The sequence below is a fragment of the Duganella sp. CF517 genome (assembly GCF_900110275.1).
In the GTDB taxonomy this organism is placed as follows: domain Bacteria; phylum Pseudomonadota; class Gammaproteobacteria; order Burkholderiales; family Burkholderiaceae_D; genus Rugamonas.
This window is the reverse complement of record NZ_FODC01000001.1, coordinates 1,537,935-1,595,386: the sequence shown is the minus strand read 5'-3', so window position 1 is coordinate 1,595,386 and position 57,452 is coordinate 1,537,935. Positions and strand designations below refer to the sequence as shown.

At 67.9% G+C, this 57,452-nt stretch carries 50 protein-coding genes (2 of these 50 cut by a window edge); 31 read left to right on the top strand and 19 right to left on the bottom strand.

Annotated elements, in window-relative coordinates; translation table 11 throughout:
* Positions 1-105 carry the 5' portion of a cytochrome P450 gene (locus tag BMX85_RS06980; protein ID WP_307172925.1) on the bottom strand. It extends 1,323 nt beyond the left edge of the window, so the window shows 105 of its 1,428 coding nt (coding positions 1-105); it begins with the start codon at positions 103-105; its stop codon lies beyond the left edge, outside the window.
* A 117-nt stretch (positions 106-222) separates the two neighbouring features.
* Between BMX85_RS06980 and BMX85_RS06975 the strand changes: the two genes are divergently transcribed.
* Entirely contained in the window at positions 223-1,080 is an 858-nt protein-coding gene (locus BMX85_RS06975) for a helix-turn-helix transcriptional regulator (protein WP_090315017.1), read from the top strand.
* A gap of 15 nt (positions 1,081-1,095) precedes the next feature.
* On the opposite strand, the gene BMX85_RS06970 is transcribed toward BMX85_RS06975, so the two are convergent.
* The 3 genes from BMX85_RS06970 to BMX85_RS06960 are packed head-to-tail and all read right to left on the bottom strand — an operon-like array spanning position 1,096 to position 3,076.
* Positions 1,096-2,064, bottom strand: a complete 969-nt coding sequence (locus BMX85_RS06970) for a GGDEF domain-containing protein (RefSeq protein ID WP_090315015.1) — start codon at positions 2,062-2,064, stop codon at positions 1,096-1,098.
* 11 nt (positions 2,065-2,075) lie between these two features.
* Positions 2,076-2,702, bottom strand: a complete 627-nt coding sequence (locus BMX85_RS06965; protein WP_090315014.1) for a chemotaxis protein CheC — start codon at positions 2,700-2,702, stop codon at positions 2,076-2,078.
* Complete coding sequence (locus BMX85_RS06960; RefSeq protein WP_090315012.1) at positions 2,699-3,076, bottom strand: response regulator; 378 nt, start codon at positions 3,074-3,076, stop codon at positions 2,699-2,701. The genes BMX85_RS06965 and BMX85_RS06960 overlap by 4 nt, the downstream gene beginning before the upstream one ends.
* Positions 3,077-3,324: 248 nt before the next feature.
* Here BMX85_RS06960 and rpiA point away from each other — a divergent pair, with 248 nt between their 5' ends.
* Complete coding sequence (rpiA, locus tag BMX85_RS06955) at positions 3,325-4,002, top strand: ribose-5-phosphate isomerase RpiA (RefSeq protein WP_090315010.1); 678 nt, start codon at positions 3,325-3,327, stop codon at positions 4,000-4,002.
* Between the two features lie 72 nt (positions 4,003-4,074).
* On the opposite strand, the gene BMX85_RS06950 is transcribed toward rpiA, so the two are convergent.
* Positions 4,075-4,347, bottom strand: coding sequence for an oxidative damage protection protein (locus BMX85_RS06950; protein WP_090315007.1), 273 nt, complete (start codon positions 4,345-4,347; stop codon positions 4,075-4,077).
* A 35-nt stretch (positions 4,348-4,382) separates the two neighbouring features.
* A complete protein-coding gene (gene argA / locus BMX85_RS06945; protein WP_090315004.1) occupies positions 4,383-5,693 on the bottom strand; it encodes an amino-acid N-acetyltransferase in 1,311 nt (436 codons plus the stop codon).
* A 54-nt stretch (positions 5,694-5,747) separates the two neighbouring features.
* Here argA and hrpA point away from each other — a divergent pair, with 54 nt between their 5' ends.
* Together hrpA and BMX85_RS06935 are read left to right on the top strand one after the other, a co-directional pair.
* Complete coding sequence (hrpA, locus tag BMX85_RS06940) at positions 5,748-9,917, top strand: ATP-dependent RNA helicase HrpA (RefSeq protein WP_090315002.1); 4,170 nt, start codon at positions 5,748-5,750, stop codon at positions 9,915-9,917.
* 89 nt (positions 9,918-10,006) lie between these two features.
* Positions 10,007-11,248, top strand: coding sequence for an extracellular catalytic domain type 1 short-chain-length polyhydroxyalkanoate depolymerase (locus tag BMX85_RS06935; protein WP_090314999.1), 1,242 nt, complete (start codon positions 10,007-10,009; stop codon positions 11,246-11,248).
* Between the two features lie 87 nt (positions 11,249-11,335).
* Here the strand turns inward: BMX85_RS06935 and BMX85_RS06930 are convergent, their stop codons facing one another.
* Positions 11,336-12,340: an alpha/beta fold hydrolase gene (locus tag BMX85_RS06930; protein WP_090314997.1), complete on the bottom strand. Its 1,005-nt coding sequence runs from the start codon at positions 12,338-12,340 to the stop codon at positions 11,336-11,338.
* A 121-nt stretch (positions 12,341-12,461) separates the two neighbouring features.
* A complete protein-coding gene (locus tag BMX85_RS06925; protein WP_090314995.1) occupies positions 12,462-13,757 on the bottom strand; it encodes a putative Na+/H+ antiporter in 1,296 nt (431 codons plus the stop codon).
* Positions 13,758-13,894: 137 nt separating this feature from the next.
* On the opposite strand from BMX85_RS06925, the gene imuA reads away from it, so the two are divergent.
* The 3 genes from imuA to BMX85_RS06910 are packed head-to-tail and all read left to right on the top strand — an operon-like array spanning position 13,895 to position 16,851.
* Positions 13,895-14,620 carry a translesion DNA synthesis-associated protein ImuA gene (gene imuA / locus BMX85_RS06920; protein WP_090314993.1) on the top strand — a complete coding sequence of 242 codons (726 nt, stop codon included), beginning with the start codon at positions 13,895-13,897 and terminating at the stop codon, positions 14,618-14,620.
* Positions 14,553-16,031, top strand: a complete 1,479-nt coding sequence (locus tag BMX85_RS06915; protein WP_090314992.1) for a Y-family DNA polymerase — start codon at positions 14,553-14,555, stop codon at positions 16,029-16,031. Before imuA ends, BMX85_RS06915 begins: the two co-directional genes overlap by 68 nt.
* Before the next feature lie 52 nt (positions 16,032-16,083).
* On the top strand, positions 16,084-16,851 hold the full coding sequence (locus BMX85_RS06910) for an alpha/beta hydrolase family protein (RefSeq protein WP_090315311.1): 768 nt from the start codon (positions 16,084-16,086) through the stop codon (positions 16,849-16,851).
* A gap of 70 nt (positions 16,852-16,921) precedes the next feature.
* Here the strand turns inward: BMX85_RS06910 and BMX85_RS06905 are convergent, their stop codons facing one another.
* Entirely contained in the window at positions 16,922-17,269 is a 348-nt protein-coding gene (locus BMX85_RS06905; protein WP_090314991.1) for a hypothetical protein, read from the bottom strand.
* 56 nt (positions 17,270-17,325) lie between these two features.
* On the bottom strand, positions 17,326-19,206 hold the full coding sequence (locus BMX85_RS06900; RefSeq protein WP_090314989.1) for a M61 family metallopeptidase: 1,881 nt from the start codon (positions 19,204-19,206) through the stop codon (positions 17,326-17,328).
* Between the two features lie 237 nt (positions 19,207-19,443).
* Here BMX85_RS06900 and BMX85_RS06895 point away from each other — a divergent pair, with 237 nt between their 5' ends.
* From BMX85_RS06895 to BMX85_RS06855, 9 genes are all read left to right on the top strand, one after another.
* Positions 19,444-20,106: a hypothetical protein gene (locus BMX85_RS06895; RefSeq protein ID WP_090314988.1), complete on the top strand. Its 663-nt coding sequence runs from the start codon at positions 19,444-19,446 to the stop codon at positions 20,104-20,106.
* A gap of 189 nt (positions 20,107-20,295) precedes the next feature.
* A complete protein-coding gene (locus BMX85_RS06890) occupies positions 20,296-20,754 on the top strand; it encodes an Hsp20 family protein (protein ID WP_090314987.1) in 459 nt (152 codons plus the stop codon).
* 222 nt (positions 20,755-20,976) lie between these two features.
* Positions 20,977-22,521 carry a DegQ family serine endoprotease gene (locus BMX85_RS06885; protein WP_090314985.1) on the top strand — a complete coding sequence of 515 codons (1,545 nt, stop codon included), beginning with the start codon at positions 20,977-20,979 and terminating at the stop codon, positions 22,519-22,521.
* A 73-nt stretch (positions 22,522-22,594) separates the two neighbouring features.
* Positions 22,595-23,254, top strand: coding sequence for a response regulator (locus tag BMX85_RS06880; protein WP_090314983.1), 660 nt, complete (start codon positions 22,595-22,597; stop codon positions 23,252-23,254).
* The gene (locus tag BMX85_RS06875) at positions 23,251-24,642 is read left to right on the top strand and encodes an ATP-binding protein (RefSeq protein WP_229210311.1); all 1,392 of its coding nucleotides are present in this window, start codon (positions 23,251-23,253) and stop codon (positions 24,640-24,642) included. Before BMX85_RS06880 ends, BMX85_RS06875 begins: the two co-directional genes overlap by 4 nt.
* A gap of 31 nt (positions 24,643-24,673) precedes the next feature.
* The gene (gene coaD, locus BMX85_RS06870; RefSeq protein ID WP_090314982.1) at positions 24,674-25,858 is read left to right on the top strand and encodes a pantetheine-phosphate adenylyltransferase; all 1,185 of its coding nucleotides are present in this window, start codon (positions 24,674-24,676) and stop codon (positions 25,856-25,858) included.
* Positions 25,859-26,253: 395 nt separating this feature from the next.
* On the top strand, positions 26,254-27,372 hold the full coding sequence (locus BMX85_RS06865; RefSeq protein WP_090314980.1) for an acyl-CoA dehydrogenase family protein: 1,119 nt from the start codon (positions 26,254-26,256) through the stop codon (positions 27,370-27,372).
* Between the two features lie 25 nt (positions 27,373-27,397).
* Complete coding sequence (locus BMX85_RS06860; RefSeq protein ID WP_090314979.1) at positions 27,398-28,258, top strand: phosphate/phosphite/phosphonate ABC transporter substrate-binding protein; 861 nt, start codon at positions 27,398-27,400, stop codon at positions 28,256-28,258.
* Entirely contained in the window at positions 28,236-29,477 is a 1,242-nt protein-coding gene (locus tag BMX85_RS06855; protein WP_229210310.1) for a ferritin-like domain-containing protein, read from the top strand. The genes BMX85_RS06860 and BMX85_RS06855 overlap by 23 nt, the downstream gene beginning before the upstream one ends.
* 13 nt (positions 29,478-29,490) lie before the next feature.
* Here the strand turns inward: BMX85_RS06855 and BMX85_RS06850 are convergent, their stop codons facing one another.
* The 7 genes from BMX85_RS06850 to BMX85_RS06820 form a co-directional block, all read right to left on the bottom strand.
* Complete coding sequence (locus tag BMX85_RS06850; protein WP_229210309.1) at positions 29,491-30,228, bottom strand: tetratricopeptide repeat protein; 738 nt, start codon at positions 30,226-30,228, stop codon at positions 29,491-29,493.
* 15 nt (positions 30,229-30,243) lie between these two features.
* The gene (locus BMX85_RS06845; protein ID WP_090314973.1) at positions 30,244-32,340 is read right to left on the bottom strand and encodes a bifunctional 2',3'-cyclic-nucleotide 2'-phosphodiesterase/3'-nucleotidase; all 2,097 of its coding nucleotides are present in this window, start codon (positions 32,338-32,340) and stop codon (positions 30,244-30,246) included.
* Positions 32,341-32,515: 175 nt separating this feature from the next.
* A complete protein-coding gene (locus tag BMX85_RS31415) occupies positions 32,516-34,276 on the bottom strand; it encodes a DUF3443 domain-containing protein (RefSeq protein WP_090314971.1) in 1,761 nt (586 codons plus the stop codon).
* Between the two features lie 9 nt (positions 34,277-34,285).
* The gene (locus tag BMX85_RS06835; RefSeq protein WP_090314969.1) at positions 34,286-34,759 is read right to left on the bottom strand and encodes a DUF2844 domain-containing protein; all 474 of its coding nucleotides are present in this window, start codon (positions 34,757-34,759) and stop codon (positions 34,286-34,288) included.
* A gap of 143 nt (positions 34,760-34,902) precedes the next feature.
* The gene (locus BMX85_RS06830) at positions 34,903-37,305 is read right to left on the bottom strand and encodes a TonB-dependent receptor plug domain-containing protein (protein WP_090314967.1); all 2,403 of its coding nucleotides are present in this window, start codon (positions 37,303-37,305) and stop codon (positions 34,903-34,905) included.
* Between the two features lie 167 nt (positions 37,306-37,472).
* Positions 37,473-38,081, bottom strand: a complete 609-nt coding sequence (locus tag BMX85_RS06825) for a hypothetical protein (protein WP_143067916.1) — start codon at positions 38,079-38,081, stop codon at positions 37,473-37,475.
* On the bottom strand, positions 38,078-38,884 hold the full coding sequence (locus BMX85_RS06820) for a PhzF family phenazine biosynthesis protein (RefSeq protein WP_090314963.1): 807 nt from the start codon (positions 38,882-38,884) through the stop codon (positions 38,078-38,080). Before BMX85_RS06820 ends, BMX85_RS06825 begins: the two co-directional genes overlap by 4 nt.
* A 59-nt stretch (positions 38,885-38,943) precedes the next feature.
* On the opposite strand from BMX85_RS06820, the gene BMX85_RS06815 reads away from it, so the two are divergent.
* Both BMX85_RS06815 and BMX85_RS06810 read left to right on the top strand, forming a co-directional pair.
* Positions 38,944-42,129 carry an error-prone DNA polymerase gene (locus BMX85_RS06815; RefSeq protein ID WP_090314962.1) on the top strand — a complete coding sequence of 1,062 codons (3,186 nt, stop codon included), beginning with the start codon at positions 38,944-38,946 and terminating at the stop codon, positions 42,127-42,129.
* A gap of 168 nt (positions 42,130-42,297) precedes the next feature.
* On the top strand, positions 42,298-42,978 hold the full coding sequence (locus BMX85_RS06810; protein WP_090314960.1) for an isochorismatase family protein: 681 nt from the start codon (positions 42,298-42,300) through the stop codon (positions 42,976-42,978).
* Between the two features lie 370 nt (positions 42,979-43,348).
* Here the strand turns inward: BMX85_RS06810 and BMX85_RS06805 are convergent, their stop codons facing one another.
* Positions 43,349-43,528 (bottom strand): hypothetical protein, encoded by a 180-nt coding sequence (locus BMX85_RS06805; protein ID WP_090314958.1) that lies wholly within the window; start codon positions 43,526-43,528, stop codon positions 43,349-43,351.
* Entirely contained in the window at positions 43,528-43,950 is a 423-nt protein-coding gene (locus tag BMX85_RS06800; protein ID WP_090314957.1) for a PRC-barrel domain-containing protein, read from the bottom strand. The genes BMX85_RS06805 and BMX85_RS06800 overlap by 1 nt, the downstream gene beginning before the upstream one ends.
* Positions 43,951-44,172: 222 nt before the next feature.
* On the opposite strand from BMX85_RS06800, the gene BMX85_RS06795 reads away from it, so the two are divergent.
* The 13 genes from BMX85_RS06795 to BMX85_RS06735 all read left to right on the top strand — a co-directional run.
* Positions 44,173-45,867, top strand: coding sequence for a CTP synthase (locus BMX85_RS06795; RefSeq protein WP_090314956.1), 1,695 nt, complete (start codon positions 44,173-44,175; stop codon positions 45,865-45,867).
* Positions 45,864-46,718 (top strand): 3-deoxy-8-phosphooctulonate synthase, encoded by an 855-nt coding sequence (gene kdsA / locus BMX85_RS06790; protein ID WP_090314954.1) that lies wholly within the window; start codon positions 45,864-45,866, stop codon positions 46,716-46,718. Before BMX85_RS06795 ends, kdsA begins: the two co-directional genes overlap by 4 nt.
* A gap of 148 nt (positions 46,719-46,866) precedes the next feature.
* Entirely contained in the window at positions 46,867-48,150 is a 1,284-nt protein-coding gene (eno, locus tag BMX85_RS06785; protein WP_090314953.1) for a phosphopyruvate hydratase, read from the top strand.
* Positions 48,151-48,202: 52 nt separating this feature from the next.
* Complete coding sequence (ftsB, locus tag BMX85_RS06780; protein WP_090314951.1) at positions 48,203-48,532, top strand: cell division protein FtsB; 330 nt, start codon at positions 48,203-48,205, stop codon at positions 48,530-48,532.
* 158 nt (positions 48,533-48,690) lie between these two features.
* Positions 48,691-49,557, top strand: a complete 867-nt coding sequence (locus BMX85_RS06775; RefSeq protein ID WP_229210308.1) for a type 2 periplasmic-binding domain-containing protein — start codon at positions 48,691-48,693, stop codon at positions 49,555-49,557.
* Between the two features lie 159 nt (positions 49,558-49,716).
* Entirely contained in the window at positions 49,717-50,667 is a 951-nt protein-coding gene (locus tag BMX85_RS06770) for a L,D-transpeptidase family protein (RefSeq protein WP_229210307.1), read from the top strand.
* A gap of 74 nt (positions 50,668-50,741) precedes the next feature.
* Positions 50,742-51,203 carry a DUF4124 domain-containing protein gene (locus BMX85_RS29990; protein WP_143067915.1) on the top strand — a complete coding sequence of 154 codons (462 nt, stop codon included), beginning with the start codon at positions 50,742-50,744 and terminating at the stop codon, positions 51,201-51,203.
* Between the two features lie 106 nt (positions 51,204-51,309).
* Positions 51,310-51,927, top strand: a complete 618-nt coding sequence (locus tag BMX85_RS06760) for a DUF1349 domain-containing protein (protein WP_090314947.1) — start codon at positions 51,310-51,312, stop codon at positions 51,925-51,927.
* Positions 51,927-52,646, top strand: coding sequence for an aspartate/glutamate racemase family protein (locus BMX85_RS06755; protein ID WP_090314945.1), 720 nt, complete (start codon positions 51,927-51,929; stop codon positions 52,644-52,646). The genes BMX85_RS06760 and BMX85_RS06755 overlap by 1 nt, the downstream gene beginning before the upstream one ends.
* Entirely contained in the window at positions 52,643-53,278 is a 636-nt protein-coding gene (locus tag BMX85_RS06750; protein WP_090314943.1) for a glutathione S-transferase, read from the top strand. The genes BMX85_RS06755 and BMX85_RS06750 overlap by 4 nt, the downstream gene beginning before the upstream one ends.
* Before the next feature lie 16 nt (positions 53,279-53,294).
* Positions 53,295-53,864 carry a gamma carbonic anhydrase family protein gene (locus BMX85_RS06745; RefSeq protein ID WP_090314941.1) on the top strand — a complete coding sequence of 190 codons (570 nt, stop codon included), beginning with the start codon at positions 53,295-53,297 and terminating at the stop codon, positions 53,862-53,864.
* A gap of 164 nt (positions 53,865-54,028) precedes the next feature.
* The gene (locus tag BMX85_RS06740) at positions 54,029-56,383 is read left to right on the top strand and encodes a TonB-dependent receptor domain-containing protein (RefSeq protein ID WP_229210306.1); all 2,355 of its coding nucleotides are present in this window, start codon (positions 54,029-54,031) and stop codon (positions 56,381-56,383) included.
* Positions 56,384-56,401: 18 nt separating this feature from the next.
* A protein-coding gene (locus BMX85_RS06735) for a hemin-degrading factor (protein WP_090314939.1) crosses the window boundary here: on the top strand, positions 56,402-57,452 show its 5' portion. 131 nt of this gene lie beyond the right edge of the window; 1,051 of the gene's 1,182 nt are visible here — the first part of the coding sequence; it begins with the start codon at positions 56,402-56,404; its stop codon lies beyond the right edge, outside the window.

The following is a 57,452-nucleotide window of genomic DNA, read 5'->3' as shown; positions in this document are numbered from 1 at the left end:
GCGCAGCGGCCGGATCTGCGGCAGGTTGCCCACCAGCGGCCAGGGGGGCGGGCCGGGCAGGTCGGCGATGTCGCGCAGGGCGAGTGGCAAGGTGGTTTCCATCATCGGGTGTCTCCGTGGTTGTGCATTGGCGATGTCCCACTATGCCGCGTCGCCGACGCGGTGTATTGAACGTTTGCGACAAGCCGGCGCGTTGGCCACGCTTTAGTATAAACTCCGATCATGCCCGCCACCGCTCCCGCCACCGTCGCCGACACCACGCGCATGATCGTGCCGCCGCTGGCGCTGGCGTCGTGCGTGCGCGCCTGCGTCACGCGCAGCACCGTCGAGACGCCATTGGCGCAGGGCGACCGCTTCAACCATTTCCCCGCCACCCCGCTGTGCTCGATCACTTTTTACATGCAAGGCGAGGCGGAGGTCGTGCGGCCGTCGGATTTGCCGAAGGGACCCATGCGCGCCGTGTTTTGCGGCCCGCAGACGCGCCCGCTGCTGACCTATAATCCCGGCCCGGTGCGGCTGTTCATGGTGTTGTTCTATCCGCAGGCCATGCATGCGCTGGGCGCGATCGACCTCGCCGGCTGGGTCGACCGCGTCGCGCCGGTGGAGCAGGCGCTCGGGCCGCGGTGGGCGGCGCTGGCCGCGGCGGTGCTCGAGGCCGCCGACGACGACGCGCGCATGGCGCTGCTCGAGGCGTTCCTGGCGCCGCTGTGGCGGGCCACGCGGCCCGACGGCATGGGCGACATGGCGCGCGACTGGGTGCGGCATCTGGCCTGGCAGGCCGCCGATTCGGCGCTCGGGCGCGGGCTGCGCAGCGTCGAGCGGCGCATCAAGGCGCGCGCCGGGCAGCCGCTGCGCAAGCTGCTGCGGCTGCGGCGCGCGGAGCAGTCGTTCTTCGAGGCGCGCGACGATTACCTGGCGGGCAGGGTGGTGTGGGCCGACGTGGCCGCGCGCGGCGGCTACGCGGACCAGGCGCATTTTTGCCGCGAGGCGCGCGAAATCACCGGGCATACGCCGCTGGAACTGGCGCGGGTGCTGGGATCGGGCGATGAGCGCTACTGGATTTATCGGATCTGGACGTGAGGGCGCCGGCGGCGCCTACGGCGGGCGCGCGGCGCTGCGGTTGCGGCCGGCTTTCTTGGCGTCGTACAGCGCGCGGTCGGCGGCGCCGATCAGCGCTTCGATGTCGACCGGCGCCTGCGGCCGCTGCGACGTCACGCCGATGCTCACCGTGACGTACGGCACCTCGCCGTTGCGCTCGTGCGGAATGGCCAGCTCCAGCGCGCGCGCCCGTATCGTCTCGGCGATCCGGCCGGCCTGCTCGATATCGAGCTCGGGCAGGATGACGGCGAACTCCTCGCCGCCGTAGCGCGCCATCAGGTCGCACGGGCGCCTGAGCATGGCCGCCAGCGCGGCGGCCACCTGGATCAGGCACTGGTCGCCCTTCTGGTGGCCGTAGTGGTCGTTGTAGGCCTTGAACCGGTCGATGTCGATCATCAGCAGCGACAGCGCCGCGCCGGCCCGCTTGGCGCGCCGGTGCTCCTTTTCCATGGCGACGTCGAAGTGGCGCCGGTTGGCGATGCCCGTCAGGCCGTCGGCGAAGGTCTGCGAGCGCAGCACCATGGTCTGCTCGCGCAGCAGCTTTTCGCGCGCGACGGCCACGCTGACGTCGCGGATCTGCACCAGGCAGTGGCGCGGCGCGTCCTCGACCGCGATCGGCGTGATCTCGATCGCCTGCTGCAGCCGCTCGCCGCGCGCGGCCGCCGCCGCGTTGGCGTGCAGCGCGAACGGCGCCTTGTTCAGGCTTTGCGACAGCAGCGACGGGAAGTTGTCGCGCAGCGCCTGGCCGATCGCCGCGTCGACCCGGCCGCCGCGCAACTCCGGATAGACGGCCAGCAGCTCGGCGCCGACCACATCCACCTGCGCCAGCCCCGAATGGCGGCTCATCCAGGCGTTCCACAACACCACGCGGCCGTCGGCGTCGACCACCACCATGCCCAGGTTGACGGCGCCGAGCACGCTGCGCAGCACCTTGAGGCGGTGCGCCTCCGGCAGCTTGCTGTCCATCGCCCGCACGGCTACGCCTGTCCCATCGCGCGCGCGATGTACTGGTTGATCAACGCCTTGAGGTCGTGCATGGCCGACAGGTCGAGCACGAAGGCGACATAGCCCTGGATCTGGTGCTTCTCGAGCACGAAGTCGATGTGCAGCATCAGCACCACGGCGTCGGGCGCGCTGCCCGAGGCGGTCAGGATCTCGTCGCTGGTGCCCACGTGGTAGGCCGGCAGCGAGCCGCGCAGCTCGTGCTGGAAGATGTTGGCCAAGGTGCCGACGCAGGAGTTCAGGATGATGTTGCCGATCTCGCACATGGCCTCCTGCTCCATGTCGGTCAGCTCGGCCAGCGGCACGCTCTCGCCGACCATCAGGCGCACGATCTCGAGGCTTTTATCCTCCGGGAACATCAGGATCGCCTCGGTCGAGAAGGCGCCCTCGTAGTGCTGGCTCACGCCGCAGATGCGCTCGGGCTCGAACACGCGGTTGCGCAGCAGGCGCGCGGCGTCGGCGCGGTGGATGAAGGTGATCGACGGCACCGACATGCGCACCGCCTCGTTGACGATGGCGCTCATCGAGGCGGCCGCCTGGCCGACGCCGATGTTGAAGATCTCGATCAGGGCGTCGTTCTCCAGCTCGGACAGCACGATCATGGACCGGCCTCCTCGAGCGGCGACAGCAGGCGGGCGATGCGCGCCTCGGTGATCGGCTTTTCGACGAAGCCCACGCCGATCGCCTCGGCCGCCTCGCGCGTGGCCGTCTGCACGTTGGCCGTCAGCAGCGAGATCGGCAAGTCCGGGTTCTCGCGCCGCAGCTGCTCGGCGGCGGCGATGCCGCCCATGCCGGGCATGTTGACGTCCATCAGCACCAGGTCCGGGTGCACGTCGCGCGACTTGAGCAGCGATTCCTCGCCGGTGCCGGCCTCCTCGACGATCCAGTCGGGGTGCAGGCCGGTGATGTACTGGCGCGCCATGAGCCGCGAGACGCGGCTGTCGTCGACGATCAAGACTGTTTTAGCTTGCGGCATGGGACTCCCCGGACGAGCGTTGGATGGGATCTGCTGGGTCATTCTCGCACAATCGGCGGCGCCGCCGGGCCGGCGTCGTACCGTCCGCGCCGTCCTGGTGCAAGTCTGCGACAGCGGGCCCGGGTCGGTGTTGTCCATGCGCAATTTTTAGCGGAAATCGGGGCCGGGCGGGGGCGATCCGTTAAAATGGCGGCTTCGCGGCCACAGGTTGGCCACACCGCTTTCCCTTTTCATATAGAAATAGCATCATGACTCAAGACGAATTGAAGCAAGCCGTGGCGCGCGCCGCCATCGATTACGTGGTCAAGCACGAGATCATCGGCGTGGGCACGGGCTCGACCGCCAATTTTTTCATTGACGAGCTCGCCAAGATCAAGGCCGACATCAAGGGCGCCGTGGCGTCGTCGGAAGCGACCGCCGCCCGCCTGCGCGGCCACGGCATCGCGGTGTTCGACTTGAACGACGTGCCGGAGATCGCCGTCTACATCGACGGCGCCGACGAGATCACCCACAGCGGCGCCATGGTCAAGGGCGGCGGCGCGGCGCTCACGCGCGAAAAAATCGTCGCCTCGGTGGCGAAAAGTTTCGTCTGCATCGCCGACGGCTCCAAGCTGGTCGACGTGATGGGCAAGTTCCCGTTGCCGGTCGAGGTGCTGCCGATGGCGCGCGCGGCGGTCACGCGCGAGCTGGCCAAGCTGGGCGGCGAGCCGAAGCTGCGCCTGAAGCCGGGCACCGACGAGGCGTTCATCACCGACAACGGCGGCATGCTGATCGACGTGGCCGGGCTGGCCATCGCCGATCCGGTGGCGCTGGAGGCGAAGATCAACCAGATCGTCGGCGTGATCGCGGTGGGATTGTTCGCCGCGCGCGGCGCCAATGTGTGCCTGCTGGGCACGGCCGACGGCGTGAAGACGCTGACATTCTAAACGCCGCGGTGCAAACACAAACCCCCGGCCGGGCCGGGGGTTGTGGGACGCGTGCCGCCAGCGGCGTGCGATTTACTCGGTCGGCGGCACGTAGCCCATGGCGGCGTCGGCGCCGTCGCCGAAGAAGTGCTTTTCCATCTGCTGCGCCAGGTATTTGCGCGCGCGCTGGTCGGCCAGGTTCAGGCGGTTCTCGTTGACCAGCATGGTCTGGTGCTTGAGCCAGGCGGCCCAGGCTTCCTTCGAGACCGATTCGTAGATCTTCTTACCCAGTTCGCCCGGATACGGCGGGAAATCGAGTCCTTCGGCTTCCTTGTTGAGTTTGACGCATTGCACGGTGCGGGCCATCTGTGTTGCTCCTAAAACGGTTCGATAAACCGTGATTATAAAGACTTAATCAGCACCTGGGATTTGCGCTGCCAGTTAAACATGCGTTGACGGTCCTTCGGCAGCGCGTCGACGGTGGCCGGCACGAAGCCGCGCTTCTGGAACCAGTGCGACGTGCGCGTGGTGAGCACGAACAGCTTGGTCACGCCGATGGCGCGCGCGCGGTTCTCCATGTGCTTCAAAATGCGCTCGCCGTCGCCCTGGGCCTGGACCTCGGGGTTGACGGTCAAACATGCCATTTCGGCCATTTTCTGTTCCGGGAACGGGTACAGCGCGGCGCAGCCGAAGATCACGCCATCGTGCTCGATGACGGAGAAATAATCGATCTCGCGTTCGATCAGCTCGCGCCCGCGCTTGACCAGCGTGCCGTCGGCCTCGAGCGGCTCGATCAGCTTGATGATGCCGCCGACGTCCTCGATGGTGGCCTTGCGCAGCGATTCGAGGTTCTCGTGCGAGATCATGGTGCCGACGCCGTCGTGGGTGAACAGCTCGAGCAGCGCCGAGCCGTCCATCGCGAACGGCACGATGTGCGAGCGTTCGACGCCGTTGTCGCACGCCTTGATGCAGTGTTGCAGGTAGAACGCGGTCGAATCGGGCAGGAAGCCGGCCTGCAGCACCGCCTCGGCCTGGTGCGACGACAGTTCGCGGATCTCGGTGCCGGCCGCGTCGACCATCATGTCGGTCTCGGTGATGAACACCAGTTTGTCGGCGTGCAGCGCGATCGCGGCGCTGCAGGCGACGTCCTCCATCGTCAGGTTGAACGCCTCGCCGGTGGGCGAGAAGCCCAGCGGCGACAGCAGCACCAGGCCGTCGGAGCCGAGGATCGAGTGGATCGTCTCGGCGTCGACCTTGCGGGTGACGCCGGTCAGTTCCAGGTCGACGCCGTCGATGACGCCGAGCGGGCGCGCCGTGATGAAGTTGCCGGAAATGATACGGATGGCCGCGTTCGACATCGGCGTGTTCGGCAAGCCCTGGCTGAAGGCGGCCTCGATGTCGAGGCGCAGCTCGCCGGCGGCCTCCTTGGCGCACTCCATGGCGGCGATGTCGGTGATGCGCACGCCGTTGTGGAAGCGGCCCTCGACGTTGCGCAGCGCCAGCTGCTCGGCCACCTGCGGGCGCGAGCCGTAGACCACGGTGACGTTGATGTCGAGCGCGTGCAGCAGCGACAAATCGTGGGCCAGCACCTGCAGCGCGCCGGCGCTGACCAGTTCACCGGGGAAGGCGACCACGAAGGTCTTGCCGCGGAAGGCGTGGATGTAGGGCGCGACGGAACGCAGCCATTGGACGAATTGGGTAGGGTTTTCCATTAGCCGCATTATAATTCGGTGCGCGAGTTCCGCGCTCCAATCTTGTAAAAAACAATGTCAGACGCCAGCAATAAACCGAAAACCGCCGCAAACCGCCCATCCAGCACCCCTGGCCAGCCCCGCAGCCCGCGCAACGCCCCGACCGGCGCCCCGACCGGCGCCCCCTCCCGCGCGCGCCCGGACGGCGAGGGCGGCTCGCGCGCCCAGCCCCGGCGCGAACCGCGGCCACGCCTGACACCCGAGGAGCAGGCCGCCCGCGCCGCCGAACGCGCGTTCCGCAACCCGCTGCCGCCGATCACCTTCCCCGAGGACCTGCCGGTCTCCGGCCGCCGCCACGAAATCGCCGAGGCGCTGCAAAAGCACCAGGTGATCATCGTCTCCGGCGAAACCGGCTCCGGCAAGACCACCCAGCTGCCGAAAATCTGCCTGGAGCTGGGCCGCGGCCGGAAGGCGCTGATCGGCCACACGCAGCCGCGCCGCATCGCCGCCTCGTCCACCGCCAAGCGCATCGCCCAGGAACTGGGCACGCCGCTGGGCGAGACCGTCGGTTTCAAGGTCCGCTTCGCCGACACCCTGATGAAGGGCGCCTCGGTCAAGTTGATGACCGACGGTATCCTGCTGGCCGAGACGCAGACCGACCCGCTGCTGAAGAACTACGACACCATCATCATCGACGAGGCGCACGAGCGCAGCCTGAACATCGACTTCCTGCTTGGCTACCTGAAGCAGCTGCTGCCGCGCCGCCCCGACCTGAAGGTGATCATCACCTCGGCGACCATCGACGCCGAGCGCTTCTCGCGCCACTTCGGTACGCCGGACATGCCGGCGCCGGTGATCGAGGTTTCCGGCCGCCTGTACAAGGTCGAGGTGCGCTACCGCCCGATCGAGGCGGACGTGCCGCGCGCCGGCAACGCGGCGGCCATCGCCAACGCCGAGGGCAAGGGCCAGCGCACCGCCGCCGCCCGCGAAAAGCGCGACCTGATGGACGCGGTGGTCGACGGCGTCGATGAACTGTGCCGCCTCGGCTCCGGCGACGTGCTGGTGTTCCTGCCCGGCGAGCGCGAAATCCGCGACGCCGCCGAGGCGCTGCGCAAGCACCATCCGCCGCACGTCGAGATCCTGCCGCTGTTCGCCCGCCTGTCGGCCGAGGAGCAGGAGCGCGTCTTCAAGCTGACCAACGCGCGCCGCATCGTGCTGGCCACCAACGTCGCCGAAACCTCGCTGACGGTGCCGGGCATCCGTTACGTGGTCGACGCCGGCCTGGCGCGCGTGAAGCGCTACAGCTACCGCAACAAGGTCGAACAGCTGCAGATCGAGCCGATCGCGCAATCGGCCGCCAACCAGCGCGCCGGCCGTTGCGGCCGCGTCGCCGACGGCGTCTGCATCCGCCTGTACGAGGAGCAGGACTTCCTGCAGCGGCCCAAGTTCACCGAGCCGGAGATCCTGCGCTCGTCGCTGGCGGCCGTCATCCTGCGCATGAAGTCGCTGCACCTGACCGATGTCGAGACGTTCCCGTTCATCGAGCCGCCGCTGGCGCGCGCCATCGCCGACGGCTACCAGCTGCTGCAGGAGCTGGGCGCGGTCGACGAATACAACCAGCTCACGCCCCTTGGCAACAAGCTCGCCAAGCTGCCGCTGGACCCGCGCGTGGGCCGCATGATCCTCGCCGCGCTCGACAACGCCAGCCTGAACGAAGTGCTGATCATCGCCTCGGCGCTGTCGGTGCAGGACCCGCGCGACCGCCCGATGGAGCACCAGCAGGCGGCCGACGAGGCGCACAAGAAGTTCGCCGACGAGAAGTCGGAGTTCATCAGCTATCTGAAGATCTGGCAGTGGTTCGAGAACGCCATCGAGCACAAAAAGACCAACCGCCAGCTGATGGACAACTGCCGGACCAACTTCCTGTCGCAACTGCGGCTGCGCGAGTGGCGCGACGTGCACTCGCAGCTGCTCACCATCGTCAAGGAGCAGGGCTGGCGCATCAACGAGGCGCCGGCCACCTACGAGAACCTGCACCTGGCGCTGCTGACCGGCCTGCTGGGCAACATCGGTTTCAAGAGCGAGGACGAACCGGGCGCCGGCTACCTGGGCGCGCGCGGCATCAAGTTCAATATCTGGCCCGGTTCGTCGCTGCTGAAAAAACCGGGCAAGTGGATCATGGCGGCCGAACTGGTCGACACCACGCGCCTGTACGCGCGCTGCGTGGCCCGCATCGAGCCGGAATGGCTGGAGAAGGTCGGCGGCCACCTGCTGAAAAAATCGTGGGGCGAGCCGCGCTGGGAAAAACGCGGGGCGCAGGTCAGCGCGTCCGAGCGCGCCACCTTGTACGGGCTGGTGGTGTACAGCCAGCGCCGCATCAACTACGCGCTGCACAACCCGGCCGAGGCGCGCGAGATCTTCATCCGCGACGCGCTGGTCGGCGGCGACTACGACACGCGCGCGCCGTTCTTCGCCCACAACCACAAGTTGATCAAGGAGATCGAGAACCTCGAGCACAAGTCGCGCCGCCTCGACGTGCTGGTCGACGACGAGTTGATCGCCGCCTTCTACGACAAGCTGATACCGGCCGACGTGGTCAACGGCGCCGGCTTCGAGAAGTGGCACAAGGACGCCACGGCGGCCGAGCCGAAGCTGCTGTACCTGAACCGCGACGAATTGATGCGCCACGAGGCGGCCGGCGTGACGACCGACCTGTTCCCGAAGATGATGTCGGTGACGGGGCTGGAAATGGCGCTGACCTACCACTTCGAACCGGGCAGCGTGCGCGATGGCGTGACGATGGCCGTGCCGCTGTTCGCGTTGAACCAATTGCCGCGCGAGCGCTGCGAATGGCTGGTGCCGGGCATGCTGAAGGAGAAGGTGCACCTGCTGCTCAAGTCCCTGCCGCAAAAGCTGCGCCGCCACTGCGTGCCGCTGCCGGACTACGCGGCCAGGTTCTGCGAACGGGTGCACGAGGCGGGCATCTTCGGCCGCGGCGACTTGATCGACGCGATCATCGCCGACATCCGGTCGCAGATCACGATCTCGGTGCTGACCACCGACTTCAAGCCGGAGACCCTGCCGGCCCACCACTTCATGAACTTCAAGGTGATCGACGAGCACGGACGCCAGCTGGAGATGGGCCGCAACCTGGCCACCCTGCAGGCCGAATTCGGCGCGCAGGCGCGCGAGAGCTTCCAGAAGATGGCCGAAACCTCGGGCACGCAAGGGGTGACGCTGCGGGCGCTGGGCAGCGGCGGCGCGGCCGCGTCCCCGGCCCCGCCGTCGCGCGCGGCCGGCGGCAACGCCGGCGCGGCGCCGGCGCCGGCGCCGGGCAGGGGCGGTGACAAGGCGGTCGGCGCCAGGGAAGCGTCCAGCGCCGCCAGCGGCATCACGTTGACGGGCCTGACCAGCTGGACCTTCGGCGAGCTGCCGGAGCTGCTGGAGATCGTCCAGGGCAAGCTGACGCTGATCGGCTTCCCGGCGCTGGTCGACAAGGGCACGCACTGCGACCTGGAGGTGTTCGACGACCCGACGGTGGCGGCGCGCACGCACCGGATCGGCCTGCGCCGGCTGTTCGCGCTGCAGATGAAGGACCAGATCAAGTTCATCGAAAAGGGCATCCCCGGCCTGCAGCAAATGGGCATGCAGTTCATGAGCATGGGCACGCAGGAGGAGCTGCGCGAACAGATCATCAACAAGGCGCTCGATATCGCCTGCCTGCAAGATCCGTTGCCGCTCGATGCCGCCAGTTTCGCCAAGCGCAAGGACGAGGGCAAGTCGCGCCTGGTGCTGCTGGTGAACGAGATCGCGCGCCTGCTGTCGCAGGTGCTCACCGAGTTCCACGGCCTGCCCAAGCGCTTGCAGGGGTTGCCGGCGGCGGCGGCGGCCGACATGCAGGCGCAGTTGCAGGCGCTGGTCAACAAACGCTTCCTGTCGGACAACGACTACAGCCAGCTGGCGCACTTCCCGCGCTATCTGAAGGCGATCAACGTGCGCATCGAAAAGCTGCGCGGCGACCCGGCGCGCGACGCCAAGCTGATGGCCGAATGGCAGTCGGCGGCGGCGTTGTACCAGCGCGCCAACAAGGACAAATCGGCCGGCAAGAACACCGATCCGAAGATGGTCGAGTTCCGCTGGATGCTCGAGGAGCTGCGCGTGTCGCTGTTCGCCCAGGAGCTGCGCACGCCGATGCCGGTGTCGGCCAAGCGCTTGCAGAAAGTGTGGGAGTCGATGTTGCGTTGATGCCGCATCGATCGTCCGGTATGCGCGGTGGCGAACGCAGGCGGATGGGGTTTCCGGGGTAGACTTTATGGCAACAGGAGGTCGATCCGATGAAGAGTGCCGCTGGTTTGCTGCGTAGTCTGGTGCGTACCGGCACACGACAGAGTAAGTCCGTCAACAAATTGATGACGGCGCTGTTCAAGGCCGCCACCCCGCCCGCGCCCAAGCGCAAGCGGGCGCCGGCGGCCAAGGCCGCCAAGGTCAAAGTCGTCAAGCCCATAGTCGCCAAGCCCACGGTCGCCAAGCCCACGGTCGCCAAGCCCACGGTCGCCAGGGCCGCGACGGTGGCCGTCAAGCCGGTCAGGGTGCCGCCGGCGAGGGCGGCCAGCGCCAAGCCCCGTGCCGCCGCGCCGGCGCCCAGCGTGCCACCGGCGCCCGGAAAGTGGCTGGCCTCGCACTACGCGACGCCGGCCGGCGTGGGCACGCCCGCGCATCGCCTCGGGTACTGGCTCTACCTGCCCAACAATATTCCCGCCCAGGCCGCCCGCAAGGGCTTGCCGCTGGTGGTGATGCTGCACGGTTGCCAGCAGACCGCCACCCAGTTCGCGCAGGGCACGCGCATGAACCGGTGGGCCGAGCAGATGGGCTACGCCGTGCTCTATCCGCAGCAATCGGTCGGCTCGCACGCGCAGCGCTGCTGGAAGTGGTACGACCGCGCCACGCAGGAGGGCGGCGGCGACGTGCCGCTGATCGTCGGCATGGTCAACAAGGTGATGACCGAATACGCGATCGACCGCTCGCGCATCTATATCGCCGGCATCTCGGCCGGCGCCGGCATGGCCAACATCGTCGCGCTCAACCACCCGCGCTTGTTCGCGGCGGTCGGCATGCACTCCGGCCCCGTGTTCGGCGCCGGCCACAGCCAGATGGGCGCGCTGGGCGTCATGCAGCACGGCGGCGGCTTGCGCGCCGACCTGGCGGTGCGCGAAGTGCTGATGCGCCAGCCGCATTTCCCGGGCATGCCGATGATCCTGATCCAGGGCGAGGGCGACAGCGTGGTGCGCCCGATCAACCAGACGCAGCTGATGCGCCAGAGCCGGGCGCTGAACGGCATCGGCGCCGTCGCGCAACCGAAGACCACGCTCAAGTCGCAGGGCCGGGGCGGGCGCCACAACGCCCACCGCATCGACGATTTTTACGACGGCAGAAAGCTGCTGCTGCGCGTGGCGCAGATCGAGCAGCTCGAGCACGCCTGGAGCGGCGGCGACGAAACGCTGGCCTACAACACCAAGGCCGGCCCGGACGCCAGCAAGATGATGATGCAGTTCTTCAACCGCCACCAGCGCGCCTAACCCCGGGGTCAAGTCTGTCATTCGGACACGGCCTCAGCGGGCGCGTGCTTGTGCCCGTGTCCGATTGTCAGACTTGACCCCGATGTGCTAGTTGATTTGGTGGAGCATCTCCAGCACCGCCGCCGTGACGACCGCCGGCTGCTCGCTTTGGATGGCGTGCCCGGCGCCCGGCACCACGCGTTGCGCGCCCCTGGTCGACAGCGCCGCGAGCTCCTTGTGGATCGCTTCGTTTTCATCCTCCATGGCCTTGTTGACCGCGCTTTGCGGCCGGCCGGGAATGGCGTACGGGCTGACGCCGCGCGTGAGCACCAGCAGCGGCAGGTCGCCGAAGGGCTTGCGCAAGGCGCGCAGCTGGTCGTCGCTGGCGCCGAAGCCCTGGTATTCGCCCACCACCGTGCGCCAGTACGAGGGCTTCTTCATCGCCGCCAGCACTTGCGGACCCAGCACCGGGCCGTAGAAGTCGGCCGGCTCGCCGATGCAGTCGGCCAGCGCCCGGCCGCCCGGCTTGAAGCCTTTGCCCGCCGCGCGCAGGCATTCGGCGTTGTGCGCGGCCACCATCGCGTAGACCTTGTCGAGCATGCCGCCGGAGGCCTTGTTGGTGCGCGTGCTTTCATCCTCGGTCTGCGGCTCGACCAGCACCATGCCCGTGACCTCGCCGGGATAGCGGTAGGCGAACACTTGCGCGTTGGCGCCGCCGATCGAGTTGCCCACCAGCAGGTACGGCGGCTTGATGCCGGCGGCGGCCAGGCCCTGGTGCAGGTCCTCGGCCACGTGTTGCGATGTGTTGGGGCGCTTGGACGGGTCGCTGAAGCCGTAGCCGGGACGGTCGTAGGTGCAGGCGCGCGTGTGCCTGGCCACTGCCGGTTGCACCTTGAACCAGGCCCAGCCGGCATCGCCGGCCGGACCGTCGAACAGCACGGTGGTGGCGCCGCTGCCACTGCAGTACAGGTTGAGCTTGCGCCCGCCGATGTCGACCCGCAGCTGCGGCTTGGCGAAGGCGCCGTCGGTGCCCGGCGCGTCGGCCGCCCGGGCCGACGGCGCCAGGCAGACGGCGGCGCCCAGCAGCAGGCCACCGAGGGAGGGTGTGTTCATGGTCGCTCCTTGGCTAAACAGTTGATGGGTGAAAGGTTGCACCCTGGAAGGTAGAGGGTAGGCGAATTTTAACGATCTGGCATCTTTTTTTGACAAGTATCGCCACGCGCCACCATCGGGCTCACAGCAGCAGGAAGGCGGCCGCCGCGACCACGGTCGGTCCCAGCGCGCCGAGCAGCAGGCCGACGGCGCCGATCGATTCGTCGCGAAAGCCGCGCCGCAGCAGCGCCGCGCCGGCCGGGTTGGGCGCGTTGGCGATCACGGTCAGGCCGCCGCCGGCCACCGCGCCGGCCATCAGCATGTACTGCGACGGCGCCGAGATGCCCTCAATCAGCGAGCCGAGGTAGGTCAGCGCGGCGTTGTCGGTGATCGCCGTCAAGCCCAGCGCGCCGAAAAACAAGGCCAGCGGCGACAGGCTGGCGACGATGGGTTGCAACCACCATTGCTGCATGCCGCCGAGCACCACCAGGCCGGCCAGGAAAAAGCCCACCAGCAAGCCCTCCTTGATGATCAGCGGATGCTGGTAGCGCTGGTAGGCCGTGGCGAAGCCGAGGAACAGCATGAACAGGCCGAGGAACAGCACCGGATGGTGGCCGAGCACGACCACCCCGGCCAGGAAGCCGAGGTGGATCAGCGTGACCGGCCACGGCACCGGCGGCGCCCCGTCCGCGGGCCCGTCCGGCGCGGGGACGCCGCGGGATGGGGCGCCCGGCGCCGGGGCGCCGGCCGGCGCGCGCAGGTGCGGGCGCAGCAGGAAGCAGACGACGCCGGCGTTGAGCGCCACCGCCAGCGCCGCCTTCCAGCCGAAGCGGGTCGCCATATACAGGCTGTCCCATTGCCAGGTGGTGGCCACCATCAGCACCGGCGGCGCCGCGTACGCGGTCAAGGTGCCGCCGATCGAGACGTTGACGAACAGCGCGCCGAGCGCGCCGTACTTGAGCCACTCGGGCAGGTCGCGGCGGAACACCAGCGGCGCCAGCATCAGGGCCGCGAGAGTCATCGCGGCCGGCTCGGTGATCAGCGAGCCGGTCAGCGGCACCAGCGCCAGGCCGAACCACGACAGCGCCAGGTCGGTCGACAGCGGCAAGCGCGCGGCCACGGCGCGCAGGGCGCGCCGCACGATGTCGAGCACCGGGCGCGAGGCGGCCACCACCATCACGGTGAAGACGAACAGCGGCTCGGCGTAGTGGCGCGTCTCGGCGTAGGCGATCGCCGCGCCGGGCCCGTCGAGCACGGCCAGGGCGGCGATCAGCACGAAGGCCCAGAAGCCGAAAACGACCTCGACCTCGCCCAACAGATGGAACAGGCCGGCGTGGCGGGGATGGCGGCGCGCCAGCACGCCGAAGGTTTTGGCGGCGAAGGTGTGGAGCAGGGCGAGGCCGAACAGGACCGCGCCCACCAGTTGTATTGTGTGCAAAATATTATCCTGGTGATGTTTCTTTGGTGTCATGTTACAGCATGCCGCGCGCCAAACATATTCGGACTTGCCAAAACCGGATCGAGATAGTACTGTGTATTTGTACAGTATTTGCGCTAAAATGCGCTGGTGACATCATGAATCCTTCCGCCTCCGCCCCGGCTGCCATCGCCGCGCCCGAAACCGTCCATCCGTCGCTGTGGCGGGCGTCGCAACTGGCGCACAGCGCCACGCGCTGCGTCGACACCGGCTTTGCCGCGTTGTCGGCGCAGTTGCCCGGCGGCGGCTGGCCGCTGGGCACCCTGATCGACTTGCTGGTGCAGCAGCACGGCATCGGCGAGTTGCGCCTGTTGCGGCCGGCGCTGGCCGCGCTGGGCAAGCGCCCGATCGTGCTGCTGCAGCCGCCGCACGCGCCGCAGGCGCTGGCGCTGGCCGCGCTGGGGATCGAACCGTCGCAATTGCTCTGGATCCGCGGCGGCGCCGGCGGCAAAGGCGGCGACACCCTATGGGCGGCCGAGCAGGTGCTGCGCAGCGGCTGTTGCGGCGCGCTGTTGCTGTGGCAGCAGCACGCGCGCGGCGAAACCTTGCGCCGGCTGCACCTGGCCGCGCAAAGCGCGGACACGCTGTTTTGCATGCTGCGGCCGCTGGCGGCGGCGCAGGACGCCTCGCCGGCGCCGCTGCGGCTGTCGCTGACGGCCGCCGCCGGCGGCGTCGACGTCGGTTTCGTCAAGCGGCGCGGGCCGCGGCGCGACACCCCCTTGTTTTTACCGTTAACCCCTTCTTTGCTACAACGCCATGCGCCTCTGGATCGCCCTACACCTGCCCCGGCTGCCGCTCGAAGTGTTTTGCCCGCGCTGGTCTGACGACCACTGCACCGTCGTGCTCGAGCAGGAGCGGGTGGCGGCGCTGGCCGATTCGGCGCGCGCGGCCGGCGTCGAAGCGGGCATGCGGCGCGGCGGCGCGCTGATGCTGGCGCCGCACGCGCAGTTCCAGCAGCGCGCGCCGCAGCGGGAAGCCGAGGCGCTGGACGCGGTGGCGATGGCGCTGCTGCGCTTCACGCCGCAGCTGGCCATGGCCGAGGAGGCCACGTTGCTGCTCGACGTGGGCGCCAGCCTGCGCCTGTTCGGCGGCGTGCGCCCGCTGTGCCGGCAGATCGCCGCCAGCCTGCGCGCGCTCGGTTTCACCGCCACGCTCGGGTGCGCGCCGACCGCGCGCGGCGCCTGGCTGCTGGCGCGCGCCGGCGCCGGGCGCGCGCTGACGGTGGCGTCGATGGCGCGGCGCCTGGCGCGCCTGCCGGTGGACCTGCTGCCGCCGGCGCGGCCCTACCTGGCCTGGCTGGAGGGCATCGGCTGCCTGAGCGTGGGGGCGGCGCGCGCGCTGCCGCGCCCGGGCCTGCAGCGGCGCTGCGGGCGCGCCCTGCTCGACATGCTCGACGACGCCCACGGCGAGCGGGCGGAATTGCACCAGTGGCTGGCGGCGCCGGCCAGCTTCCGCGCCAAGCTCGAATTGTTCGACCGGGTCGAGCAGGCCGACGCCTTGCTGTGCGGCGCGCACCGGCTGCTGCTGCAACTGACCGGGTGGCTCAGCGCGCACCAGTTCGCCGTCGAGCGCATCGTCCTGTCGCTCGAGCACGAGCGCGGCCGGGTGGCGCGCGCGCCGACGATGATCGAGGTGGTGCTGGCCGAGCCGACCTGGCGCGACGAGCACCTGGTGCGCCTGCTCAAGGAGCGGCTGGCCAAGCAGACGCTGGAGGCGCCCGTCATCGGCCTGTGCCTGGAGGCGCCGCGGGTGCGGCCGATGGCGCCGCCGAGCGAATCGCTGTTCCCCGAGCCGGGCGGCAGCAAGGAGGACTGGCAGCGCCTGCTCGAGTTGCTGACCGCGCGGCTGGGGCCGGAGAACGTGTTGCGGGCGGCGCCGCGCGCCGATTACCGGCCCGAGCACGCCAACGCCTGGGTCGGCGCGCACGACAAGATACGGCCGGCCGACGCCCGCGCGCAGCTGCCGCCGGACCTGCCCAGCCTGCCGCGCCCGGCGTGGCTGCTGGCCAAGCCGATCGCCCTGCTGATGCGCGACCACCGGCCGTTCTATGGGTCGCCGTTGAAGATCGTGTCGACCGGCGAGCGCATCGAGGCGGGCTGGTGGACCGAGATGCAGACGCGCGATTATTTCATGGCCGAGGGGCGCGACCACGCGCATTATTGGCTGTACCGCGAGCGCGGCGGCAACGACGCCGAGGCCGTCACGCGCTGGTATTTGCATGGATTGTTCGGCTGACATGGCGGCCGGGGTTGAGGTATTCTTGACGCAACTTATCGAGGGACACCACATGCGATCACAACGACAGGAATTCCCCGGCGCCGACGGCGCCAAACTGGCCGCGCGGCTCGACGCGCCCGACGGCGAGCCGGCCGCCATCAAAGCGTACGCCTTGTTCGCGCACTGCTTCACGTGCGGCAAGGACGTGTTCGCCGCCAGCCGCATCGCCCAGGCGCTGACCGCCCACGGCATCGCCGTGCTGCGCTTCGACTTCACCGGCCTGGGCGCGAGCGAGGGCGAGTTCGCCAACACCAATTTCTCGTCCAACCTGGCCGACCTGGTGGCCGCCGCCGACTTCCTGCGCGCGCGGCACGCGGCGCCGCGCCTGTTGATCGGCCACAGCCTGGGCGGCGCGGCCGTGCTGGCCGCCGCCGACCAGATGCCGGAAGTGGCGGCCGTCGTCACCGTGGCCGCGCCCAGCGACCCGTCGCACGTGACCGGCCTGTTCAGCGCGCACCTGGACGCGATCGCGCGCGACGGCGAGGCCCAGGTGCAACTGGCGGGGCGCCCGTTCCGCATCAAGCGCCAGTTCGTCGAGGACGCCGGCGAGCACAATTTAAAGGGGAAGATCGCGGCCCTGAGGCGGGCCTTGATGGTGATGCACGCGCCGGGCGACGACACGGTGCCGATCAGCAACGCTGTCGAGATCTTCACGGCGGCCCGGCACCCGAAAAGTTTCATCTCGCTCGACAGCGCCGACCACCTGCTGACCCGGCGCGAGGACGCCGTCTACGTGGCCGACCTGATCGCCGTCTGGAGCCGGCGCTACCTGGATTGACGCGCGCCGCCGGCGCGCTTAGTCACAACCGCTTAGTCAACCGCTTAGTCAACCGCTTCATCACAACCGCTCACTCGTCGCCGAATTCCTCGGCCAGGTCTTTCCAGCCCTTGCCGGCGGCGAAGGTGTTGAATTCGTCGGGCGATTCGAGCACCAGCAGCTTGCCTTCCTGCAGCACCGGATCGCCGGCGCTCAGCGCCGGGCCCTTGTAGCCGACCGTGCGCAGCTGCGCGACGACGGCGTCGATCAGGGATTTGTCCTTGTGCAAGCCGCTGATCGAGCCGGCGAAATCGACGTAGACGTCGATGGCGCCATAGCCTTCGTCGAAGATGCGGATCGCCTTGGCGTCGTGGGCACGGCCGGAGCCGTCGGTGGCCTTGAAGGGGCCGCTCAGTTGGATGTCGGTGTCTTTGTTCATACCGCCAGCATACACCAAAACCGACCGAAACCGCCCGTGCGGAACAGGCGCGCGGCTTACTTCAGCGGCTTGAGGATCGCCTCCAGACGGTCCGGCGCGCCCGCGATGCGCTCCAGGCGCGGATACTTCAGGCCGCCGTGGTAGTCGAGCGCGTAGGTCTGGTACAGACTGCCTTTTTTGACCAGCAACTGGATCGGCTCCTTGCCGTCCTTGGCGGCGGTGACCGCCGCGCGCAGCACGTCCGGCTTGTAGGCGCGGCCGTTGACGGCGAGCAAGGTCGAACCGCCGGACATGCCGGCCTTGAAGCCGACGCCCTCCCACATGAACGCCTCGAGCTTGCCCTCGGCGCCCACCGAGAAGCCCAGCGAATACTGGAAGTTGGCCGACTTGCCCAGCTCCTCCTGGGCCTTGAGGAACGGCGTTTGCTGCTCGGCGTAGACCAGTTTCCAGCCGGCGCGCGCCAGTCCGTCGAGCGGCGCGCCGGGGCCGTGGCTTTCCACGCGGCTGCGCAGGAAACCGGCCCAGTCGTACGGCTGCACCGCGTTCAAGGCCGCCACCAGCTGGTCGAACGTGTAGTGCTTGGCGACGCGGGCGCCGTCGTCGACGCCGAAGAAGGCGCGCGCGAAATCGTCGAGCGAGCGCTTGCCGTTGGACAGCTCGCGGATGCGGGTGTCGGCGTCGAGCCAGATCAGCTGGCCTTCCTGGTAGTAATCCTCGCCGCGCTGCCAGTTGTTCCACACCTGCGGGCGGCGCGCGTTGACGATCGGATCGTAGGTGGTGTCCTGCACCGCGCGCCACTCGCGGCCCTTGACGTTGTCGAGCCGCGCGGCCGAGGCGGCCAGCAGGTCGCGCGTGTTTTCCGGCTTGATCAGCCCGGAGCGCGCGGCCAGCACCGCGCCCCAGTACTGGGTCTGGCCCTCGTACACCCACAGCAACGAGTTGTCGAGCGGCGTGTTGAAGTTGGGCACGTCCTGGCCGGCCGGGCGGCGGAACTTGCCGTTCCACGAGTGCACGAATTCGTGCGACAGCAACTCGCGCCGCGCCTCGTACTTGGCCCATTCGGTGAAGTAGCCCAGCTTGACGCCGTTTTCGCTCGACTCGTGGTGTTCGCGGCCGATGCCGCCGAATTCGTCGCTGATGGCGAACAGGAAATCGTAGTGGCGGTAGTGTTTGGAGTCGAACAATTTATAGGCTTGCTGGATCAGCGCGCGGTGCGGCGCGATCTGTTCCGGCGTGGCCGCCAGTTGCTCGGCGCTGTCGGCCACCATGTTCAGGTGCACCGGCACCTTGGCGCCCGGATCGAGGTCGACGCGGCGGAAATAGCGGCCGGCGAACAGCGGCGAATCGAGCAGGGTTTCCAGGTCAAGCGGCTTGAAGGCGATCTCGTCGCCGTTGCGCGCGGCCGTCTGCAGCGCGCTGCCGAACTGCCAGCCGGGCGGCACGGTCAGGTTCGGCTGCACGGTGATGTTGCGGCTGCGGTAACCGGCCGGGTACAGCGCCAGCGATTGCCATTGCACGCCGAGGATGTCGGCGGTGAAGGTGGTGCGGCCCTGGTTGGCCTCGATCGGCGACAGGTACTGGAATTCCACGTCGATGGCGCTGGCGCCGGCCGGCACGTCGATGGCGAAGGCCCAGACGTCGAGCGGATCGCGCTTCCAGTCGAGCGGCTTGCCGTTGGCGCTGACCTTCAGGCCGGCGAACTGGTTGAGCGCGCCGCTGGGGCCGTGGTTGGCCACCACCCACTGCGGATAGAGCAACGTCAGCTTGCCGGGCTTGGCCGGGATGGTCTGGCGCACGCGGAAGATTTGCTGGGCGAAGTTGCTGGCGTCGACCTTGAGCACGATGGTGCCCGGATAGGGCTGCTCGGAGATCGTTTCTGCCTGGGCGCTGAAGGCGGTGGCCAACAGGACGGCAAGGGCGGCACGGATAGGGGGCATGAGGCGGCGGGTAGGAAAGGTTAAAGGGTTGGGCAAGAGAAAGAGTTTAGCACGCGGGCACGTGGGCAAATGCTCCGGGAATACATCGGGGGGGACGCCCCACCGGGCCCCTGCGGGAAGTGTTCGATTTATTTTTCTATTTCCTTCTATTTTTCTCTGCTTTCGCGGAGGTGGAACCCCCAGCGCCTAAGCAGGTCTAAATAGAGAAAAGCAGAACAAAATAGAAGGGAAAATCGAATGAAATCTACAGTGACCGTGCAGCTGGAAACCGGCACGCTGCTCAAGCTGATCAACCGGCTCGCTGAGCTTGGCGGCACGCAGGACTTATCGGAGGGCGTGTCGTCGGCGATCGATTGTTGGCTTGCCGAACAAGCTAAACTGGCTACCGGCTGCGACCCGGCGAGTGCGCGCGGCTACCAGTGGAAATCGGTGTTTTTGCCCGAGGGGACCGTGCTGCGTTCCTGGAGCTACGGCGATCACAATTATGCCCGGGTCGAGGGGGATCAGATCATCCACGAGGGAAAGTCGGTGTCGCCCAACCAGTTCGCGCAATCGTTCGCGCGCACCACCCGCAACGCCTGGACCGATTTGTACATCCGTCGTCCTTGCGACAAGCGGTTCACGCTGGCCTGCCGGTTGCGCCAGCAACTTGCGGAGCAGGCGGCAAGCCCGGCCGAGCCGGCGCCGCCCCCAGGCGCGGCCGCGATGATTCCCGAAACCACGGTGATGGCGATGTTCGCCGCGATGCGAGCCCAGGCGCAGTCGTACCAGGGCGCGCCGCAAGCCTGGCAGCACGACGCAGCGCCGGAGTCCCCACGCGATCCCACGCCGGGTCCCGGATGGACGTTGCCCGAGCGCCGCAAATTCCGTTTCCGACTGGAAGACGTCGCGTTTGACTAAGCGGTTGGGGCGGGGGCGGTCGGCAGCGCAAAAAAAATCCAAAAATTTTTAAAAAAAGTGGGCCGCTGGGGATGTTGAAGGCGTTTTTCAAGGCCTTGAAAGCCCCAAAAAGCGACCTATATCGGACTCAGTGGTCGCCCAGATGGGGGCCACGATTCCATATCGCTTAACTTGAAAAGGATATTTATCATGCGTACTTTTGACCTCACTCCTCTGTATCGTTCCGCTATCGGTTTTGATCGTCTGGCACAACTGCTGAACGATGCCCAGCGGGGAGATTCCGCACCAAGCTACCCACCTTACAACATCGAGCTGGTCTCCGAAGACAAGTATCGGATCGTGATGGCGCTCGCCGGTTTCGACCGGTCGGAAATCGACATCACCTTCGAACGCGATTCGCTGCAGGTTGTCGGCCGCAAGCAGAAGGACGCCACCGAGCGCACCTATCTGCACCGCGGCATCGCGGCGCGTGACTTCGAGCAGCGCTTCCAGCTGGCCAACCACGTCAAAGTGACCGGCGCGTCCTTCGACAACGGCATGCTCACCATCGAATTGGTGCGCGAAATTCCGGAAGCCCTCAAGCCACGCAAGATCGTCATCGATGGCAGCGACAACGTCGCGGCCCTGGAGCAACGCCAGGCGGCGTAATCCGGTGGTAGGGTGTGCGCCTTCGGTGGCACACGAGTAGGACCAACTGGCCGGTTTATCCGGCCAGTTGCACGTCCGCCGCCGGCCCGGAGCCCGCCCCCGATCTTAATTAAATTGCATTGTTTGTAAGAATTTGTATCGATAACAGAAGTTAAGTGGCGTCTAAGTTTTTTGCCTCATATTGAATACATCTACAAAACCTCATTCAATTCAGGAGTGCATATGTCCCAAACTACTTCGTCCGGATCGAAGACCGCCAAGCGCGCAGTCGCCGCCGTGGCCGTGCTGGCCGCGATCGGCGCGGGCGGTGCGGTGGTGGTCCACCAGAATAGCGCCACGGCCGCCGGCGCCGGCGCTCCTGTCGCCGCGATAGCCGCCGCGCCCGCCGCCGCCCAGGGCGCGCCCGTGGCCGTGCCGGCGCCCGGCATCTCGCTGCCGGACTTCAGCGTCGTGGCGGCCCACAACGGGCCGGCCGTGGTCAACATCAACGTCACCGGCAGCGTCAAGACCTCGTACGACGGCAACGGTCCGCAAGGCCGGGGCGGCGACGCCTTCGGCGACGACCCGTTCATGGAGTTCTTCCGCCGCTTCCAGGGCCAGCAGCAGCCGCGCGGCCAGCGCGAAATGCCGACCCACGGCATGGGCTCGGGCTTCATCATCAGCGCCGACGGCATCATCCTGACCAACGCCCACGTCGTGCGCGACGCCCGCGAGGTGGTCGTCAAACTGACCGACCGCCGCGAATTCCGCGCCAAGGTGCTCGGTTCCGATCCGAAGACCGACGTCGCCGTGCTGAAAATCGACGCCAAGAACCTGCCGGTGGTGCCGCTGGCCAAGAGCGACAACCTGAAGGTGGGCGAATGGGTGCTGGCGATCGGTTCGCCATACGGCCTCGACAATACCGTCACCGCCGGCGTCGTCAGCGCCAAGGGACGCTCGCTGCCGGACGACTCGTATGTGCCGTTCATCCAGACCGATGTCGCCGTCAATCCCGGCAACTCGGGCGGGCCGCTGTTCAATACCCGTGGCGAGGTGGTCGGCATCAACTCGCAGATCTACAGCCAGACCGGCGGCTACCAGGGCTTGTCGTTCGCGATCCCGATCGACGTCGCCACCAAGATCAAGGACCAGATCGTCTCCAAGGGCAAGGTCGAACACGCCAAGCTGGGCGTGACGGTGCAGGAGATCGACCAAAGCTTCGCCGATTCGTTCAAGCTGGCCACGCCAGAGGGCGCGCTGGTGGCCAACGTCGAACGCGGCGGCCCGGCCGACAAGGCCGGCCTGCGTCCGGGCGACGTGGTGCGCACGATGAACGGCCAGAAGATCGTCGCCTCGATCGACCTGCCGGCCATGGTCGGCCTGGCCGAGCCGGGCTCGAAGATCAACCTCGAGGTGTGGCGCAACGGCAAGCTCGTGCCGCTGGCGGCGACCCTGGGCAACGCCAACGACAAGGCCGCCACCTTCGCCGACCGCGGCGAGCGCGCCGACCAGGGCACCGCCAAGCTGCGCCTGGGCTTGTCGCTGCGTCCGCTCGACCAGACGGAGCGGCGCCAGTCCGGCATTCCCGGCGGCCTGGTGATCGAGGACGCCGGCGGCGCCGCCGCCAACGCCGGCATCCAGCCGGGCGACGTGCTGCTGTCGGTCAACGGCCTGGCCGTCAACACCGTCGACCAGGTGCGCCAGGTGGTCGACAAGTCCGGCAAGTCGGTGGCGTTGCTGATCCAGCGCGGAGATGAGAGAATCTTCATCCCGGTGCGGCTGGGCTGATCGGGGCCAACCGGCGCGCGCTGGCGTGGCCTCTACCTGCGGAATGCGACAACAACAAGAAAGGAAACACCCAATGCGACTTCTGCTGGTAGAAGACGACACGATGATCGGCGAGGTGGTGCTCGACCTGCTGCGGGCCGAGCACTACGCGGTCGACTGGGTCAAGGACGGCGACATGGCCGACACCGCGCTGCAAACGCAAACCTACGACCTGGTGCTGCTCGACCTGGGCCTGCCGCGCAAGGACGGCCTGGAGGTGCTGCGCTCGATGCGCGCGCGCAAGGAGCTGACCCCGGTGCTGGTGGCCACGGCGCGCGACGCCAAGGAGCAGCGCATCGCCGGCCTCGACGCCGGCGCCGACGACTACGTGCTCAAGCCCTACGACCTCGACGAGCTGCTGGCGCGCATCCGCGCCTTGCTGCGCCGCTCGGCCGGGCGCGCCGAGCCGGTATTCGAGCACGGCAACGTCTCGGTCAACCCGCAAACGCGCGAAGTGATCGCCGACGGCAAGCCGGTCAACCTGTCGGCGCGCGAATGGGCCGTGCTGGAAGCGTTGATCGCCCGCCCCGGCATCGTGCTGTCGCGGCACCAGCTGGAGGAAAAGTTGTACAGCTGGAAGGACGAGGTCAACAGCAACGCCGTCGAGGTCTATATCCACGGCCTGCGCAAAAAGCTCGGCGCCGAGTTGATCCAGAACGTGCGCGGCCTCGGCTACATGGTGCCCAAACTATGAAGGTGAAGGTCAAGATGCCGTCGTTGCCGCGGGTGCCCGTCGTCACGCACTCGCTGCGCGGCCGGCTGCTGTGGTTCCTACTGGCGGCCATCACCATGGCGGCCATCGCCCAGGCGCTGATCGCCTACCGCAGCGCGCTGAGCGACGCCGACCAGATCTTCGATTACCACATGCAACAGATGGCCATGTCCTTGCGCTCGAGCGCGACGCTGACCAACAAGGCCGCCGACGCCGTGGCCGACCCCGAAAATGACGACCTGGTGGTGCAGGTGTGGACCCCCGACGGCGCCCAGGTGTTCCGCTCGCTGTCGCGCGCGGCGCTGCCGCAGCGCGCCGTGCTGGGCTTTTCCAACGTCAAGGCCAACAACACCACCTACCGCATCTTCTCGGTGCAAACGAGCAACCAGACGGTGCAGGTGGCGCAGGACATGGCGGTGCGCCAGCGCATGGCCGGCACCCTGGCGCTGCGCACCGTCGGGCCGATCGCCGTCATGGCGCCGATCCTGATGCTGGTGGTGTGGTGGGTCGTGTCCGGCTCGCTCGCGCCGGTGTCGCGCGTCAAACGCCAGGTCGCCGCGCGCCAGGCCGACGATTTGTCGCCGGTGTCGGAAAACGACTTGCCCGACGAGGTGCTGCCGCTGGTGCACGAACTCAATTTGCTGTTCGGCCGCGTGCGCACCGCCTTCGAGGCGCAGCAACATTTCGTCGCCGACGCCGCCCACGAGCTGCGCTCGCCGCTGGCCGCGCTCAAACTGCAGGTGCTCAGCCTGGGCCGCGCCCAGGACGAGGCCGCGCGCAACGTCGCCATCGGCCGCGTCACGGCCGGCATCGAGCGCGCCACCCGGCTGGTCGAGCAACTGCTGGTGCTGGCGCGCCAGGAGGGCTCGGTCGACGACGTCCGGCTCGAGCCGGTCAGCCTGTCGGACCTGGTCAAGCGCACCCTGGGCGACATGGCCGGGCTGGCGCAGGCGCGCCAGATCGACCTCGGCCTGCACCACGCCGACGAGGCCGGCGTCGACGGCCAGCCCGACGCCCTCATCATCCTGCTGCGCAACCTGGTCGACAACGCCATCAAGTACACGCCGGCCGGCGGCACGGTCGACCTCGACCTGCGCCGCGTGCCCGGCGCCAAGGGCGGGCCGGGCCGGGTGGTCCTCAGCGTCGACGATTCCGGCCCCGGCATCCCGGCCGACGAGCGCGAGCGCGTGTTCAACCGCTTCTACCGCGTGCCCGGCAGCGCGGCCGGCGGCAGCGGCCTGGGGCTGGCCATCATCAAGTCGATCGCCGAGCGCCACGGCGCCGTGCTCACGCTCGGCCAGTCCGCGCGTTTGGGCGGGTTGCGGGTCAATCTCGATTTTCCCGAGACCGCGGCGCCCACTCCGGTCTAAAATGCGCCTTTGACATCGGTGGGAGCGGCGTATGAAGAAGATCGGCTTTTCGGGCACCCTGGACCCGATCACCAACGGCCACATGTGGGTGATCAACGAGGCGCGCTCGATCGCGGACGAAGTGGTGGTCTTTCTGTCGGAAAACACCGCCAAAAAGCCCAAGTTCACGGCCGAGGAGCGCAAGAGCATCATCGCGCTCAGCTGCGCCGAGCAGGGCTGGGACAACGTCCAGGTGGTCATCGTCAAGGGCGACTACACGGCGCGCGCGGCCAAGAAGCACGGCGCCGACTGCCTGATCCGCGGCATCCGCACCACGGCCGACTTCGACTATGAAAACCTGATCCAGCAAACCAACGTCGACGTGCTGCAGGGCGCCAAGACCATCTTCGTCATGCCGCCGCGCGACCTGGGGTCGGTCAGCTCGAGCTTCGTCAAGGCGCTCGAGGGGCCGATCGGCTGGAACTGGATCATGAAGAAATTCGTGCCGGGCCCGGCCTACCACGCCTGGGTGCTCAGCTGGCTGCGCAAGGAATGGGAAACCCTGTGGGACTACGCCCACGCCGACGTGCCGGCCATCGCCCACGCCGACCAATGGTTCGTGCGCCTGACCGGCGCCACCGCCTACGGCGGCGCCGACCGCCACTACCACAACCTCGACCACCTGGTGCACGGCCTGTGCGAAATCCGCGCCTGGGCCGCCAACACCGGGCCCGATCCGCTCGACGTCGACGTCGTCAAGCAAGCGTTCTGGTTCCACGACGCCGAATACGGGCGCCACGGCGAGAGCGGCGCGCCCACCAACGAGGAGGCGAGCGCCCAGCTGTGGCTTGGCAGCCACCTGGCGCAGCAGATGGACGACGCGGCGCAGCTGATCCGCGCCACCGACCATTTCCAGGAAGCGTCGGTGACGCACCGGCTCAAGGACGTCATGCTCAGCGTCGACCTGGCCATCCTCGGCCAGGATGACGAGGTGTATCAAAATTACGCGCGCGGCATCCGGCGCGAATACAGCCACCTGCCGGACGTCAAATACCGCCAGGACCGCGGCGGCGCGCTGGCGCACCTGTGCCGCAAGGCCGAAGCGGGCCAGCTGTTCGGCAACGCCTACTTCGCCGACACCTACAACGGGCGCGCCATCGACAACATGCGGCGCGAAATGGCCGCCCTCGGCAACGCCGGGGTCAAGTCTGTCATTGCGACACAAGCGCAACCGTAGCGCGGCGTAAGGCGGCCGCCGGCCCGACCAGGGGCAAGCCCGCGCGCGATGGCGCACTTGACGCCGGGTATGGCGCGCGGCGGCGCGGCGCTCTCTGCTACACTGGGCGCGCCGTCACGATCGTCGCAAGCCGGTCCGCCGTCACGCCGATCCCGTCTCCGTCAGGAGCGGGCGGGTCCGCCGGCCGCGCATCCCCATGCCCCGCGAGGCTGGCTTGCCACGATCCGCCGGCAGTACCGTTTCGCAGCGCTGCCATCGTGCAGGTCAGCCGAACATGAGAGGTACGCCGCGCCCGCCGCGCCGCCGCCCCCGGCCGTGGCGGCCGCCACACGCCTGTCTGTTTGCCGCCCGCCGGCCGCGTCCCCGCGTCGTCATTGTCGTTGTAAAGGGATGTCATGCCTTACCTGCAAACACTCGATTCCATCGTCCTGTCCACCATCGCCCCGGCCGCGCAGGCCACCGACCGCGACGCCGTGTTTCCGCGCGCGGCCATCGCCGCGCTGGGCCGGGCCGGGCTGCTCGGCCTGATCAGCGCCGAAGCGGTCGGCGGCGGCGGCCGGGGCCTGGCCGAGGCGGCCCAGGTGGTCGAACGCATCGCCCGCGCCTGCCCGTCGACGGCGATGGTGGTGTGCATGCACTACTGCGCCACCGTCGTCGTCGAAGCGTTCGGCGCCGAGGCGCCGCGCCGCGACATCGCCGCCGGCCGCCACCTGAGCACGCTGGCGTGGTCCGACGGCGGCTCGCGCAGCCACTTCTGGGCGCCGATGGGCACGGCCCGGCGCGACGGCGGCCACGTCGTCATCGACGGCAGCAAGACCATGGTCACCTCGGCCGCCGAAGCCGATTCCTACGTGTGGTCGACCGGCCCGGCCGACGGCGCCGGCGTCAGCAGCCTGTGGCTCGTCGAGCGCGACAGCGAGGGCCTGGGCGAAGCCAAATTCTTCGACGGCCTGGGCCTGCGCGGCAACCGCTCGTCGCCGTTGCGCGCCGACGGCGTGCGGGTGCCGGCCGCGGCGCTGCTGGGCGCCGACGGCGGCGGCTTCGACATCATGGTCGGCCAGGTGCTGCCGGTGTTCGCCACGTTGAGCGCGTCGTGCTCGCTGGGCCTGATGGACGCCGTGCTGGAGGCCGCCTGCGGCCACGTCACCGCCAGCAAGCTCGAACACCTCGACAGCGCGCTGGCCGAGCTGCCGACCATCCGCGCCTACCTGGCGCGCGCCCGCATCCAGGCCGACCTGGTGCGCACCCTGCGCGACGACACCGTCGCCGCGCTGGCGGCCGGCCGCGCCGACGCCATGCTGCGCGTGATGCAGGTCAAGGCCGCCGCCGCCGAGTACGCGCTGGAGGTGAGCGACACCGCCATGCGCGTGTGCGGCGGCGCCGCCTTCCGCAAGGACCTCGGCATCGAGCGCTATTTCCGCGACGCCCGCGCCGCCTCGGTGATGGCGCCGACGTCGGACGTGCTGTACGACTTCATCGGCAAGGCCGTCTGCGGCATGCCGGTTTTCGGTTGATCAAGCGACCCACACAAGGACACACATGACAAGCACACCACTGATGATGGGCGCGGTCGCCTACGCGCCCAAGGTCGTGACGATCTGGGAAGGCTTCAAGCAGTACTTCCGCCGCCACGGCCTGGCGTTCGACTACATCCTCTATTCCAACTACGAGCGCCAGGTCGAGGCGCAGTTCGACGGCGCCATCGACGTGGCCTGGAATTCGCCGCTGGCGTGGGTGCGCGCCGAGCGCATGGCCGCCGCGCGCGGCCTGGCGCTGGACACGGTGGCGATGCGCGACACCGACCGCGACCTGACGTCGGTGCTGGTCACGCGCGCCGATTCGCCGGTGACGGAGTTGGCCTGGCTGGCCGGCAAGACCATCGGCTTCGGCGCCATCGACTCGCCGCAGGCGCGCCTGATCCCGCTCGACTATCTGCGCCACCACGGCCTGCTGGCCGGACGCGACTTCATGGCGCGCCACTTCGACGTGCTCGGCGGCAAGCACGGCGACCATATCGGCGGCGAGCGCGACGCCGCGCAGGCGCTGGTCGACGGCGAGGTCGACGCCGCCTGGATGATCGACGGCAACCACATGGCGTTCTCGCGCGAAGGCTTGCTGGCGGCCGGCGCCACGCGCATCCTGGCGCGCACCGACGCCTTCGACCATTGCAACTTCACCGTCAGCCCGGGCGCGCCGGCCGCGCCGGTCAAGCGGTTCGCCGAGTTGCTGCTGGCGATGCGCTGGGACGACGCCGCCGTGCGCCCGCTGCTCGAGCTGGAAGGCTTGCGGCAATGGCTGCCGGGCCGCACCAGCGGCTACGACGCCTTGCACCGCGCCGCCGACGATGAACGATTCTACGACCAGGCGGGGCACATCATTGCAAGCGACTATCGATATTGAGCAACTCGGCTTCGACGCCGGCGCCCACGTGCTGGTCAAGCACGCGCTGGCGGCGTTGGCGCCGGGACACACCCTGCAGGTGCGCGGCCGCGCCTGCGGCTGGGAAGGCCAACTGATCGCGTGGTGCCGCACGCAGGGCCACCAGTGCGCGTTCGCGCCGGACGGGGCGGGCGGCAACGTCGCCACCGTGCGCCATAGCCTCGACAGCGCCGACGGCGCCGACAGCGCGCCCCCGGCCGGCGCGGCCGGGCGCTGGCGCGGCGCGCTGCGCACCGGCCACGCCGACCCGGCCTTGCCCGGCGCGCTGGCCGCGCACGCCGACGCCCGCTGGGGCCTGGCCGCGCGCGGCGCGACCGTCGAGGCCGGTTCGCCGCCGATCGCCTTCCGCCTGGCCGGGCGCGACGAGGTCTGGGGCGAGCGCGCCGCCGACCTGTACGCGCAGGCCGCCGCCGCCCAGTGGGACCCGCAAACGGCGATCGACTGGGCCGCGCCGTTCGAGCTGCCCGACATCGTCGAGGACGCCGTGGCGCAGGTGCTGACCTACATGATCGAAAACGAGGTCGCCGCGCTGGTGGTGCCGGCGCGCTTCCTCGGCCAGCTGCATCCGCACTACCGCGAGGTGCAGGCGGTGCTGGCGATCCAGGTCGCCGACGAGGCGCGCCACATCGACGTGTTCACGCGCCGGCTGCGGCTCAAGGGCCGCGAGCCCGGGCTGTCGACGGCCGGCGGCCAGGCCTCGCTCAAGACCCTGCTCGACGAGCCGGACTTCTCGGTGGCCGAATTTTTACTGTCGGTGCTGGGGGAGGGCACGTTCGTCAGCCTGCTGCACTTCCTGCACGAGCACGCGCCGGACCCGGTCACGCGCCAGATCGCCCGGCTGGCCGCGCGCGACGAGGCGCGCCACGTCGCCTTCGGCATGACGCACCTGGCCGCGCGGCTCGACAGCGATCCCGGTTTCCGCGCGCGGCTGGCCAACGCCGTGCAGTCGCGCAACGACGCGCTGTCGGCGACGTCGGGCCTGAACGAGGAAGTGTTCGACGCGCTGATCCTGCTGGCGGCGGGGGCATTGACGGTGCCGGCGATCGCGGCCGGCTACCTGAAGGTGCAGCAATTGATGCGCGACATGGCCGAGGGGCGCCAGGCGCGGCTCGAGCGGCTCGGGTTCGGCAAGGAGGCGGCGCAACACCTGTCGTCGCTGCATACCCGCAACTTCATGTGACGGCCGGCGCCGCTTAAAAGCGGTTCCAATTGTTGTGGCGGTGCTCGGTCGCCTCCTTGAACAGGTGGCCGGCGCGGCGCTCGTCCCTGGCGCTGTGGGCGTCGCCCAGCTGCACCGCCATCGCCAGTTCCTGCAGCGCCGGCGGATACTCGTGTTCGGCCGCCTGCTCCAGCAGCGCGCGCGCCCTGGCCGGGTCGCGCGCCACGCCGCGCCCGTCGCGGTAGAAGTACGACAGCAGGAACATGGCGTGCGCGTTGCCGCCTTCGCTGGCGGCCGCCAGCCAGCGCGCGGCCAAGGGGTCGTCGCGCGCGACGCCGTCGCCGTTCTTGTAGAGCTGACCGAGCACCAGCGCCGCCCGCGCGTGCCGTTGCTGCGCCGCCAGCTTGTACCACGGCGCGGCGGCCGCCGGTTGCGCGGCCACGCCGGCCACGCCCAGCCGCAGCAGCTCGCCGAGCTGGAACGCCGCCTCGACGTCGCCGCCGCGCGCGGCCCGCTCGAACCACTGCAGCGCCTCGGCGCGCTGCGCCGGCCGGGTCTTATACAGCAGCGCCAGCTCGCGCTGGGCCACCGGCATGTCCTGCCGCGCCCACGCCATCAGCTTGCGCTCGGCGGCGGCGTCGGCCTGTTGCAGCGCCCGCATGCCGATCGTCTCGATCTGCGCCGTGTCGGGCGGATCGCGCTGGATCTGGCAGCCGAACAACAGCGCGCAGGCCAGCGCGGTCGCCGGCATCGTCACTGAAGGCTTGTTCATCGTCGCGCTCCCGGTTTATTTGCTCAGATCGATGGTGTACTTGGCGAAGCCGCTCGCGTCGAGCCCGCCCTCGGCGGCGACGGCGGCGATGCCGCCGCTTTTGGCCAGCGCCAGGTGGCCCGGCGCCGAGCGCAGGATCACCGGACCGGCGGTGGCGGTCTTGACGAAGCTCCAGCTGCGCGCGCTGCCGTTGGCGGCCAGCGTGACCTTGCCGCTGGCGGCGCCCAGCGCCGCCAGGTAGTTGCTGACCACGGTCTGGTTGGCGTCCGGCGACTTGATGATGGTCTTGCTGCCGTCGATGCCGGGCACGGCGCCGCCGCCGCCGGCGCGGTAATCGTTGGTGGCGACGATGAAGTCGTCGCCGTCGGCCACCGGCTTGCCCAGGTAGGTCAAATTGGCGATGCGCGCGCCGGCCGGCTTGGTGACGTCGATCTGGTACGTCAGGGCGTTGTTTTCGGCGTAGAACACGTCGTAGTTATAGATGGTGCCGTAGCTCGGCACCAGGTCCTGCTCGGCCGTCCTGGCCGGATCGATCTGGGCGAATTGCTTGGCCGACGTCTCCAGCCACGCCTTCAAGTCCGCCCCCTTGATCTTGACCGCCTGCAGGTTGTTGTTGCTGTACAGGTAAAGGTCGCCCGGGTTGCGCACCTGCAGCCCGACCGGCGCGGCCGCGCTGGCGCCCGGCGCGACGTCGGTGAAGTCGGACGGCCCGTTGCGCCCGGCCTTGAACGGCGCGCTGCACGAGATCACCGGAATGTTCTTGTAGCTGGCCAGCGTGGCATCGGTGCTGGAGGCGATGAACTTCTTGACGTAGTCGAGCTGCGCCTGGTTGACCAGCTGGATCGCGCTGACGTCGCCGGCCAGCGCGAAGTAGGCCGACATCTCGAAGTCGGTCGCCACGCCCAGCGGCTGCTTGGCGTAGGCGATGGTGGCGGCATGCTCGGCGGCCACCAGCGGCGCGATCGCCGGATCGGCCTTGACGATGGTGGCGCCGTCGGCGTACTTGAAGCCGCGCGACTCGACCGTCGTCTTGGCCGGCTGCACCACCCACTTGCCGCCCGTGTAGGCCAAGGTCATCTTGATGATGCCCAGGCGCCGGCCCCAGCTTTGCGCCATGACGGTCGGCACGCCGTTGACGAAGCCGTTGACGGCGTCGATCTTGGCGCTGGCCGGGAAGGCGGCGAACGAGGCGTCGAGCGCGGCGGCGCCCGGCTCCTTGCCTTTCGGGAAGATCAGGTGCGAATGGCCGATCAGCAGCGCGTCGATGCCGGTGGTGGTCAGGTGGTAGCTGCCGTTCTCCATCTTCGGGCTGTACGGGCTCGGATCGAGGCCGCCGTGCGACAGCGCCACGACCAGGTCGGCGCCCTTGGCGCGCAGCTCGGGCACGTACTGCCTGGCCGCCTCCTGCACGCCGGTGACGGCGACCTTGCCGGCCAGGTTTTTCTGGTCCCACTCGAGGATCTGCGGCGGCACAAAGCTCAGCAGGCCGATGTTCATCTTGACGTCGAACCTGGCGCCGTCGGGCGCGGTGGCCGAGAAGGTGCGCGGCAGCACCACGTACGGTGGCACGATCGGCTTGCCGCTGGCCACGCCGGTGACGTTGGTCAGGGTCAGCGGGAAGGCCGGGGCGCCGCAGGTGCCGCCCGGCTTGGCCACGCCGGGGATGCCGAAGTCGGTGTTGGTGATCTGGCTCAGCAGCGGCAAGCCGTAGTTGAACTCATGGTTGCCGAAGCCGCCGCCGTCGTACTTCATGGCGTTCATGGCCTTGTGCACGGCCATCGTCTCGGTGCACGGGATCGGCTTGGTGACGGCCTGCAGGTCGCCCAGCAGGGTGCCCTGGATGGTGTCGCCGTCGTCGAGCAGCACGTTGTTGGGGGTCTCGGCGCGGGCGGCGGCCACCAGGGTGGCGGTGCGTTCGAGGCCCAGGCTGGTGTCCTCGGCCAGCGAATAATAGTTATAGCTCATCACGTTGGCGTGGATATCGGTGGTCTCCATCAACGCCAGGGTGACGGTGGTGCCCTCGGGAATCGCCGGCACCGGATTGGACTCGCCGCCGCACCCGACCACGCCCGCCGCCACCAACGCCGCCACCATCACCGAATTCGTTCTCATCGCATCCTCAAAAGATATAAAAATCAAGGTGGCGACTTTAACGAAACTACATGACCGCGCTGTGACAAGCGTTAATGCGTCAAACACCGGGGTCAAGTCTGTCATTCGGACACCGACACAACTGTACCATGCATCAGCACGTGTCCGAATGACAGACTTGACCCCGGCTGTTGGGTTAGTAGGCCCACAGCGGGCCGGTCTTGCCGTTGACCGTGGCGCCCTCCAGCACGACGAACACGCGGCGCCCGTAGAAGAACGGCAGGCCCCAGTCGAAATAGTCGCTGTCGCCGGCGGCGGCGCCCGTCAAGGGGCCGCCGACCGGCGCGGCCCGGACCGTCGACGCCAGTTGCACCAGGTTGACGATGTCGAAGGCGACCGTGGCGCTGGCGCTGCCGTCGGCGGCGGTGGTGGTCGCGCTCAGCGCCAGCGCCGCGGCCGGGCAGAAGAAGTCGCCGCCGGAGCAGGTGCGGATCGTCGCGTCGGTGAAAAAGTAGCCGTTCGAGCCGCTGTCGATGAAGCTCGAGCCGGATGTCTTGCCCTTGTAGGTGGTGCGGAAGTCGCCGCCGCTGTCGGTCTTGAACACCGTCTCGCCGGCGATGCCGTTGTTGGCCTGCGTGTTGACGCCGAAGATCAACGTGCCGCTGACCGACGTCAGGCCGGCCGTGCCCACCGCCGGCAGGCTCACCAGCACGCCGTTGTTGTTGACGGCGAACGCGGCGACCGGGTTGCCGACCTGCGAGGCGAGCGGCATGGCGCTGGCCGTGCAGGCGCCGCCGGCGCAGGCGTAGTAGACGCCGGCGATGGCCGCCCGCGCGCAGGCGTCGCCGCAATCGTGCCGGAACAGGCCGACGCCGAGGATGCCTTTGGCGCCCAGCGCGGCCAGGGTGCCGAGGTTGTTGCCGGCGCTGCTGCAGCTGGCGGGGGTGGCGGCGTAGCCGGCGCCGCCGTCGCCGACGACCTGGATCGGGATGCCGGCGGCCAGCTCGTCGGCCATCCTGACGTCGGCCCGGCGCACCGCGCCCCATGTGTAGCCGCTGATGAACTTGCCGCATTCGGCGGCGTCGGCGCCCGACGGGGTTGGCACCGCCGGCAGCGCCAGGCCGGTGTCGAGCGCCGACGCCAGCAGGCGCAGGCCGTACGAGCCGGTGTCGAGCAGCACGTGGTCGATCACCTGGCAGGTGGCGGTGCCGGGCCGGCACACCGTCACGTCGACGTAGGGGACGTTGATGACGCCGCCCACGCCGGCCGGGCCGCTGTCGACGCTGATGGGGATGCTGTTCGACAGCGCCGCCGTCACGCTCAGCGCGGCGCTGGCGCTGGCGCTGCCGCCGTCGCCGCTGCAGGTCAGGCTGTAGGTGAAGTGGCCGGCGCCGGCGGCGGCGATCGTCACCGCGCCGGAGGTCGCGCGGGCGCCGCTCCAGGCGCCGCTGGCGATGCAGCCGGTGGCGTTGGCCGACGACCAGCTCAGCACCGACGTTTGCGCCGTGGTGACGGTGGCCGGCGCCAGCGCCAGGTTGGTGGTGGGCGTCGGCGGCGGCGTGCTCACGACCACCGCGGCGGTGCCGCTGGCGCCGCCGCAGGTGAGCGTGTAGTTGGCCGCGCCGGCGGCGCCGGCGATGACCGTTTCGGAACCGCTGGCGGCGCGCGCGCCGCTCCAGGCGCCGGCGGCGGCGCAACCGGCGGCCGGCGCGTTGCTCACGCTCCAGTTCAGGGTGACGAGCTGGCCGCTGGTGGTGGCGGTCGGCGTGGCGCTGATGCTGACCACCGGGGTGGCGGCCGCCGCGTCCGGCATGGCGGCCGTGCTTGCAGACGTGGTGGCGGTGGCGGCCGGCGCGGAGCCGCCGCCGCATGCGGCCAGCGCCACGGCGAGCATGGCGCCAGCGACGGCGCGGACCCACGCCGGGCGGCGGGCGCCGCGCTGCGCTGCTGGTGTCATGCGGCGATCCTATTCAATGGTGGTGGTGTCGAAGCCGGCCGGCAGCGCGCTGGGGATCCAGGCGTGGCCGGCGAACGAGCGCATGTGGCCGTTCGAGACCAGCACCACGTCCGACTGCCCGAGCGCCAGCTGCGAGTGGCCGGCGCGGGCGCGCTGGCCGGCGGCGCCGGTCATGACGGCGAATTTCTCGCCGAGCAGCGTGCGCAGGTCCGGCAGCACCGGGCCGCGCCAGCTGACGGCGAACACCCTGCCGGCCGGGTCGCTGTATTCGCGCACCACGGTGCCGCTGTCGAGGGTGCTCTGGCTGACGGTGTAGACGGCGTCGGCGGCGGCGGCCGTCGCGGCGGCGCCGGTGGCGGCCAGGCGCCGCGCCGTGGTGGCGGGCGCGCCGCCGAAGTCGGACGGCGAACCGCCCAGTGCCGCGTAGGCGAGCGCGCCCTGCAGCAAGGTAAGGAATAACATGAGGGCGATCGCGTGGCGCATGGCGTGCTCCGTTGCCTGGAATAACGGCAAGTGTAGGCGGCGATCGGGTTGAATTGCGTTAGGGAAATGTAAGCAAACGTAAAGCAGATTAGCGGCGGCAAAAAAAAACGGCGCCCGCGGGCGCCGTCTTTAGGCGGGCCCGATTAGAAGCGCACCCACAGCCGGCCGAAGTAGGAGGCGCCGTTCAGGCCGAACTGCACGCTCTCGTACTTGAAGCCGTTGTCGGTCTGGTCCGGGTCCTGCGAGGTCGGCTTGACGTTGAAGATGTTGTTGCCGCCCAGGGTGAACTTCATGTTCTTGTTGATCGTGTACGTGAAGCTCAGGTCGGCCGAGGTCTTCGACTCGTAGCGCTGGTTGGCCACGCCGTTGGCGGTGCCGTCGAAGGTGCCCAGGGTTTGCGGACCGAAGTGGATGATCTTGAAATCGGTCTCCAGCGCGCCGGTGACGAAGTCGAAGCCGAGGGTGACCTTCGATTTCGGCGCGCCCTGCTCGATGTACAGGCGTTCCTTCTCCGACAGCAGCACGTCCTCGAAGCCTTGCAGCGCGGCCGGCGCGTGGATGCCGGTGACCTCGGTCTTGCTGGCGTTGAGCGCCAGGTAGGTGGTCAGGCGGTTGGCGCCGAAGTTGGCCTTGTGCGAGGCGGTCAGGTCCAGGCCCTGGGTCTTGGTGTCGACCGAGTTGACGAAGAACTGCGCCTCGCCCACGCCCAGCGCGGCCAGGCGGTCGGCCAGGTCCGGGTAGTTGTCGGCGTTGAAGCGGCCCGACAGCACGATGCGGTCCTTGATCTTGATGCGGTACAGGTCGGCCGTGACGGAGATGGCGTCGCTCGGCGTCCAGGTCGTGCCCAGCGTGAAGCTGGTCGACTTTTCCTCCTTCAGTTTCGGGATGCCGGCCGCGTTGGCGACCACGCCGCCGTTGGGCGCGAGCACCACTTCCTTCGGCACGCCGCCGATGAAGTCGGTGAAGGTGGTCGACAGGTGGCTTTGCTGCAGCGACGGCGCGCGGAAACCGGTGCTGGCCGAGCCGCGCAGCAGGGTGCTCGGCGCCACGCGCACCGAGCCGGCCAGCTTGCCGGTGACGGTCGAGCCGAAGTCGCTGAATTTCTCGTAGCGCACCGCCGCCTGGGCCTTGACGGCGTCGGTCAGGTCGGCCTCGAGGTCGAGGTAGGCGGCGTTGCTGTGGCGCTTGGCCTTGGTTTCGTCGCCCGGCTGGAAGCCGGGGAAGCCTTGGCTGCCGGCGTTGCCGCCGTTGCCGACGCCGTCGGCGTCGACGTAGGAGCCGCGCTCGCCGGCAAAGATCTTGAATTCCTCGCTGCGGTACTCGCCGCCGAAGGCGACGTTCAGGCCGCCCCCGAGCACGCCGTCGTAGTAGCGCGACAGGTCGACGTTGGTGGTCAGCTGCTGGAACGAGAAGCCGCCGGCGTCGAAGGCGCTGGCGCTGACGCCGCGGCCGCCGGCGAGCAGGTCCTGGTTGGCGATCGAGGCGTTGATCGTGTTGCTGATGTTGTACATCATCTTGTTGTAGCCGTAGGTCTGCGACAAGTCGGTGTTCCATTCGCCGAGCTTGATGCGGTGGCCGATGGTGCCGTAACGGTCGTCGATCTTGGCGTTGATGAACGGCACGAAGCCGTTCGGGTACATGGCGGCCGAGTTGCGGCTCGGGATGTCGTCCGAGCCGACGCCGCCGCGCGCGAACGCGGCCGACGAGCCGTCGCGCTTCTGGGCGCCGGCGGTGAAGTACAGCTTGCCCGTGCCGGTGGTCGGCAGTTCGCCGTTCAGATAGATGGTCTGGTTCTCGGTCTTGGTGTCGCCGATGATGCGCGGGTTGTCGGCCTCGGCGCGGTTGGAGCGGCCGCGGTCGAGGTATTCGCCGGTGATGCCGACGACGCCGCCGTTGCCGATGCTGAAACCGCAGTAGGCCGAGCCCAGGTAGTTTTCGCCGTCGCCGGCCGAGTACTGGCTGTAGCCGGCGATGGCTTCGCAGCCGAGGCTCTTTTTGAGGCCGATGTCCATGACGCCGGCGATCGCGTCCGAGCCGTACTGGGCGGCGGCGCCGTCGCGCAGCACCTGCACGTCCTTGATGGCCAGCATCGGGATGGCGTTGAGGTCGGTGCCGGTGTTGCCGCGGTTGCGCGCGCCGAACAGGTTGACCAGCGCGGTGGTGTGGCGGCGCTTGCCGTTGACCAGCACCAGGGTCTGGTCCGAGCCGAGGCCGCGCAGCGCGGCCGAGTCGACCAGGTCGGCGCCGTCCGAGCCGCTCTGGCGGGTCGAGTTGAACGATGGCGAGATATACGTCAGCGACTGCGCCAGGTCGAACTGGCCGCCCTGTTCGGAGACCTTGTTCATCGGGATGATATCGACCGGCACCACGGTGTCGGTGGCCGACGAGGTGGCGCGGCGCGAGCCGACCAGGGTGACCGTTTGCATGGGAGCGGCGGCGGCCTCGGCCGGTGTGGTCTGCGCCTGGACGGCGGGGGTCACGGTCAGCGCGGCGGCGCCGTAGAGGGTGAACAAGACGGCGTTGCGTAAGATGGTGTTGGCTGGCACGTTTAGGCTCCCATGAAAAATTTGATTCTATTCAAATAATTTATATTGATATGGGTTTTCTGCCAATTTTGCGTTTAAACACTATTTAGTGTTGTTTTGGCGCGCCAACCGGGGCCGCGCGGGCGTCCGGGCTACGTAGTGTTACGGAGTCGGGCGGGCGGATATGATTAATGTCTGTACTGGAACTTGCCGTTGCACTGGAAGCCGAACTTGAACGGCGGCGGCTCGAAATCGTGCTCGCACAGACGGCGCGGCACGCCGTCGTAGGCGACCAGCACGCCTTGTTCGCCGATGAAGACCTGGATCGTCCCGCCCCATTCGTTCAGGACGTGGTCCGGCTCTGGATCGAGGCGTCTGAATGCGTCGTAGTATAGGCGCGTGTTCGGGTCGAAGCGGTTTTTACGCGGCGTGTAGACCATGCGGCTGACCGATGCATCGGGCATTTGCCTGAGCGTGCGCTCGGTTGCCCATGCGCGCGACTCGGGTGTCAGGATGGAAGGCGACAGCGCCCCCGCCGGCATCGGCTTTTTACCCCGGAACGTGGCATAAAGGGCGATGCCCTCGGCTTGCTCGTTCAGTCGCGGTCCCCCGACGAGGGGCCGGTAGACTTCCGTGTACGATAAATAAATGATGGCCACGATGGCCGCAAGGACCAGCAAAGCCCGTGCGAAAAGCGCCCTGTCCGACATCGGCGGTTGCCGCATGGGCATGGGCTTGGGTATGTGCTTGTGCAGGAGTGTGTATTTGTATTTGCGCTTGCGCCTGGACTTGCTCATCGGCCGTCCCCGGTGGCGAGGCCTGCCGCGCCGCCGACCAGGACGCGGGTGCCGCCGGCGCCGATGGCGGCCCGGATGCGGCATGGCTGGCCGAGGTGGGCGCCCTGGTACACGGTCACGTCCGCGCCCAGGTGGACGGCGAGGGCGCCGGCGGCCACGCCGGTGGCGGCGTCCTCCAGCGCCGGGTCAAGGTGGTTGAAGTTGCGGCCCTCGAGCGCGCCGTCGGGCCGGCGGCACCACGCGTAGCAACCGTTGACGCCGTGCGCGCGGCCCCATGCGGCGATGGCTTGCAGGTCCGGGCGCAGCGCTTGCAGCGTGGCGCTGTCGGCCACCTCGAGCAACAGCTTGAGGCTGCCGACCGAGGCGACGGCCGGGGTCGACGCCAGCGCGAGGCCGGGCGCGGCCAGCAGGCGTGCCGGCAGATCGGCGGCGAGCGCCGGTTGCTCAACCGGTTGCGGCGCCAGTTCGATGAACACGTCGCCGCCATCTTCGGCCAACGCCAGTGTCAGCGGCTGGCCGCGCAGGGCGGTGCGCACCGGCAGTGACGGGCGTTGCGGCGACAGCAGCACCTGCGCCGCCGCCAGGGTGGCGTGCAGGCACAGCGGACTGCGGGTATGTGGATAGTAATAGTCCAGCGCCACCCCGCCGTCGGGCGCGGTGTCGATGAACACGCAGGCGGGCAGGGCCCGTTCGCGGGCGAAGCGCTGGCGTTGGTCGGGGCTGGAACGATCATGTTGGACCACGAGGGCGGCGTTGCCGCCGCCGGGAACGGTGCCGAAGCAAAGCAATTGATGAATTGTCATGACTTGAGTATAACGCGAGGTTAAGGTGTAAAATACTGTACATAAACACAGTATAAATCATGAGCCCGCCACTTATCCCAACATCGCCACCCTCGTCACAGGGACTGCCGGCCTACGCCGAGCTGTTCTGCATGAGCAACTTCTCTTTCCTGCAGGGCGCGTCGCGGCCCGAGGAGCTGGTCGCGCGCGCCGTCGAGCTCGATTATGCGGGGCTGGCCATCACCGACGAGTGTTCGCTGGCCGGCGTGGTGCGCGCGCACGCGGCGGCCAAGGAGGCCGGCTTGCCGTTGGTCATCGGCAGCCACTTCCACCTGAAGAACCCGGACGGGACCGCCGCGTTGTCGCTGATCGCGCTGGCCAGGAACCGCGAGGGCTACGGCAATTTGTGCGAGCTGATCACGATCGCCCGCAACCGCGTCGCCAAGGGCAGCTACCTGCTCACGCCGGCCGACCTGGCCGCGCCGGCGCCGGCCTATGCGCATTTAAAGGGTTTGCCGGATTGCCTGATGATACTGCTGCCGCACTATCCGGCGCACCAGCCCGGCGACGTCGACCGGTTGCACGCGCAGGCGGCGTGGATGGAGGCGACCTTTCCCGGGCGCGCGTGGATGGGGCTGAACCTGCTGCAGCGCGCCTTCGACGAGGCGCACCGCCTCAGCATCGACGAGGTGGCGTTGCAGCACGGCATGTCGGTGGTGGCGCTGGGCGACGTGCGCATGCACGTGCGCTCGCGCAAGCCGCTGCACGACACCCTGACGGCGGTGCGGGTGGGTAAGCCGGTCGGCGAGTGCGGCTATGCGCTGGCGCAGAACGCCGAGCAGCATCTGCGCCCGCGCCTGCGGCTGGCCAACCTGTATCCGCCGGCGGCGCTGTTCGAGACGTTGCGCATCATGCAGGAATGCACCTTCAAGCTGACCGAGCTGCGCTACGAGTATCCGCGCGAGCTGGTGCCGGCCGGCCACACGCCGGCCAGCTACCTGCGCCAGGAAACCTACGGCGGCGCGGCGCGGCGCTTCCCGGCGGGGGTGTCGGACAAGGTGCGCGGCCAGATCGAGAAGGAACTGAAGCTGATCGCCGAGCTCGAATACGAACCATATTTCCTGACCGTCTACGACATCGTGCGGTTCGCCCGCGGCCAGGGCATCCTGTGCCAGGGGCGCGGCTCGGCGGCCAATTCGGTGGTCTGTTTCTGCCTCGGCGTGACCGAGGTCGACCCCGAGCGCAGCAACATGCTGACCGGGCGGTTCATTTCCCGCGAGCGCAACGAGCCGCCCGACATCGACGTCGATTTCGAGCACCAGCGGCGCGAGGAGGTGATCCAGTACATCTATAAAAAATACGGCGCCGACCGCGCCGCGCTGGCCGCCGTCGTCATCAGCTACCGGCCCAAGAGCGCGCTGCGCGACAGCGGCAAGGCGCTCGGCGTCGACCTGGCCATCGTCGAGAAGGTGGCCAAGGCGCACCACTGGTTCGACAGCCGGCATGACCTGGTCGGACGGCTGGCCGAGTGCGGGCTCGATCCGGACTCGCAACTGGCGCAGCAATGGGCCTCGCTGGCGATGATGCTGCTGGGCTTTCCGCGCCACCTGTCGCAGCATCCGGGCGGCTTCGTCATCTCGCACGAGAAGTTGTCGCGGCTGGTGCCGATCGAGGCGGCCACGATGGAGGGGCGCTGCGTGATCCAGTGGGACAAGGACGACCTCGAGGAGCTCGGCCTGATGAAGGTCGACGTGCTGGCGCTGGGCATGCTGTCGGCGCTGCGGCGCGCCCTCGACATGGTGGCCGAACGGCGTGGCGCGCCGTTCCGCATGCAGGACATTCCGGCCGAGGACAAGGCCACCTACGCGATGATGTGCCAGGCCGACACCATCGGCGTGTTCCAGATCGAGTCGCGCGCGCAGATGAGCATGCTGCCGAGGCTGCGGCCAAATAAATTCTACGATCTGGTGGTCGAGGTGGCGCTGGTGCGTCCCGGGCCGATCCAGGGCGGCATGGTGCATCCGTATTTGCAGCGGCGCCAGGACCCGCGCCTGGTTGAGTACCCGGCCGGACTGGAGGAGGCGCTGGGCCGCACCCTGGGCGTGCCGATCTTCCAGGAGCAGGTGATGCAGATCGCCGTCATCGCCGCCGGCTTCAGCGAAGGCGAGGCCGACCAGTTGCGGCGCGCAATGGCGGCCTGGAAGCGCAAGGGCGGCGTCGATCGATACCACGCCCGCATCGTCGACGGCATGACCGAGCGCGGCTACGATCCCGAGTTCGCCGAATCGATCTTCCGCCAGATCCAGGGCTTCGGCGAATACGGCTTTCCCGAATCGCACGCGGCCAGTTTCGCGCTGTTGACCTATGCCAGCTCCTGGCTCAAATGCCACGAACCGGCCGCCTTCCTGTGCGCGCTGCTCAACAGCCAGCCGATGGGCTTCTACAGCCCGTCGCAACTGGTGCAGGACGCCAAGCGCCACGGCGTGGTGGTGCGCGAGATCGACGTCACCGTCAGCGGCTGGGATTCGTCGCTGGAGGAACCGGTGGGAAAGCTGGGCCAGCCGGCGGTGCGGCTGGGCCTGTCGATGATGAAGGGCATGCGCGACGGCGCCGCCGAGCGCATCGAGGCGGCGCGCGCGCAGGCGCCGTTCGCCGGCGTGGCCGACCTGGCGCGGCGCGCCGACCTGGACCGCCACGACCTGCAGGTGCTGGCCGCCGGCAACGCGCTGGTCCACCTGGCCGGCAACCGCCGGCAGGCGCTGTGGCAGGCGGTCGGCGCCACGCCGGACAAGGACCTGCTGCGGCCGACCACGCCGGACGAGGCGGCGCCGGTGTTGACGCCGCCGACCGAGGGCGAGGAAATCCTCGGCGACTACCGTTCGCACGGCCTGACGTTGGGGCGCCATCCGCTGGCGCTGCTGCGCGCCAAGCTGCTGGAGCACCGCTTCCTGCCGGCGGCCACCTTGAACACCTACACCAACGGCATGCTGGCGCGCGCCTGCGGCATGGTGACGGTGCGGCAGCGGCCCGGCACGGCCAAGGGCGTGCTGTTCCTCACCATCGAGGACGAGACCGGCAACGTCAACGTCATCGTCTGGCCCAAGCTGGTCGAGGAGCAGCGCCGCGAGGTCTTGGGCGCGCCGCTGCTGGGCGTGTATGGCGTCTGGCAGCAGGAGGGCATCGTGCGCCACCTGGTGGCCAAGCGGCTGGTCGACATGTCCCACCTGCTGGGACGGTTGCCGACGATCAGCCGCGATTTTTGTTGAGGTGGCATTTTCGGTCCGGCGCCATGCCCCCCTTTCGGGGGGAATGCGGCGCGCGAACTTGCGTCGCGCCGGCAACATGGCCAAAAATTCAGGCAAGCTGACCGTGAGGGCGCGTTTCCGATCGCCCGCCGTCACCGTCCACAACTGCCCAACGAAGGAGAACCACCCATGCAAGATACGCCACATGCCAAACCCAGCACACTGCCCACGGGCGGCGGCGCCGCGCTGCTCGATCCCGCCGATACGCTGGTGCTGTTGCTGGACCACCAGTCCGGGCTGTTCCAGACCGTCAAGGATATCGCGGTGGCCGACCTGCGGCGCAATGTCGAGACGATCGCCAGGCTGTGCACCTTGCTCAAGATCCCGGTGATCACCACCGCCTCGGAGCCGGCCGGCAGCAACGGTCCGCTGATGCCGGAAATCCACGAGTACGCTCCGCATGCCGTCTATGTGCCGCGCAAGGGCGAGGTCAACGCCTGGGACAATGCCGACTTCGTCGGCGCGGTGCGCGCCAGCGGCCGCAAGACGCTGGTGATGGCGGGCGTGTGGACCAGTGTTTGCGTGATGTTCCCGGCGCTTGACGCCGTCGCGGCGGGCTACGATGTCTACGCCGTCATCGACGCCTCCGGCGATCCGAGCGAGATGGCCTCCCGCGTCTCCGTCGCGCGCTTCGCGCAGGGCGGCGTCAAACCTACCTCGACCAACGCGTTGCTGTCGGAACTGCACCGCACGTGGGCGCGCCCGGAAGCGGCGGAGCTGGCCAAGCTCTATGGCCTGGTCGCGCCGAACTATGCGGCCGTGGCGGAGAGCTACGCGCGTGCGCAGCAGGCGGCGCGGGACGCGGCTTAGGATTGCTCTTGGCGGCCGGGTGGCAGGGCAGGGGCCTTGGCCGGTCGCGGCCACGGTGCCGCGCGCCGAGCACGACCGCATCGCCCACATTCCGATGCGGCTGCTGGCCACTCTATAAAAGGTGTGTATGGGGCGTGCTCGCACCACTCCGTGCGGGAACGCTCGGCCTCACGGCCTAATGAGACAGGAAGAGACAAAAACCGACAGAAACCGCACAACGCCTGGCGCGACCTGTGGATACGCTTCCCGCGAATACGACGAGCTGGAAGACATGCATTAATTTTCCGATCAAAAAGACTTCGGCCGCCGGCTTGCGCTGGCGGCCGAAGCCGTACTACAACGATGACTGGAGAGTGGTTATCCCTCCAACTCATCGCCTCATGCGCCGCAGGTGGTCCGCCACCTGGTATTCGCGACCGTCGGACCAGCTCGCCAGCGTGACGGGGACGCCGGCCGGCGGCCGCGCCTGCGCCTGGCGCCGGCGCGCCACGCGCACCATCAACGTCGCCGTCAGCGCGGCCGCGCCGGCCAGCATGATCAGGGCCGACATCACAGCGGGCCGCTGTCGAGGTTGTCGTAGCGGGTGCCGTAGTAGCTGTGGATCTGGCTGGCCCAGGTCTGGTTGGCCATGTTCGGCCAGTGGTCGGTGTCGAAGCCGGGCGCGTTCTCGATGCGCTCCTTGTCGATGTTCAAGGTGAAGCGTTTGTTGACCGTGTCCAAGGTCAGCGCTTCCCATGGCACCGCGAACAGCTTTTCGCCGATGGTCAGGATGCCGCCCGACGACATGACCGCGTAGGCGATTTTGCCGGTGCGCATGTCAAGCATGATTTCCTTGATCTCGCCCAGGTGTTCGTTCTTCAGATTGTGAACGTGGTCGCCAATCAGCGTGTCGGCGCCCATCAGTTCCGGGCCTGGACCCTTGTTGCCGTTGTCGACATACATACCGTAAGCATCGCGTTCCGTGTAGCTCATGATGTTCTCCTCTAAGAATGAGTTGCTATTCTGACTTGCTTGATTGTGACGGTCTGTACGCTGAAACACAGTCGGCATGGATTGCCAAACCGGCTATTTTTATCAATTAATCAATCGGACGTTTCCGGGCCGGAGCGGATTTTTCCGGGGCCGATGCTGAAGAAATGACCGTTTTAGGGTATAATTTCAATTTCCCGCACGTGCCGTTCGGCACTATCTGCAATGACCAAATTTGTCTTCGTCACCGGTGGCGTCGTGTCTTCCCTTGGTAAAGGGATTGCCGCCGCCTCCCTCGCCGCGATCCTCGAATCGCGCGGCCTCAAAGTCACCATGCTCAAGCTCGACCCGTACATCAACGTCGACCCTGGCACGATGAGCCCCATGCAGCACGGTGAAGTGTTCGTCACCGACGACGGCGCCGAGACCGATCTCGACCTCGGCCACTACGAGCGCTTCATCTCGACCCGCATGAAAAAGGTGAACAACTTCACCACCGGCCAGATCTACGAATCGGTGATCCGCAAGGAACGCCGCGGCGAATACCTGGGCAAGACCGTGCAGGTCATTCCCCACATCACCAACGAGATCCAGGATTACATCCGCCGCGGCGCCGAAGGCTACGACGTGGCCCTGTGCGAAATCGGCGGCACCGTCGGCGACATCGAATCGCTGCCGTTCCTCGAGGCGGCACGCCAGCTGAGCCTGCGCGCCGGCCGCAAGAACACCGCCTTCGTCCACCTGACCCTGGTGCCGTACATCGCCTCGGCGGGCGAACTGAAAACCAAGCCGACCCAGCACTCGGTGCAGAAGCTGCGCGAGATCGGCATCTCGCCGAACGCGCTGCTGTGCCGCGCCGACCGCCCGATCCCGGACGACGAACGCGCCAAGATCTCGCTGTTCTCGAACATCGAAGAGCAGGCCGTCATCTCCGTGTGGGACGTCGACACCATCTACAAAGTGCCGCAGATGCTGCACGACCAGGGCCTCGACGCCATCATCTGCGAGGCGCTCGACCTCAACCCGGCGCCGGCCGACCTGTCGGTCTGGAGCCGCCTGATCTACACGCTCGAGCATCCGAAGAGCGAAGTGTCGATCGGCATGGTCGGCAAATACGTCGATCTGACCGAGTCGTACAAGTCGCTGACCGAGGCGCTGCGCCACGCCGGCATCCACAACGAATCGAAGGTCAACATCGAGTACATCGACTCGGAAGAGATCGAGACGACCGGCTGCGCCGCGCTGGCCAAGTACGACGCCATCCTGGTGCCGGGCGGCTTCGGCAAGCGCGGCGTCGAGGGCAAGGTCATGGCGGCCCAGTTCGCCCGTGAAAACAAGATCCCGTACCTGGGCATCTGCCTGGGCATGCAGGTCGCGCTGATCGAATACGCGCGCCACATGGCCGGCCTGACCACCGCCAACTCGACCGAGTTCGACCTGGAAACGTCGCAACCGGTGGTGGCCCTGATCGACCAGTGGCAGGGCCAGGACGGCAAGGTCGAAACGCGCGACGCCAACTCCGACCTGGGCGGCACCATGCGCCTGGGCGCGCAAACCTGCGCGATCAAGCCGGGCACGCTGGCGGCCGAGATCTACGGCCCGGTCGTGACCGAGCGCCACCGCCACCGCTACGAGGCCAACAACCACTACCTGCCGCGCGTCGAAGCGGCCGGCCTGGTGGTGGCGGCCCGCACGCCGACCGAGGACCTGTGCGAGATCATGGAACTGCCGCGCAGCGGCGACAACGCGCACCCGTGGTACATGGGCGTGCAGTACCACCCCGAATTCAAATCGACCCCGCGTGACGGCCATCCGCTGTTCACGTCCTACATCAAGGCGGCACTGGCCCACAAGGCCGCGGGCGGCAACCGTCCGCACGCCGTTTCTGAATCGCCTGCTTTGCAAGGAGATGCGGCATGAAACTCTGTGGCTTCGAAGCCGGCCTCGACCAGCCGTTCTTCCTGATCGCTGGCACCTGCGTGATCGAATCGCGCCAGATGGCGTTCGACACCGCCGGCGCGCTCAAGGAAATGACGGCCGCGCTGGGCATCCCGTTCATCTACAAGTCGTCGTTCGACAAGGCCAACCGCTCGTCGGGCACCTCGTATCGCGGTCCCGGCCGCGACAAGGGCCTCGAGATCCTCGGCGACGTCAAGCGCGAGCTGGGCGTGCCGGTGTTGACCGACGTCCATTCGATCGACGAGATCGCCGAAGTGTCGGCCGTCGTCGACGTGTTGCAAACGCCGGCCTTCCTGTGCCGCCAGACCGATTTCATCACGGCCTGCGCGCAGTCCGGCCTGCCGGTCAACATCAAGAAGGGCCAGTTCCTGGCCCCGCACGACATGAAAAACGTCATCGACAAAGCGCGCGCGGCCGCCAAGGCCAAGGGCTTGCCGGACGACGTCTTCATGGCGTGCGAGCGCGGCGCCTCGTTCGGCTACAACAATCTTGTATCCGACATGCGCTCGCTGGCCATCATGCGCGAATCGAACTGCCCGGTGGTGTTCGACGCCACCCACTCGGTGCAATTGCCGGGTGGTAACGGCACCTCGTCGGGCGGCATGCGCGAGATGGTGCCCGTGCTGTCGCGCGCCGCCGTCGCCGTCGGCGTGGCCGGCCTGTTCATGGAAACCCATCCGAACCCGGCCGAAGCGCTGTCGGACGGCCCCAACGCCGTGCCGCTGGGCCGCATGAAGGAACTGCTGTCGACCCTGATCGAGCTGGACCGCATCACCAAGAAGGCCGGCTTCCTCGAGAACAGTTTTAACTAAGCAGCTTCAACTAAGCAATCGCAGGCAAAAATGCCCGGCGCGCGTTGGCAAACCCCTCTGCGCCGGGTTATATTCCCGTTATCCTTAAATTGCCCATCATGCAACACGCGATGGGCAAACACGTTTTCGTCTAACTTTGGAGAATGACATGAGTGCTATTGTTGATATTATCGGCCGTGAAATTATCGATTCGCGCGGCAATCCGACCGTCGAATGCGACGTCCTGCTCGAATCGGGCGTCATGGGCCGCGCCGCCGTGCCATCGGGCGCCTCGACCGGTTCGCGCGAAGCGATCGAACTGCGCGACGGCGATCCGAAGCGTTACTTCGGCAAGGGCGTGCTGCAAGCCTGCGAAAATATCAACACCGAAATCTCGGAAGCGATCATGGGCCTCGACGCCAATGAGCAAGCCTTCCTGGACCGCACGCTGATCGATCTGGACGGCACCGAAAACAAAGGCCGCCTGGGCGCCAACGCCATGCTGGCCGTGTCGATGGCCGTGGCCAAGGCCGCCGCCGAGGAAGCCGGCCTGCCGCTGTACCGCTACTTCGGCGGCTCGGGCGCGATGCAACTGCCGGTGCCGATGATGAACGTCATCAACGGCGGCGCCCACGCCGACAACAACCTGGACATCCAGGAATTCATGATCATCCCGGTCGGCGCGCCGTCGTTCAAGGAAGCGGTGCGCTACGGCGCCGAGGTGTTCCACACGCTGAAAAAAATCCTGCACAAGAAGGGCCTGAGCACCTCCGTCGGCGACGAAGGCGGTTTCGCGCCATCCTTGGCCAACCATGAGGAAGCCATCAAGCTGATCATCCAGGCCATCGAGGAAGCCGGCTACGAGCCGGGCACGCAGATCGCGCTGGGCCTGGACTGCGCCGCCTCCGAGTTCTACAAGAACGGCAAGTACGAACTGGAAGGCGAGGGCTTGTCGCTGACGTCGACCGAGTTCACCAACCTGCTGGCCACCTGGTGCGACAAATACCCGATCATCTCGATCGAAGACGCGATGCACGAAGGCGACTGGGACGGCTGGGCCATCCTGACCAAGGAACTGGGCAAGAAAATCCAGCTGGTCGGCGACGACCTGTACGTCACCAACACCAAGATCCTCAAGGAAGGCATCTCGAAGGGCATCGCCAACTCGATCCTGATCAAGATCAACCAGATCGGCACCCTGACCGAAACCTTCGCCGCGATCGAAATGGCCAAGCGCGCCGGCTACACGGCCGTCATCTCGCACCGTTCGGGCGAGACCGAGGACTCGACCATCGCCGACATCGCCGTCGGCATGAACGCGCTGCAGATCAAGACCGGCTCGATGTCGCGTTCGGACCGCATGGCGAAGTACAACCAGCTGCTGCGCATCGAGGAAGACCTGGGCGACATCGCCTCCTACCCTGGCCGCGACGCGTTCTACAACCTGAAGTAATGTAGCAAGCGGCCGCCGGCTTCCGGCGGCCGCGTTCGAACCCGAATCGACCATGCGCCTGATCACCCTCGCCCTGGCAGTCCTGCTGCTGCTGATACAGTACCCGCTCTGGCTGGGGAAGGGCGGCTGGCTGCGCGTGGCCGACCTCGAAGCCCAGGTCGGCACGGCGCACAAAAAGAACGCCGAACTGCTGGCCCGCAACGCCAAGCTCGACTCCGAAGTGCGCGACCTCAAGGACGGCACCGGCGCCGTCGAGGAACGCGCCCGCTACGAGCTCAGCATGATCAAACAAAACGAAATCTTCATCCAGATCGTCGGCAAGGGTCAGGCCGCGCCGCCGGTCCCGCTGGCGGCGCCCCCGACGTCCGCAGCCGGCCAGTAACCCCAAACAACTTCCCAACCACCTAGGGCGGATTAGCGCAGCGTGATCGGTCAAGCGCCGGCGGCGGCCACGCCCACCACCGTGACATTTCGCTAGATTTCCACACGGAAATAAATTGTATGATACCGACCAGCACCCAGCGAAGTGACCACACCGCCATGACCCCAGCCCCCGCACACGCCCCCGCACCACCCCGCGCGCCCGCGACCGGCCGCAAGGCCGGTCGCCTTGCGGCCGCGCGCGCCGGGGCGGCGGTGCTGCTGGCCGCGTTGCTGGCGCCGGCCGCCGCCGGCGCCGCCTGCATTCCCGTGCGGGTCGGCTACATGGACCAGCACCGCCCGCCATACTGGCTGGGCGAGGGCAGCGACGTGCCCGACCCGCCCGGCGCCGCCGTCGACCTGATGCATGACGCCGTGCTCGGCGCCGGCTTCGGCTGCGCCCCGGTCTGGGTGCGCCTGCCGATCGCCCGCCTGCGCGTCGCGCTGGCCAGCGGCGACATCGACATGTCCCCGCTGGGCGAACTGCCCTCGTATCCGCCGGGAATAGCGCTACCACGCGACAAGGCCGGCAACATCGACCTCGACCGCGCCATGCACAACGCCCTGATCGTGCTGGTGCGCGCCGGCGACAAGCTGCCGGCCAGCACCGTGCCGATGCAGCACTTCAAGGGCAAGCTGCTCGGCGTGGCGCAAGGGCAAAGCTACGCGCCGCGCCTGCGCGAAGCCGGCCTGACGATCGACGACGGCGCGCGCGACCTCGAGCGCAATCTGGAGAAACTGCGGCTCGGGCGGGTCGACGGCGTGGTCGTCGCGGCCGTCTCGCCGGCGCACCTGAAGGCCACGCTGGCGCGCTACAAGGGCGCCGTCGTGCAACTGCCGCAACCGCTGATCAACACGCGCGTCTGGCTCGCCTTCAACGATAATTTCTACCGCGCCCATCCGGCGCAGGTCGAGGCGCTGTGGACCTGGCTCGACGTCAACCGCCACCGGCTCGGCTACGTCATGCAAAAATACCGCAAGCAGTAGGCGTGCGCGATCCGGCCCCGCGATTTGGTAGAATCCGGGTCCCTTACCGCGACCATCCGAATCGACCCCCACGCCCAATGCTCCACCATGCCTCCTTCGCCGTCGATCCCGACGGCCACCGCGTCGAAGCGGTCGTCAACCGTCCCCGGGCCTGATTTGTTGAAGACGTTGTTAGTCGCGGCCGCGCTGGCGCTGGCGCCGGCCGGCGTCGCCGCCGCCAGGCCGGCGGCGCCCGCGCCATCCGCAACCCCGGCCAACCCCGCCGCCGGCGGCCACGACCTGCTGCGCGCGCAAGTGCTGCTCGACCGCGCCCATTTCTCGTCCGGCGAGATCGACGGCAACAAGGGCAGCAACCTGCGCAAGGCCGTCACCGGTTTCCAGAAGCTGCACCAGTTGCCGCTCACCGGCGTGCTCGACGCGGCGACGTGGACCGTGCTGTCGACCGACACCGCGCCCGTGCTCGACATCTACACCGTCAGCGCCGACGACGCGGCCGGCCCGTACCGGCCGCTGCCGGCCACGATGGCCGGCAAGGCCAAGCTGCCGGCGCTGGGCTACGCCAGCGCGGCCGAAGCGCTGGGCGAAAAATTCCACAGCAGTCCCGAGCTGCTGCGCCGTCTCAATCCCGGCAAGTCGTTCGCCCGCGCCGGCGAACAACTGCTGGTGCCCAACGTCGCCTCGGCCAAGCCACTGCCCAAGGCCACCTCGATCCTGGTCGACGCCAGCGACGGCACCTTGACCCTGCTCGACGCCGGCGGCATGCCGATCGCCCAATTCCCGGCCAGCACCGGCAGCGCCCACGATCCGCTGCCGGAAGGCCGCTGGGAGGTGCTCGGCGTCGCCCTCAACCCGGAATACCGCTACAACCCCAAACTGTTCTGGGACGCCAAGGCCGGCGACGCCGCCGCCCGCATCCCGGCCGGCCCCAACAACCCGGTCGGCGCCGTCTGGATTCAACTGAGCAAGCCGCACTACGGCATCCATGGCACGCCGGAGCCGGGCAAGATCGGCAAGACCCAGTCGCATGGCTGCATCCGCCTGACCAATTGGGATGCGCGGACGGTGGCGCGGGTGATCGCGCGCGGCGCCGTGGTGTTGTTGCAAGGTTAGTGACATTTCAATAGATTCTGCGCGGAAATAATCCGTAGAATTGGCTGGTCGATTCTCCATGAGAACAATCTTCCATGACCAGATCTCCTGCGTTCTCGCTGTCGCTGGCCCTGTCGCTGGCACTGCTGGGCGCCAGCGGCGCCGTCCACGCCGACATCTACAAATGGGTGGACGCCAACGGCGTCACCAATTACACCGACAACCCCGACCTGGCCGGCGGCGCGCGCGTGCAGATGCTTAAAACGTCGGCCGCGCCGGCGGCCGGTCCGTCCGGCACCTGGCAACAGCGCGAAGCCGAATTCCAGCGCCGCCAGCAGCACAAGCTGATGGCGCCCGGCTACCGCGCCCGCGACGAGGACGGCGGCGGCGGGGCGGCGGCCGTCGTCCATCGCGGCGGCCAGCCGGACACCGACGCCACCCGCTGCGCCCTGGCGCGCGCCGTCATCGACGGCACCGTACGCCACGTCAACGGCCTGCCGATCGACCAGCACGACCGCGACGTCGCCGCCAACGACATCCGCGCCTATTGTCGTTAACCTATTGTCGTTGACCTATTGTCGTTAACCTATTGTCGTTAAATTAATCGCCAAGTTAATTTAAAATAGCTACGGAGGCACGACCCACACCAGACAAGGACACCGGATGAGCGACACCCCGCTGCACGAAACCTTCGCCGACACCATGCTCAGCCCGAGGCTGCAATGGCATTGCGAGCCTGCCCGCTGGCAGGTCGACTACGCCGAAAACAGCCTGCGCGTCCACACCGACGCCGCCACCGACTTCTGGCAGCGCACCCACTACGGCTTCCAGGTCGACAACGGCCACTTCCTGCACCTGAAGGCCGAGGGCGACTTCGTGCTGACGACCAAGGTCACCTCGCGCCCGGCGCACCAGTACGACCAGGCCGGCCTGATGGTGCGGCTGTCGTCCGGCTGCTGGCTCAAGACATCGGTCGAGTTCGAGCCCGACGGCGACAACCGCCTCGGCGTCGTCGTCACCAACGGCCATTACTCCGACTGGTCGACCCAGCCGCTGGCCAAGGGCATCGACACCGTCTGGTTTCGTGTGCGCGCCGAGGCCAACGACTGCATCGTCGAATCGTCGCTCGACGGCGAGCGGTGGACGCAAATCCGCATGGCCCACCTGCACGAGCGCGCCGGCGCCGAGTCGGTCGCCTGCGGCCTGTACGCCTGCAGCCCCAAGGAAGCCGGCTTCGTAGCCGAGTTCTCCTTCCTCAGCTTCATTCCGGGACGCATCTGATGAAAACCATCGGCTTGATCGGCGGCATGAGCTGGGAATCGACGGTGCCGTACTACCGGCAGGTCAATCAAACCGTCAAACAACACCTGGGCGGGCTGCACTCGGCCAGGGTGGTGCTCGTCAGCGTCGACTTCCATGACGTGGAAAAGTTGCAGCGCGCCGGCGACTGGGACGCGGCCGGCGCATTGCTGGCGGGCGCCGCCCGTTCGCTGCAAGCGGCCGGCGCCGACTTCATCGTACTGTGCACCAACACCATGCACAAGGTCGCCCCGGCCATCGAGGCGGCCGCCGGCATCCCGCTATTCCATATCGCCGACCCGACGGCCGCCGCCATCAAGGCCGCCGGCCACACCAGAATCGGCCTGCTCGGCACGCGCTTCACGATGGAGCAGGCGTTTTACAAGGACCGGCTGCGCGCGTTGCACGGCCTGGACGTGATCGTCCCCGAACCGGCCGAGCGCGACATCGTCCACCGCGTCATCTACGAGGAACTTTGCCTCGGCGACGTCGTCGACGCCTCGCGCGACGACTACCGCCGAATCATCGCCGCGCTGGTGGCGCGGGGCGCGCAGGCCATCATTCTCGGCTGCACCGAGATATCGCTGCTGATCGCCCAGTCCGACGCGGCCGTGCCGCTGTTCGACACCACCGCCATCCACGCCCGCAAGGCCGCCGAGTTCGCGCTCGGCCTGCCACTCGACACCACGGAGAACACATGAAACTGATCGGCATGCTCGACTCACCCTACGTCCGCCGCGTCGCCGTGTCGCTGCAATTATTGGGAGTACCGTTCGAACACCAGTCGCTGTCGGTGTTCCGCACCTTCGACCAGTTCCGCCAGATCAATCCCGTGGTCAAGGCGCCGACCCTGGTGGCCGGCGACGGCACCGTGCTGATGGATTCGACGCTGATCCTGCAATACGCCGAGACCCTGGCCGTGCCGGAGCGGCGCCTGACGCCGTCCGAACCGGCCGCCCTGTTGCGCTCGCTGCGCGTGCTCGGGCTGGCGCTGGCCGCCTGCGACAAGGGCGTGCAGATCGTCTACGAACGCAATGTGCGTCCGGCCGAAAAGCTGCACCAGCCGTGGGTCGAGCGGGTCACCTTGCAAATGTTGTCGGCCTTCGACGCGCTCGAAGCCGAACAGCGCGAGCGGCCGCTCCTCATAGGCGGCGCCGGCACCGAGCACGGCGCGGTCATGGCCGCCGTCACCTGGCACTTCATGCGGCAGATGTTGCCCGAGCTGGTGGCCGCCGGAGACTATCCCGCGCTGGACGAACTGTCGCGCCGCGCCGAAGCGCTGCCGCAATTCGCCGCCGCGCCGCATGGCGACAGCACCTATTCCTCCCACTGACTTATCCGGACCCCGCATGCCTTTATCCCCGTATCTCGACACCACCCCCGTCCTCGGCGACGACACCTATCTGCACGCCACGGCGCAAGTGATCGGCGACGTTCGCATCGGCCGCGATAGCTCGATCTGGTGCAACACCGTGCTGCGTGGCGACGTCAACCGCATCGTCATCGGCGAATGCAGCAACGTGCAGGACTTCGCCATGGGCCACGTCGCCCACAGGCACCCGGGCAAGCCGGACGGCTCGCCGCTGCTCATCGGCGACTACGTCACCATCGGCCACTCGGTGCTGCTGCACGGCTGCACCATCGGCAATGAATGCCTGATCGGCATGGGGTCCATCGTCATGGACGACGTCGTGGTGCAAGACCGCGTCATGGTCGGCGCCGGCAGCCTGGTCTCGCCGGGCAAGGTGCTGGAAAGCGGCCACCTGTACGTCGGCCGTCCGGTGAAGAAGGTCAGGGCGCTCACGCCGGAGGAAATCGCCTACCTCAAATACTCGGCCGAGCACTACGTCCGCGTAAAAAACAACCACATCAGCAGCGAGCACAGCGCAACGCCGACTCCAGCCACGAAAACGTCCTGATCCCGCCGCAAAAATTTCCGCCTGTTTTTAGTCATAACCGCTTTGACAATAATCAATCTTTACATGTTCACCACTTGTAAATGAGAATCATTATTGTTAGTATGCGTTTTTGCCAGCAATCGTAGTCCGAGAGCCAGCCGTCCACAACTCTCTCTTGGAACACTATGGCTGCCACCACCACCGGCGCCCGGCATCCGGCCGCGCCCATCGACCACCGCCTGCGTCCGCGCCTGATGCGCATCGCGGTGCACTCCGCAATGATCACGCTGATGGCCGCCGCCGCGCTCCCCGTCCACGCGCAGCAAGCGCAAGCGGTGGCTGCCGCCGGCGCCCCGGCGCTCGGCGAAATCGTCGTCCAGGCCAAGCGCGACGACGCCGCCTCCACCCGCAACGGCACCACCACCGTCATCGGCGCGGAACAACTCGAACAAAACAACGCCGTCGACATGGCCAAGATCGCCCGCTATTCGCCGCTGGTCAGCGTGCCGGCCGCGGCCAGCGGCTCCGCCAACGTCTGGGACAGCGGCGGCAACACCGGCATCAACATCCGCGGCGTCGAAGGCAACCGCGTCAGCCTCGAAGTCGACGGCATCGCGCTGCCGGACGCCGCGCCGCGTCCGGAAAGCACGTCGATGAACGCGTTCGGCATCGGCCGCGACTACTTCGACCCCGAGATGTTCCACTACGTCAGCATCGGCGCCGGCGCCAGCCCGGCCGGCGGCGGCACACCCGGCCTGGGCGGGGCGGTCTCGTTCGTCACCAAGTCGCCGGAAATGTACCTCGACGGCACCCGCGGGCTCTACGCCGACTACAAGTTCGGCTACGCGTCGGAACAGGCCTCGCGCATGCACGCGGTCACCGCCGCCACCGCGCTCGGCGAGCACCTGCAAGCGCTGATCGTCGCCGTGCACCGCGACGGCGCCGAAACCAAGACCGAAGGCGACGCCGTCCCCAATCCGGACGATTGGTCGTCCGACGCCGTGCTGGCCAAGCTGAACTGGAAGCTAGCGCGCGACCAGCAATTGCGCTTCACCGTCGACCACTACAAGGCCGAGCACGACCGCGTCTACAACAACAAGGTCGGCGCCCTGTACCCGGCCGGCGCCACGCAGAACTCCAACACCGAGCGCACCCGCTACAGCGTCGAACACCGCTACACGCCGGGCGGCAACCCGCTGTTCGACAAACTCGAGACCAAGCTCTACAAGCAAACCGCCTCGGTCGAGGACGACACCCACGCCAACTATGTCAGCGGCGGCCAGCCCTACATCCGCGACATCGCCACCGGCTACTTCAACGACAGCAAGGGCATCGCGTTCGACGCCGTCAAGCAACTGAACCCGTCCACGGTGATCGGCTACGGCGTGCTGTACGAGGAACTGGAAAGCCGTCGTCCCTGGATCGAAGACCGCACGGTGGTACGCACCGGCGCCCACCAGATCACGATGAAAAACCGCATGGCCGACATGGACACCGACAAGCTGGCCGCCTACGTGCGCGGCGAGTTCGGCGTCGACCTGGCCGGCCGCCAGGCCACGTTGACGCCGGGCCTGCGCGCCGAGCGCCGCAAGCTGACGCCGCAAAACCTGCAAAACTACGTCATCGCCGTGCCGAGCGCGGCCAGGGAAATCCGCGAGGACAAGGACACCTTCGTCACGCCGAGCCTGAACTTGTCGGTCGAGCTGACGCCGCAGTTGAGCACCTACGCGCAATACACGCGCGGCACCCGCCTGCCGAGCGCGGCCGAGCGCACCGGCACCTACGACTCGTTCAGCTACACCGGTGCCGGCAACGGCTACGCGGTGCTGGGCAATCCGGACCTGAAAAAGGAAACCAGCAACGCCTTCGAGGTGGGCCTGAAGGGCGCGCCGACGCCGGGCGTCGAGCTCAGCTTCTCGCTGTTCCACACCAGCTACGACAACTTCATCGAATACGCCGCGCAGGCCCCGGACCCGGTCAACTATCCGACCATCACGCAAGGCCTGTTCCGTCCGGAAAACGTCGGCAAGGCCAAGATCCGTGGCGGCGAAGTCGGCAGCCGCTTCGCGCTGGGCCAATGGTGGCGGTCGATGCGGGGCTACAGCCTGGCGCTGGCCGGCGGCGTCTCGCGCGGCACCGCAGAGAACAAGGACAGCGGCAAAAAGGCCGAACTGGCCTCGGTGCAACCGTACAAGGTCAACGCCACGTTCGCCTACGACGATCCGGCCAAGCGTGGCGGCGGCGCCTTCATCGTCAGCACGGTGCGCGGCAAGCGCGCCGAGGCCGACGTGTTCACCAGCGCCACGACCGGCATGTTCGCCGTGCCCGGCTACACGGTCATGGACCTGACCGCGTACTGGCACATCAACAAGCACGCCACCGTCAGCGGCGGCCTGTACAACCTGGCCGACCGCAAGTACTGGGACTACGCCGCGTCGCGCAGCCTGGTCGCGGGCACCACGGCGGCCACGTTGGCCGACATCGAACGCCAGGCGCGCGCCGGTCGCAACGTCGCCGTCAACCTCAAAGTCATCTACTAGCCAACCCACGGAGCCATCATGAAACCTCACCACCGATTCACCCTGGCGCTGACCGGCGCCTTGCTGTTCACCGCGTTGCCGGGCGGCGCCGCCAGCCTGGCCGAGCGCTGGGACACCCTGCGCGCCGAGCAGCCCAAGCTGGCCGCGCGCGACGCCGCCAAGACGCTCAGCGTCTCGGAGGCTGACCTGCTGGCGACGGCCATCGGCAAGACCGTCGTCCGGCTCAAGGAAGGCGACACCGTGCCGCGCGAAATCATGCGCCGCGCGCTCGACCTGGGCAAAGTGCTGGCGCTGACGCGCAACGAAAACGGCGTGCTCGAGCGCACCGGCGTCGCCAGCAAGCTCAAGTCGCAGGACGACATCGTCGGCCTCGAGGAAGACAAGCAAAAGGAGCGCGAAGCGCGCCTGCGCAACATCGCCGGCGGCTATTTGGGTGGCGAGATCGACCTGCGCTTCACCTTCGACAAATGGAAATACGCGTTTGCCGTGACGCTGCCGGGCAAGGACGGCGCGGTCTCGCGCAGCCTGCAATTTTTCGACGCCAGCGGCAACGCCGTGCACAAGCTGTACCTGAAGAACGACGCCGGCGTCCCGGTATTCGACAAGCTGGTGGCGGACTTCCGCGCGCCAACGCAGAGCGTCGACCTGAAAGTGGCCGCGCAACCGGCCAAGGCCGCCGAGAAGCCGGACAGCGAGATCGACGTCAAGGAATTCCAGCTGGCGTGGAACGAAATCAACGACGTGCACCAGTTCAACCGGCTGTTGACCGAGTTCGGCGTCTCGCGCCAGCAAGCGATGCGGCTGGCCCCGGCCGGCGCCGCCACGCGCGTCACGCCGCAAGCGGTGCGGCAGTTGCTGGAAGAGAGCGCCAGGCAAAAGATCGACATCATGGTCTTCCTCGGCAACGGCTCGACGATCCAGATCTTCAGCGGCAAGGTCGGCAAGGTCGCCGCCTCGCCGGGCTGGTTCAACGTGCTCGATCCGGAGTTCAATTTGCACCTGCGTGACAGCGCCTTCGCCAGCGGCTGGGTGGTCAAGCGCGCCGGCATCACCTCGGTCGAGTTCTACG

Coding starts and splice junctions, on each gene's coding strand:
- BMX85_RS06975 (WP_090315017.1), top strand. CDS start 223: ATGCCCGCCACCGCTCCCGCCACCGTCGCCGACACCACGCGCATGATC.
- BMX85_RS06970 (WP_090315015.1), bottom strand. CDS start 2,064: ATGGACAGCAAGCTGCCGGAGGCGCACCGCCTCAAGGTGCTGCGCAGC.
- BMX85_RS06965 (WP_090315014.1), bottom strand. CDS start 2,702: ATGATCGTGCTGTCCGAGCTGGAGAACGACGCCCTGATCGAGATCTTC.
- BMX85_RS06960 (WP_090315012.1), bottom strand. CDS start 3,076: ATGCCGCAAGCTAAAACAGTCTTGATCGTCGACGACAGCCGCGTCTCG.
- rpiA (WP_090315010.1), top strand. CDS start 3,325: ATGACTCAAGACGAATTGAAGCAAGCCGTGGCGCGCGCCGCCATCGAT.
- BMX85_RS06950 (WP_090315007.1), bottom strand. CDS start 4,347: ATGGCCCGCACCGTGCAATGCGTCAAACTCAACAAGGAAGCCGAAGGA.
- argA (WP_090315004.1), bottom strand. CDS start 5,693: ATGGAAAACCCTACCCAATTCGTCCAATGGCTGCGTTCCGTCGCGCCC.
- hrpA (WP_090315002.1), top strand. CDS start 5,748: ATGTCAGACGCCAGCAATAAACCGAAAACCGCCGCAAACCGCCCATCC.
- BMX85_RS06935 (WP_090314999.1), top strand. CDS start 10,007: ATGAAGAGTGCCGCTGGTTTGCTGCGTAGTCTGGTGCGTACCGGCACA.
- BMX85_RS06930 (WP_090314997.1), bottom strand. CDS start 12,340: ATGAACACACCCTCCCTCGGTGGCCTGCTGCTGGGCGCCGCCGTCTGC.
- imuA (WP_090314993.1), top strand. CDS start 13,895: ATGAATCCTTCCGCCTCCGCCCCGGCTGCCATCGCCGCGCCCGAAACC.
- BMX85_RS06915 (WP_090314992.1), top strand. CDS start 14,553: ATGCGCCTCTGGATCGCCCTACACCTGCCCCGGCTGCCGCTCGAAGTG.
- BMX85_RS06910 (WP_090315311.1), top strand. CDS start 16,084: ATGCGATCACAACGACAGGAATTCCCCGGCGCCGACGGCGCCAAACTG.
- BMX85_RS06905 (WP_090314991.1), bottom strand. CDS start 17,269: ATGAACAAAGACACCGACATCCAACTGAGCGGCCCCTTCAAGGCCACC.
- BMX85_RS06900 (WP_090314989.1), bottom strand. CDS start 19,206: ATGCCCCCTATCCGTGCCGCCCTTGCCGTCCTGTTGGCCACCGCCTTC.
- BMX85_RS06895 (WP_090314988.1), top strand. CDS start 19,444: ATGAAATCTACAGTGACCGTGCAGCTGGAAACCGGCACGCTGCTCAAG.
- BMX85_RS06890 (WP_090314987.1), top strand. CDS start 20,296: ATGCGTACTTTTGACCTCACTCCTCTGTATCGTTCCGCTATCGGTTTT.
- BMX85_RS06885 (WP_090314985.1), top strand. CDS start 20,977: ATGTCCCAAACTACTTCGTCCGGATCGAAGACCGCCAAGCGCGCAGTC.
- BMX85_RS06880 (WP_090314983.1), top strand. CDS start 22,595: ATGCGACTTCTGCTGGTAGAAGACGACACGATGATCGGCGAGGTGGTG.
- BMX85_RS06875 (WP_229210311.1), top strand. CDS start 23,251: ATGAAGGTGAAGGTCAAGATGCCGTCGTTGCCGCGGGTGCCCGTCGTC.
- coaD (WP_090314982.1), top strand. CDS start 24,674: ATGAAGAAGATCGGCTTTTCGGGCACCCTGGACCCGATCACCAACGGC.
- BMX85_RS06865 (WP_090314980.1), top strand. CDS start 26,254: ATGCCTTACCTGCAAACACTCGATTCCATCGTCCTGTCCACCATCGCC.
- BMX85_RS06860 (WP_090314979.1), top strand. CDS start 27,398: ATGACAAGCACACCACTGATGATGGGCGCGGTCGCCTACGCGCCCAAG.
- BMX85_RS06850 (WP_229210309.1), bottom strand. CDS start 30,228: ATGAACAAGCCTTCAGTGACGATGCCGGCGACCGCGCTGGCCTGCGCG.
- BMX85_RS06845 (WP_090314973.1), bottom strand. CDS start 32,340: ATGAGAACGAATTCGGTGATGGTGGCGGCGTTGGTGGCGGCGGGCGTG.
- BMX85_RS31415 (WP_090314971.1), bottom strand. CDS start 34,276: ATGACACCAGCAGCGCAGCGCGGCGCCCGCCGCCCGGCGTGGGTCCGC.
- BMX85_RS06835 (WP_090314969.1), bottom strand. CDS start 34,759: ATGCGCCACGCGATCGCCCTCATGTTATTCCTTACCTTGCTGCAGGGC.
- BMX85_RS06825 (WP_143067916.1), bottom strand. CDS start 38,081: ATGAGCAAGTCCAGGCGCAAGCGCAAATACAAATACACACTCCTGCAC.
- BMX85_RS06820 (WP_090314963.1), bottom strand. CDS start 38,884: ATGACAATTCATCAATTGCTTTGCTTCGGCACCGTTCCCGGCGGCGGC.
- BMX85_RS06815 (WP_090314962.1), top strand. CDS start 38,944: ATGAGCCCGCCACTTATCCCAACATCGCCACCCTCGTCACAGGGACTG.
- BMX85_RS06810 (WP_090314960.1), top strand. CDS start 42,298: ATGCAAGATACGCCACATGCCAAACCCAGCACACTGCCCACGGGCGGC.
- BMX85_RS06805 (WP_090314958.1), bottom strand. CDS start 43,528: ATGTCGGCCCTGATCATGCTGGCCGGCGCGGCCGCGCTGACGGCGACG.
- BMX85_RS06800 (WP_090314957.1), bottom strand. CDS start 43,950: ATGAGCTACACGGAACGCGATGCTTACGGTATGTATGTCGACAACGGC.
- BMX85_RS06795 (WP_090314956.1), top strand. CDS start 44,173: ATGACCAAATTTGTCTTCGTCACCGGTGGCGTCGTGTCTTCCCTTGGT.
- kdsA (WP_090314954.1), top strand. CDS start 45,864: ATGAAACTCTGTGGCTTCGAAGCCGGCCTCGACCAGCCGTTCTTCCTG.
- eno (WP_090314953.1), top strand. CDS start 46,867: ATGAGTGCTATTGTTGATATTATCGGCCGTGAAATTATCGATTCGCGC.
- ftsB (WP_090314951.1), top strand. CDS start 48,203: ATGCGCCTGATCACCCTCGCCCTGGCAGTCCTGCTGCTGCTGATACAG.
- BMX85_RS06775 (WP_229210308.1), top strand. CDS start 48,691: ATGACCCCAGCCCCCGCACACGCCCCCGCACCACCCCGCGCGCCCGCG.
- BMX85_RS29990 (WP_143067915.1), top strand. CDS start 50,742: ATGACCAGATCTCCTGCGTTCTCGCTGTCGCTGGCCCTGTCGCTGGCA.
- BMX85_RS06760 (WP_090314947.1), top strand. CDS start 51,310: ATGAGCGACACCCCGCTGCACGAAACCTTCGCCGACACCATGCTCAGC.
- BMX85_RS06755 (WP_090314945.1), top strand. CDS start 51,927: ATGAAAACCATCGGCTTGATCGGCGGCATGAGCTGGGAATCGACGGTG.
- BMX85_RS06750 (WP_090314943.1), top strand. CDS start 52,643: ATGAAACTGATCGGCATGCTCGACTCACCCTACGTCCGCCGCGTCGCC.
- BMX85_RS06745 (WP_090314941.1), top strand. CDS start 53,295: ATGCCTTTATCCCCGTATCTCGACACCACCCCCGTCCTCGGCGACGAC.
- BMX85_RS06740 (WP_229210306.1), top strand. CDS start 54,029: ATGGCTGCCACCACCACCGGCGCCCGGCATCCGGCCGCGCCCATCGAC.